The organism is Enterococcus saccharolyticus subsp. saccharolyticus (assembly GCF_029023825.1).
GTDB classification, from domain to species: Bacteria; Bacillota; Bacilli; order Lactobacillales; family Enterococcaceae; genus Enterococcus_F; species Enterococcus_F saccharolyticus.
On sequence record NZ_CP118957.1, the window covers coordinates 1,125,857 to 1,183,527 of the forward strand.

General features: G+C 36.1%; 59 protein-coding genes and 3 pseudogenes (2 of these 62 running past the window's edge). 46 read left to right on the forward strand and 16 right to left on the reverse strand.

Annotated features, from left to right (window positions below):
* The 4 genes and pseudogenes from tnpB to trpS all read right to left on the reverse strand — a co-directional run.
* Window positions 1–16 (reverse strand): annotated as a pseudogene (tnpB, locus tag PYW32_RS05820) (IS200/IS605 family element RNA-guided endonuclease TnpB) (it extends 1,113 nt beyond the left edge of the window).
* Window positions 17–53: 37 nt separating this feature from the next.
* Window positions 54–151 (reverse strand): annotated as a pseudogene (locus PYW32_RS13365) (IS200/IS605 family transposase); the annotation flags it as partial.
* Window positions 152–489: 338 nt separating this feature from the next.
* Complete coding sequence (locus tag PYW32_RS05830) at window positions 490–627, reverse strand: hypothetical protein (protein WP_245558537.1); 138 nt, start codon at window positions 625–627, stop codon at window positions 490–492.
* 66 nt (window positions 628–693) lie between these two features.
* Window positions 694–1,701, reverse strand: a complete 1,008-nt coding sequence (trpS, locus tag PYW32_RS05835; RefSeq protein WP_414841588.1) for a tryptophan--tRNA ligase — start codon at window positions 1,699–1,701, stop codon at window positions 694–696.
* 260 nt (window positions 1,702–1,961) lie between these two features.
* Between trpS and PYW32_RS05840 the strand changes: the two genes are divergently transcribed.
* The 8 genes from PYW32_RS05840 to cbpB all read left to right on the forward strand — a co-directional run bounded on the left by PYW32_RS05840 (window position 1,962) and on the right by cbpB (window position 8,260).
* Window positions 1,962–2,699, forward strand: a complete 738-nt coding sequence (locus tag PYW32_RS05840) for an amino acid ABC transporter ATP-binding protein (RefSeq protein ID WP_016175260.1) — start codon at window positions 1,962–1,964, stop codon at window positions 2,697–2,699.
* Window positions 2,700–2,710: 11 nt separating this feature from the next.
* A complete protein-coding gene (locus tag PYW32_RS05845) occupies window positions 2,711–3,523 on the forward strand; it encodes a transporter substrate-binding domain-containing protein (protein WP_016175259.1) in 813 nt (270 codons plus the stop codon).
* A gap of 11 nt (window positions 3,524–3,534) precedes the next feature.
* Window positions 3,535–4,182, forward strand: a complete 648-nt coding sequence (locus PYW32_RS05850; RefSeq protein ID WP_016175258.1) for an amino acid ABC transporter permease — start codon at window positions 3,535–3,537, stop codon at window positions 4,180–4,182.
* Window positions 4,183–4,195: 13 nt separating this feature from the next.
* Entirely contained in the window at window positions 4,196–4,852 is a 657-nt protein-coding gene (locus PYW32_RS05855; protein ID WP_016175257.1) for an amino acid ABC transporter permease, read from the forward strand.
* A gap of 139 nt (window positions 4,853–4,991) precedes the next feature.
* The gene (racE, locus tag PYW32_RS05860; RefSeq protein WP_016175256.1) at window positions 4,992–5,807 is read left to right on the forward strand and encodes a glutamate racemase; all 816 of its coding nucleotides are present in this window, start codon (window positions 4,992–4,994) and stop codon (window positions 5,805–5,807) included.
* Window positions 5,808–7,157 carry a ribonuclease PH gene (gene rph, locus PYW32_RS05865; RefSeq protein ID WP_016175255.1) on the forward strand — a complete coding sequence of 450 codons (1,350 nt, stop codon included), beginning with the start codon at window positions 5,808–5,810 and terminating at the stop codon, window positions 7,155–7,157.
* A 1-nt stretch (window position 7,158) separates the two neighbouring features.
* The gene (locus PYW32_RS05870) at window positions 7,159–7,671 is read left to right on the forward strand and encodes a metallophosphoesterase (protein WP_016175254.1); all 513 of its coding nucleotides are present in this window, start codon (window positions 7,159–7,161) and stop codon (window positions 7,669–7,671) included.
* Window positions 7,672–7,768: 97 nt separating this feature from the next.
* Window positions 7,769–8,260 carry a cyclic-di-AMP-binding protein CbpB gene (gene cbpB / locus PYW32_RS05875; protein ID WP_016175253.1) on the forward strand — a complete coding sequence of 164 codons (492 nt, stop codon included), beginning with the start codon at window positions 7,769–7,771 and terminating at the stop codon, window positions 8,258–8,260.
* A 41-nt stretch (window positions 8,261–8,301) separates the two neighbouring features.
* Here cbpB and PYW32_RS05880 read toward each other — a convergent pair whose 3' ends face one another.
* Both PYW32_RS05880 and fabI read right to left on the reverse strand, forming a co-directional pair.
* Window positions 8,302–9,231, reverse strand: coding sequence for a mechanosensitive ion channel family protein (locus PYW32_RS05880; RefSeq protein WP_016175252.1), 930 nt, complete (start codon window positions 9,229–9,231; stop codon window positions 8,302–8,304).
* A gap of 84 nt (window positions 9,232–9,315) precedes the next feature.
* Window positions 9,316–10,071, reverse strand: a complete 756-nt coding sequence (gene fabI / locus PYW32_RS05885; RefSeq protein WP_016175251.1) for an enoyl-ACP reductase FabI — start codon at window positions 10,069–10,071, stop codon at window positions 9,316–9,318.
* A gap of 206 nt (window positions 10,072–10,277) precedes the next feature.
* Between fabI and fabZ the strand changes: the two genes are divergently transcribed.
* Window positions 10,278–10,721, forward strand: a complete 444-nt coding sequence (gene fabZ / locus PYW32_RS05890; RefSeq protein ID WP_016175250.1) for a 3-hydroxyacyl-ACP dehydratase FabZ — start codon at window positions 10,278–10,280, stop codon at window positions 10,719–10,721.
* A 45-nt stretch (window positions 10,722–10,766) separates the two neighbouring features.
* Here fabZ and PYW32_RS05895 read toward each other — a convergent pair whose 3' ends face one another.
* On the reverse strand, window positions 10,767–11,513 hold the full coding sequence (locus PYW32_RS05895) for a peptidylprolyl isomerase (RefSeq protein ID WP_016175249.1): 747 nt from the start codon (window positions 11,511–11,513) through the stop codon (window positions 10,767–10,769).
* A 180-nt stretch (window positions 11,514–11,693) separates the two neighbouring features.
* Between PYW32_RS05895 and PYW32_RS05900 the strand changes: the two genes are divergently transcribed.
* From PYW32_RS05900 to PYW32_RS05930, 7 genes are all read left to right on the forward strand, one after another.
* Window positions 11,694–12,785: a DUF871 domain-containing protein gene (locus PYW32_RS05900; protein ID WP_016175248.1), complete on the forward strand. Its 1,092-nt coding sequence runs from the start codon at window positions 11,694–11,696 to the stop codon at window positions 12,783–12,785.
* A 129-nt stretch (window positions 12,786–12,914) separates the two neighbouring features.
* Window positions 12,915–13,844, forward strand: coding sequence for an alpha/beta hydrolase (locus PYW32_RS05905; RefSeq protein ID WP_016175247.1), 930 nt, complete (start codon window positions 12,915–12,917; stop codon window positions 13,842–13,844).
* A gap of 108 nt (window positions 13,845–13,952) precedes the next feature.
* Complete coding sequence (gene obgE, locus PYW32_RS05910; RefSeq protein ID WP_016175246.1) at window positions 13,953–15,266, forward strand: GTPase ObgE; 1,314 nt, start codon at window positions 13,953–13,955, stop codon at window positions 15,264–15,266.
* 117 nt (window positions 15,267–15,383) lie between these two features.
* A complete protein-coding gene (locus tag PYW32_RS05915; RefSeq protein WP_016175245.1) occupies window positions 15,384–15,938 on the forward strand; it encodes a hypothetical protein in 555 nt (184 codons plus the stop codon).
* Between the two features lie 45 nt (window positions 15,939–15,983).
* A complete protein-coding gene (rnz, locus tag PYW32_RS05920) occupies window positions 15,984–16,928 on the forward strand; it encodes a ribonuclease Z (protein ID WP_016175244.1) in 945 nt (314 codons plus the stop codon).
* Window positions 16,929–16,930: 2 nt separating this feature from the next.
* The gene (locus PYW32_RS05925) at window positions 16,931–17,719 is read left to right on the forward strand and encodes an SDR family NAD(P)-dependent oxidoreductase (protein WP_016175243.1); all 789 of its coding nucleotides are present in this window, start codon (window positions 16,931–16,933) and stop codon (window positions 17,717–17,719) included.
* 12 nt (window positions 17,720–17,731) lie between these two features.
* On the forward strand, window positions 17,732–18,130 hold the full coding sequence (locus tag PYW32_RS05930) for a LapA family protein (RefSeq protein ID WP_016175242.1): 399 nt from the start codon (window positions 17,732–17,734) through the stop codon (window positions 18,128–18,130).
* A gap of 51 nt (window positions 18,131–18,181) precedes the next feature.
* On the opposite strand, the gene PYW32_RS05935 is transcribed toward PYW32_RS05930, so the two are convergent.
* Window positions 18,182–18,721 (reverse strand): DUF2179 domain-containing protein, encoded by a 540-nt coding sequence (locus tag PYW32_RS05935; protein WP_016175241.1) that lies wholly within the window; start codon window positions 18,719–18,721, stop codon window positions 18,182–18,184.
* Window positions 18,722–18,894: 173 nt separating this feature from the next.
* Between PYW32_RS05935 and recJ the strand changes: the two genes are divergently transcribed.
* Both recJ and PYW32_RS05945 read left to right on the forward strand, forming a co-directional pair.
* Window positions 18,895–21,186 (forward strand): single-stranded-DNA-specific exonuclease RecJ, encoded by a 2,292-nt coding sequence (gene recJ / locus PYW32_RS05940; protein ID WP_016175240.1) that lies wholly within the window; start codon window positions 18,895–18,897, stop codon window positions 21,184–21,186.
* A 12-nt stretch (window positions 21,187–21,198) separates the two neighbouring features.
* The gene (locus tag PYW32_RS05945) at window positions 21,199–21,711 is read left to right on the forward strand and encodes an adenine phosphoribosyltransferase (protein WP_016175239.1); all 513 of its coding nucleotides are present in this window, start codon (window positions 21,199–21,201) and stop codon (window positions 21,709–21,711) included.
* A gap of 33 nt (window positions 21,712–21,744) precedes the next feature.
* Here PYW32_RS05945 and PYW32_RS05950 read toward each other — a convergent pair whose 3' ends face one another.
* Entirely contained in the window at window positions 21,745–21,960 is a 216-nt protein-coding gene (locus tag PYW32_RS05950; protein WP_016175238.1) for a hypothetical protein, read from the reverse strand.
* 182 nt (window positions 21,961–22,142) lie between these two features.
* Between PYW32_RS05950 and PYW32_RS05955 the strand changes: the two genes are divergently transcribed.
* Window positions 22,143–22,355 (forward strand): hypothetical protein, encoded by a 213-nt coding sequence (locus PYW32_RS05955; RefSeq protein WP_016175237.1) that lies wholly within the window; start codon window positions 22,143–22,145, stop codon window positions 22,353–22,355.
* A gap of 26 nt (window positions 22,356–22,381) precedes the next feature.
* On the opposite strand, the gene PYW32_RS05960 is transcribed toward PYW32_RS05955, so the two are convergent.
* Both PYW32_RS05960 and PYW32_RS05965 read right to left on the reverse strand, forming a co-directional pair.
* Entirely contained in the window at window positions 22,382–23,275 is an 894-nt protein-coding gene (locus PYW32_RS05960) for an aminoglycoside phosphotransferase family protein (protein ID WP_016175236.1), read from the reverse strand.
* A gap of 61 nt (window positions 23,276–23,336) precedes the next feature.
* Window positions 23,337–25,130 carry a DUF4153 domain-containing protein gene (locus tag PYW32_RS05965; protein WP_016175235.1) on the reverse strand — a complete coding sequence of 598 codons (1,794 nt, stop codon included), beginning with the start codon at window positions 25,128–25,130 and terminating at the stop codon, window positions 23,337–23,339.
* A 76-nt stretch (window positions 25,131–25,206) separates the two neighbouring features.
* Here PYW32_RS05965 and PYW32_RS05970 point away from each other — a divergent pair, with 76 nt between their 5' ends.
* Window positions 25,207–25,755 carry a GNAT family N-acetyltransferase gene (locus tag PYW32_RS05970; RefSeq protein WP_016175234.1) on the forward strand — a complete coding sequence of 183 codons (549 nt, stop codon included), beginning with the start codon at window positions 25,207–25,209 and terminating at the stop codon, window positions 25,753–25,755.
* A 43-nt stretch (window positions 25,756–25,798) separates the two neighbouring features.
* Here the strand turns inward: PYW32_RS05970 and PYW32_RS05975 are convergent, their stop codons facing one another.
* Window positions 25,799–26,149 (reverse strand): DUF2200 domain-containing protein, encoded by a 351-nt coding sequence (locus PYW32_RS05975; RefSeq protein ID WP_016175233.1) that lies wholly within the window; start codon window positions 26,147–26,149, stop codon window positions 25,799–25,801.
* 127 nt (window positions 26,150–26,276) lie between these two features.
* Here PYW32_RS05975 and PYW32_RS05980 point away from each other — a divergent pair, with 127 nt between their 5' ends.
* From PYW32_RS05980 to PYW32_RS05995, 5 genes are all read left to right on the forward strand, one after another.
* Window positions 26,277–26,780, forward strand: coding sequence for a GNAT family N-acetyltransferase (locus PYW32_RS05980; protein ID WP_016175232.1), 504 nt, complete (start codon window positions 26,277–26,279; stop codon window positions 26,778–26,780).
* Window positions 26,781–27,242: 462 nt separating this feature from the next.
* Entirely contained in the window at window positions 27,243–27,536 is a 294-nt protein-coding gene (locus PYW32_RS13310) for a hypothetical protein (RefSeq protein ID WP_016175231.1), read from the forward strand.
* Complete coding sequence (locus PYW32_RS13315) at window positions 27,533–27,841, forward strand: uroporphyrinogen decarboxylase/cobalamine-independent methonine synthase family protein (protein ID WP_016175230.1); 309 nt, start codon at window positions 27,533–27,535, stop codon at window positions 27,839–27,841. Before PYW32_RS13310 ends, PYW32_RS13315 begins: the two co-directional genes overlap by 4 nt.
* A gap of 25 nt (window positions 27,842–27,866) precedes the next feature.
* Window positions 27,867–28,205 (forward strand): DUF6054 family protein, encoded by a 339-nt coding sequence (locus PYW32_RS05990; RefSeq protein WP_016175229.1) that lies wholly within the window; start codon window positions 27,867–27,869, stop codon window positions 28,203–28,205.
* A 49-nt stretch (window positions 28,206–28,254) separates the two neighbouring features.
* The gene (locus tag PYW32_RS05995; RefSeq protein ID WP_016175228.1) at window positions 28,255–28,800 is read left to right on the forward strand and encodes a DNA-3-methyladenine glycosylase I; all 546 of its coding nucleotides are present in this window, start codon (window positions 28,255–28,257) and stop codon (window positions 28,798–28,800) included.
* Window positions 28,801–28,895: 95 nt separating this feature from the next.
* On the opposite strand, the gene PYW32_RS06000 is transcribed toward PYW32_RS05995, so the two are convergent.
* Window positions 28,896–29,993, reverse strand: a complete 1,098-nt coding sequence (locus tag PYW32_RS06000; protein WP_016175227.1) for an iron-containing alcohol dehydrogenase family protein — start codon at window positions 29,991–29,993, stop codon at window positions 28,896–28,898.
* A gap of 36 nt (window positions 29,994–30,029) precedes the next feature.
* Entirely contained in the window at window positions 30,030–31,787 is a 1,758-nt protein-coding gene (locus tag PYW32_RS06005; protein ID WP_016175226.1) for an EAL domain-containing protein, read from the reverse strand.
* A 232-nt stretch (window positions 31,788–32,019) separates the two neighbouring features.
* On the opposite strand from PYW32_RS06005, the gene PYW32_RS06010 reads away from it, so the two are divergent.
* From PYW32_RS06010 to PYW32_RS06085, 17 genes and pseudogenes are all read left to right on the forward strand, one after another.
* Window positions 32,020–33,483, forward strand: a complete 1,464-nt coding sequence (locus tag PYW32_RS06010) for an ABC transporter substrate-binding protein/permease (RefSeq protein ID WP_016175225.1) — start codon at window positions 32,020–32,022, stop codon at window positions 33,481–33,483.
* On the forward strand, window positions 33,476–34,198 hold the full coding sequence (locus PYW32_RS06015; RefSeq protein WP_016175224.1) for an amino acid ABC transporter ATP-binding protein: 723 nt from the start codon (window positions 33,476–33,478) through the stop codon (window positions 34,196–34,198). The genes PYW32_RS06010 and PYW32_RS06015 overlap by 8 nt, the downstream gene beginning before the upstream one ends.
* Window positions 34,199–34,216: 18 nt before the next feature.
* On the forward strand, window positions 34,217–35,368 hold the full coding sequence (locus PYW32_RS06020) for a pyridoxal phosphate-dependent aminotransferase (protein WP_016175223.1): 1,152 nt from the start codon (window positions 34,217–34,219) through the stop codon (window positions 35,366–35,368).
* Window positions 35,369–35,766: 398 nt separating this feature from the next.
* Window positions 35,767–36,390 (forward strand): 3D domain-containing protein, encoded by a 624-nt coding sequence (locus tag PYW32_RS06025; RefSeq protein ID WP_016175222.1) that lies wholly within the window; start codon window positions 35,767–35,769, stop codon window positions 36,388–36,390.
* A gap of 155 nt (window positions 36,391–36,545) precedes the next feature.
* A complete protein-coding gene (locus PYW32_RS06030) occupies window positions 36,546–36,812 on the forward strand; it encodes an ACT domain-containing protein (RefSeq protein WP_016175221.1) in 267 nt (88 codons plus the stop codon).
* A 14-nt stretch (window positions 36,813–36,826) separates the two neighbouring features.
* Window positions 36,827–38,176 carry a PFL family protein gene (locus PYW32_RS06035; protein WP_016175220.1) on the forward strand — a complete coding sequence of 450 codons (1,350 nt, stop codon included), beginning with the start codon at window positions 36,827–36,829 and terminating at the stop codon, window positions 38,174–38,176.
* 16 nt (window positions 38,177–38,192) lie between these two features.
* Window positions 38,193–38,804 (forward strand): HAD-IA family hydrolase, encoded by a 612-nt coding sequence (locus PYW32_RS06040; RefSeq protein WP_016175219.1) that lies wholly within the window; start codon window positions 38,193–38,195, stop codon window positions 38,802–38,804.
* A 68-nt stretch (window positions 38,805–38,872) separates the two neighbouring features.
* Window positions 38,873–39,484: a helix-hairpin-helix domain-containing protein gene (locus PYW32_RS06045; RefSeq protein WP_016175218.1), complete on the forward strand. Its 612-nt coding sequence runs from the start codon at window positions 38,873–38,875 to the stop codon at window positions 39,482–39,484.
* Window positions 39,485–39,582: 98 nt separating this feature from the next.
* A complete protein-coding gene (locus PYW32_RS06050; protein WP_016175217.1) occupies window positions 39,583–41,175 on the forward strand; it encodes a putative polysaccharide biosynthesis protein in 1,593 nt (530 codons plus the stop codon).
* Between the two features lie 57 nt (window positions 41,176–41,232).
* Window positions 41,233–41,610, forward strand: a pseudogene (locus PYW32_RS06055) (aldo/keto reductase); the annotation flags it as partial.
* Window positions 41,606–41,809: a GH32 C-terminal domain-containing protein gene (locus PYW32_RS13370; RefSeq protein ID WP_071859176.1), complete on the forward strand. Its 204-nt coding sequence runs from the start codon at window positions 41,606–41,608 to the stop codon at window positions 41,807–41,809. The pseudogene PYW32_RS06055 and the gene PYW32_RS13370, both read left to right, overlap by 5 nt.
* A 74-nt stretch (window positions 41,810–41,883) precedes the next feature.
* Window positions 41,884–42,630 (forward strand): alpha/beta hydrolase, encoded by a 747-nt coding sequence (locus tag PYW32_RS06060; protein WP_016175215.1) that lies wholly within the window; start codon window positions 41,884–41,886, stop codon window positions 42,628–42,630.
* A 137-nt stretch (window positions 42,631–42,767) separates the two neighbouring features.
* A complete protein-coding gene (locus PYW32_RS06065; protein ID WP_016175214.1) occupies window positions 42,768–44,390 on the forward strand; it encodes a glycoside hydrolase family 13 protein in 1,623 nt (540 codons plus the stop codon).
* 217 nt (window positions 44,391–44,607) lie between these two features.
* A complete protein-coding gene (locus PYW32_RS06070; RefSeq protein ID WP_016175213.1) occupies window positions 44,608–46,086 on the forward strand; it encodes a bifunctional metallophosphatase/5'-nucleotidase in 1,479 nt (492 codons plus the stop codon).
* 489 nt (window positions 46,087–46,575) lie between these two features.
* Window positions 46,576–48,417 carry a beta-glucoside-specific PTS transporter subunit IIABC gene (locus tag PYW32_RS06075; protein WP_016175211.1) on the forward strand — a complete coding sequence of 614 codons (1,842 nt, stop codon included), beginning with the start codon at window positions 46,576–46,578 and terminating at the stop codon, window positions 48,415–48,417.
* On the forward strand, window positions 48,407–49,816 hold the full coding sequence (locus PYW32_RS06080; RefSeq protein ID WP_016175210.1) for a glycoside hydrolase family 1 protein: 1,410 nt from the start codon (window positions 48,407–48,409) through the stop codon (window positions 49,814–49,816). Before PYW32_RS06075 ends, PYW32_RS06080 begins: the two co-directional genes overlap by 11 nt.
* A 17-nt stretch (window positions 49,817–49,833) precedes the next feature.
* On the forward strand, window positions 49,834–50,670 hold the full coding sequence (locus PYW32_RS06085) for a PRD domain-containing protein (RefSeq protein ID WP_016175209.1): 837 nt from the start codon (window positions 49,834–49,836) through the stop codon (window positions 50,668–50,670).
* 65 nt (window positions 50,671–50,735) lie between these two features.
* Here PYW32_RS06085 and PYW32_RS06090 read toward each other — a convergent pair whose 3' ends face one another.
* On the reverse strand, window positions 50,736–52,397 hold the full coding sequence (locus PYW32_RS06090; protein WP_016175208.1) for a PucR family transcriptional regulator: 1,662 nt from the start codon (window positions 52,395–52,397) through the stop codon (window positions 50,736–50,738).
* Between the two features lie 323 nt (window positions 52,398–52,720).
* Between PYW32_RS06090 and PYW32_RS06095 the strand changes: the two genes are divergently transcribed.
* On the forward strand, window positions 52,721–54,076 hold the full coding sequence (locus PYW32_RS06095) for a hypothetical protein (RefSeq protein ID WP_016175207.1): 1,356 nt from the start codon (window positions 52,721–52,723) through the stop codon (window positions 54,074–54,076).
* A gap of 46 nt (window positions 54,077–54,122) precedes the next feature.
* Entirely contained in the window at window positions 54,123–55,346 is a 1,224-nt protein-coding gene (locus tag PYW32_RS06100; protein WP_016175206.1) for an amidohydrolase family protein, read from the forward strand.
* Window positions 55,347–55,393: 47 nt separating this feature from the next.
* On the opposite strand, the gene PYW32_RS06105 is transcribed toward PYW32_RS06100, so the two are convergent.
* Window positions 55,394–56,191 (reverse strand): TerC family protein, encoded by a 798-nt coding sequence (locus PYW32_RS06105; protein WP_016175205.1) that lies wholly within the window; start codon window positions 56,189–56,191, stop codon window positions 55,394–55,396.
* A gap of 209 nt (window positions 56,192–56,400) precedes the next feature.
* Between PYW32_RS06105 and PYW32_RS06110 the strand changes: the two genes are divergently transcribed.
* Entirely contained in the window at window positions 56,401–57,153 is a 753-nt protein-coding gene (locus PYW32_RS06110; protein WP_016175204.1) for a tetratricopeptide repeat protein, read from the forward strand.
* A 92-nt stretch (window positions 57,154–57,245) separates the two neighbouring features.
* A protein-coding gene (locus tag PYW32_RS06115) for an anthrax toxin lethal factor-related metalloendopeptidase (RefSeq protein WP_016175203.1) crosses the window boundary here: on the forward strand, window positions 57,246–57,671 show its beginning. 726 nt of this gene lie beyond the right edge of the window; the window shows 426 of its 1,152 coding nt (coding positions 1–426); the start codon lies at window positions 57,246–57,248; the stop codon falls past the right edge of the window.

A 57,671-nucleotide genomic window follows, 5' to 3' on the forward strand; every position in this document is an offset into this window, starting at 1 on the left:
CTTTATGTTGTAGCATACAAATTCACTTCATTTCTTTTTCTGATTTGTTCTTCACTGGGAATAGAGTGTTGTGGGTACACGCAATAAGTAAATGGATAGGGTCTTTGTCTGATTCCATTTCCATCATTTTTACATTATTATCAGCAGCGATTTGTTTCAATAGATGAACTTCTGACATACAAAAGCACCTCGTCATTAGCTTAACATATGCATTTTTAAAAAATCAATCATAGCAAAGTGTTTCAAGGTTATTTAGTTTATATCCATCAGTTGTTTAACCTAGCTAAAGCGAGGTCACAACTGAAGCCGATTCATCCTATTGATTGAAATCACGGGTGTTCTAGGCTAATCCATAAAAAGGTTAAAAATCACAATCAAGATATTTACTTTTCTTTCTGTCATGCAAAATAGATAAAAATATCCCATTCCTAATAAAAAGGTGAGTACGATAAAAGCAATTGCTGTAAATTTACCCACAGTATTTGTTTCTTAGAAAAGATGATTGGTGACAAAAGTGCCATAGAAGCGATCGTTTAAACCAAGTGATGTTGTATAATAGTCAAAGAAAAAACCACCAACAAATAATAAGACATCAACTATCATCAATAATTGAATCATTCTTTTCATAAATCCACCTCTTTCAATAACGATAAATAAAAAAGGAAACGGCATGAGACGCGCGTTTCCTTTTTTTTAACCGAAATAATTAATACCCATAGCAGATTTTACCTCTGCTAAAGTTTGAGCAGCAACTTTTTCTGCTTCTTGACTACCTTGACGCAAAATGTCCATTACAGCAGCAGGATCTTTAGCAAACTCTTCGCGACGTGCACGAATTGGTGCTAATTCTTCTTCTAAAACGTCAATCAAGTAACGTTTAATTTTCACATCGCCTAAGCCACCACGACGATAATGATCTTTTAATTCTTGGATGTATTCTTTGTCTTTACCAAAAACATCAAGATAAGTGAAGACCATATTTCCTTCTACTTGCCCAGGATCTTGTACATGAATGTGATTGGGGTCAGTATACATACTCATCACTTTCTTTTGCACAACATCAGCAGGATCAGCTAAATAAATCCCATTGCCTAATGATTTACTCATTTTTCCATTTCCGTCAATTCCTGGCAAACGTCCCATCCCTTTTGGAGGAAAGACACCTTTTGGTTGAATTAACACATCACTATACGTTGAGTTGAAACTATGCACAATTTCTTGTGTTTGTTCTAACATTGGTTTTTGGTCTTCGCCGACAGGGACTAAATTTGCTTTAAAAGCAGTAATATCTGCTGCTTGTGATACCGGATAGATAAAGAAGCCTGTTGGTACACCTTCACCAAAGTTTTTTTGCTCAATCTCTGTTTTTACTGTCGGATTACGACGAACACGAGCAACGCTAACTAAGTTTAAGTAAAACATGGTTAGTTCAGCAATTTGTGGAATTTGTGATTGAATAAATAGTGTGGTTTTTGATGGATCTAAACCAACAGCTAAATAATCTAGTGCAACTTCTAAAATATTAGAAGAAACTTTTTCAGGTGTTTTTGCATTATCGGTTAATGCTTGCACGTCTGCAATCATTACATATAATTTATTAGTTGGGTCTGCTTGCATCTCGACACGTGTTTTTAATGAACCGACATAGTGTCCAAGGTGCAAACGACCAGTTGGGCGATCCCCTGTAAGAATAGTATTCAAATTCTTCACCTTTTCCTTTTATAGTCTCTAAGTCATCTTACCTTTTTTCGTGAAAATACACAATCATTTATGGTGAGATTCTTTGGGAATTTTGTTTTAATTTTCTAACATTTTCATGTTAGAAAATTACCCGTTTTTACAAAGATAAGTGCTTTTCTTATAAAAAAACTTTACAAAATTGAAATTTCAAGCTTATAATATTTACTAGCCCATAATTAAAACAGGCTCATCATACGAAATATAGGAGTGTGAAAGAAAGAATGTCAATGATTGAATTTAAAAACGTTGAGAAATACTACGGAAAATTCCATGCGTTGAAAAATATTAATTTGGAATTTGAAAAAGGGGAAGTTGTCGTAGTTATCGGACCATCAGGCTCTGGAAAAAGCACGATGTTGCGTACAATTAACGGCTTAGAAACAATTTCTTCAGGAAATCTTTTAATTAATGACAAAGATATCCGTAGCAAAGAAACAAAATTAACAGAAATCCGCCGCAATATTGGGATGGTTTTCCAGCATTTTAATCTTTACCCTAATAAAACGGTGTTAGAAAATATTACGTTGGCACCGATTAAAGTTTTGAAGCTTAGTGAAACAGAAGCAATAGAGCGTGCGGAAAAAATTTTAGATCGTGTCGGTATGTTGGACAAAAAAGATTCGTATCCTTCCATGCTTTCAGGTGGTCAACAACAACGTGTAGCAATTGCGAGAGGATTAGCGATGCAACCAGAAATGTTGTTGTTTGATGAACCAACTTCAGCACTTGATCCAGAAATGATTGGAGACGTGTTGGATGTTATGAAAAAAATTGCCCATGAAGGGATGTCAATGATTGTTGTAACACATGAAATGGGTTTTGCACGAGAAGTAGCGGACCGCGTAATTTTTATGGCTGAAGGACAAGTGTTAGAAGATAGTCGCAATGTAAAAGAATTCTTTGAAAATCCACAAGAGGAACGTGCGCAACAATTCATTAGTAAAGTAATCAACCATTAGGAGGAAAAGCAATGATTAAAAAAACTTTTTTTTCCTTACTCATTCTAGTGGCGGCAGTTTTTAGCTTATCTGGTTGTAAATCAGGGAGTGTTGCTGACTTGGATATTTTGGAAACAAGTAAAGAGTCAAATGAAATTATTTGGGGCGTAAAAAATGATACGCGTCTATTTGGTTTAATGGATATTCCTTCTCGTGAAGTAAAAGGCTTCGATATTGATATTGCTAAAGCAATCACGGAAAAGATTCTTGGACGTGATGGTCGTGCGACGTTTGTTGAAGTAACATCTAAAACACGTATTCCGTTATTAAAAAATGGAAATATTGATGCAATTATCGCGACAATGACGATTTCAGAAGAACGTAAAAAACAAGTTGATTTCTCAGATGTTTACTTTGACGCAGGACAGTCTTTGTTAGTGAAAAAAGGCAGTCCAATCACCAGTGTTGATAATTTAGATGAATCAACGACTGTTTTGGCTGTAAAAGGTTCCACATCTGCAGTCAATATTCGTAAAGCATCACCCAATGCGAAGATTTTAGAATTAGAAAACTATGCAGAAGCCTTTACTGCATTGCAAGCCGGTCAAGGAGATGCGATGACTACCGACAATGCCATTTTATTAGGAATGGCAAGTGAAAATCCCGATTATGAATTAGTTGGTGGCACATTTACCGAAGAACCTTATGGTATTGCGATTAATAAAGGACAAGAAAATTTCCTTCAAGCAGTCAACAATGCATTAAGAGAAATGCATGAAGATGGAACTTATGATGAGATTTATACAAAATGGTTCCCAAATGACGAAAGTGGAAAAGTAAAATAGGAGGGGATACGATGATTGAGTTGTTTCAAGCAAATGCAGATTTGTTTTTTGAAGGATTTAAGTATACGATCCTTTCTAGTGTATTAGCGTTAATTTTTAGTTTGGTTATCGGTACGTTAATGGCCATTTTTCAGCTATCTGAAAATGCAATTATTCGCAATTTAGCCAAAGCTTACGTTGAGTTTTTTAGAAATATTCCCTTATTAATTATTGTCATGTTTTTTTATGTTGTTTTACCGTTATATGGTATGCCATTTGATGGTTTCCAAGCAGGGACGATTGGATTAACAATTTATACATCAGCCTTTATTGCAGAAACTGTTCGTTCAGGAATTCAAACAGTACCAAAAGGGCAGATGGAAGCAGGATTATCTTCTGGTTTTACTTATAGTGAAACCATGCGGTATATTGTGTTACCCCAAGCGTTTAAAATTGTGATTCCTCCATTAGGGGGGCAATTTATCAATTTAATTAAAAACTCTTCTATTTTAGCGATGGTTGCTGGTTTAGATTTAATGTATCAAGGGGATTTAGTTGCGAACGCCACCTTTATCACATTTGAAACGTATATCATTGTCGGCGTTTTTTACTTAATTTTGACGTTGCCGTTATCGTATGTAATGGCCTATTTAGAAAAACGTTGGGCAGTTCGAGGATAGAAAGGAGACAACAATGGATTTTATCGGTGCATTTTCATTCGTAAATTTACGATTTTTATTAGATGGCTTACAGATTACTGTTGCGGTTTCCGTGCTATCGATTGTATTTAGTTTTTTAATTGGTGGTTTAGTGGGAACGTTACGTTTTGCAAATATTCCGTTCTTTTCAAAGATTTTAGGTGTATTTGTTGATATTATTCGTAATTTACCGCTACTATTGATTATCTTTTTCACGTATTTTGCTTTACCACAAATCGGAATTCGTTTTAACATTTTTTGGTCCGCAGTAGTTGCATTGACTATTTTTGAATCAGCGATGTTATCAGAAATTTTCCGTGCAGGATTAAATGCAGTACCAAAAGGGCAAATGGAAGCAGGTCTTTCAACGGGCTTGTCTTATGTGGAAACCATGCGTACAATTGTATTACCACAAGCTTTTCGTTCAATGATTCCTGCAATTGTGAGTCAGTTGATTTCATTAGTGAAAGATACGTCATTAGCAGTGATTATTTCACTTCCTGATTTGACCCACCACGCGCGTATTATTTATGGTCAAAATACGAATTATGTGATTCCAATGTTCGTTGCAATGACTTTAAGTTACTTTGCGATTTGTTATGTCTTATCATTGTTATCGAAATATTTAGAAACTAGAAGATATAACTATTAAAAAATAGGCTGTGAAGAAGTAAAAAAGGCTTCTTTCACAGTCTATTTTTGCTTTCCGAAGAGAAAACTTGAAAAAAAAGTCAAAAAAGTACAAAATAAAGAAACAGACTCTGTCTAGAAGAAACAAAGGATGGAAAGAAATGACAAACACACAACCTATTGGCTTTATTGATTCAGGTGTCGGCGGTTTAACTGTTGTGAAAGAGGCAATTAAACAGTTACCAAATGAAAATATTATTTATTTAGGCGATACGGCTCGCTGCCCGTATGGACCACGACCGGCTAAGCAAGTAATCGAATATACGTGGCAAATGACCAAATTTTTACTAGAAAAAAACATAAAAATGCTTGTAATTGCATGTAATACTGCAACGGCGGTAGCGTTAGAAGAAATTAAAGCGCAATTAGATATTCCAGTCGTCGGTGTGATCTTACCTGGTACTCGTGCTGCAGTTAAAGCTACGAAAAATCGTCAAATCGGTATTATAGGAACAGCGGGTACAATTAAAAGTAGTTCGTATGAGCAAGCAATTAAAATGAAAGTGCCTGAAGCATCGGTGACTAGTTTAGCTTGTCCTAAATTTGTACCGATTGTTGAAAGTAATCAATTTCAATCATCGGTAGCTAAAAAAATTGTTGCTGAGACGTTATTACCATTGCAACATAAAAAATTAGATACATTAATTTTGGGATGTACACATTACCCATTATTACGCCCTATCATTCAAAATATAATGGGCAGTCACGTCAAACTGATTGATTCAGGGGCAGAAACAATTGGTGAAGTAAGTATGTTATTGGATTATTTTGATATTGCGAATGTCAATGTGATGTCGCAACCAGATTATTCTTTTTATACGACTGGTTCGACAGTTATGTTTGATGGTATTGCAAAAGAATGGTTAGCATCAACAAAGGTACAGTCACAACATATCGAATTAGGAGGAAAAGAATAAATGCGACACGATGGCAGAGGCGCGCAACGCTTGCGTCCTATTACAATTAAAACACATGTTTACAAACACCCAGAAGGCTCTGTGGTGATTTCATTTGGCGATACCGAAGTAATCTGTTCTGCAACAATCGAAGAATCAGTGCCACCATTTTTAAGAAATACTGGCACTGGATGGGTAACAGCAGAGTATAGCATGTTACCACGAGCAACCAACACGAGAAACCGTCGTGAAAGTTCAAAAGGAAAATTAACTGGACGTACGATGGAAATTCAACGTCTGATTGGTCGTTCTTTGCGTGCGGTTGTTGATTTAGAAAAATTAGGAGAGCGCAGTATTGTCGTTGATTGTGATGTTGTACAAGCAGATGGTGGGACACGTACTGCAAGCATCACTGGTGCGTTTGTGGCGTTGCGTCTGGCGGTTAATAAATTATTACAAACAAATACTTTACAAGAAGATCCAATCAAAGAACATCTAGCAGCAATTAGTGTGGGGATTTTACCAGATAACACTTGTGCTGTGGATTTGGATTATGTAGAAGATAGCGCCGCACAAGTCGATATGAATTTAGTCATGACTGAAGCAGGGCGTTTTGTGGAAATCCAAGGAACAGGTGAAGAAGCAACCTTCGATGGGGAACAATTAAATGCGATGCTCGTTTATGGTAAGACAGCGATTGAAGAGCTAATTGCTGCTCAAAAGAGTGCGTTATACGCTGATGAAGAAGGACGCGCACAAATTGTTGATAAAACAATTATGATTGCTACTGGAAATTTAGGCAAAGCCAAAGAATTTGCGGAAATGTTTGCTAAAGAAGGCTATCAAATTAAAACCTTAAAAGATTTTCCTGATTTACCAGATGTTGCAGAAACAGGTAGTACCTTTGAGGAAAATGCGCGTTTGAAAGCTGAAACTATCGCTAACATTTTACAATGTCCAGTTTTAGCAGATGATTCTGGTTTAAAAGTTGATGCACTAAGTGGGATGCCAGGCATTTATTCTGCTCGTTTTGCTGGAGAACATAAAAGTGATGCGTCAAATAATGCGAAATTGTTGTACGAATTAACGGATATCCCCGAGAATGAACGAACAGCGCAATTTCATTGTACGTTAGTTCTTGCTGCACCTAAAAGAGAAAGTCTTGTTGTGGAAGCAGAATGGCCAGGAAAAATTGGTCGTATTCCACGTGGAGACAATGGTTTTGGATATGATCCATTATTTGTTGTGGATGGGATGAATAAGACTGCTGCTGAACTTTCAAGTGAAGAAAAAAATAGATGTAGTCATCGTGGACAAGCCATTGAAAAATTGAAATTGCAATGGAAAGAATGGTTAGAAGGAGGGGCTTAAAATGAAATATTTAGTCGTTAGTGATAATCATGGAGATCGTAAAATTTTAGTTGATCTCTTTGCCCGTTACCAAGGGAAAGTTGATTATATTTTCCATTGTGGTGATTCTGAATTGCCTGGCGATGATGAATTGTGGCAACAGGCGTATGTTGTTACTGGAAATTGCGATTATGATCCTAAATATAAAAAAAGCCAATTAGTGGATACTGGCATGGATCGTGTTTATTTTACACACGGACACTTATCTGATGTTCGTTTTGGTATTACGCGTCTAGGACTAGAAGCACAAGCAGTAGACGCCAATATTGTCTTATTTGGACATACGCATCAAATTGGTTGCGAAAAGGTAGGAAAACGCTTATTTTTGAACCCTGGCAGTATTTCACAACCTCGAGGTCCGATTCAAGTGAAAAGCTATGCGATTATCGATAGTACGCCAGATGCTTATTCAGTACAATATTACGACCGTGATTTTCAAGCCGTACCAGATTTATCTTTTGTATTTAAAAAATAAATCTTATGAATTTTTAAAGAAAGCGATTTTCTCGCTTTCTTTTTCTATTTTGAGGTAAAATAAGGAGTAATGTAAGAGCGGAAATGGAGGTATTCATTTGATTGGTAAATACACTGAAGCTTTGTTGATGGAGAACCAAGAAACTTTTTTGGTGCCTGCTGATAACGTAGCGACCGTATTATATAGCCATCCTTTAGAACATGCGTTACTAGTGTTATCTAAAGTTGGTTATGCAAAGATTCCAGTCTTGGATTCAGAAGATCATTTAGTTGGCTTAATTAGTTTAGCAAATATTGTCGACAAAATGATGGGCTTAACAGGATTTGATATGAATCAAATAGAAGGGCTAACTGTGGCAGATGTCATGGAAGTAAATGTGCCTACTATTCAAAATAAAGATGATTTAGAAGATATTTTACATTTGTTAGTGCAAGGTTCATTCTTACCCGTTGTCAATGAAGACAATGTATTTGAAGGAATTATTACTAGAAAAGAAATCTTAAAAGCAGTGAATCATTTAGTCCATGAATTAGAGAAACGATATACTGTGTCAACCAAAGGAATCATCAAAGAAAAATTAATTAGTTAAAAAAAGCGAGTGTAATTCATCACTGAATTACGCTCGCTTTTTTATTTTGCTGCCACAATAGGTGTGTTGGGAATTGTAAAACCTGCCTGAGATAGTTCATAAATCGAGGCGCTTAACAATTCTTCTTGAATCTTGTGTTGACGACCATTACTAACATACATTGTGGTACGAATGGCGTAATTACTATTTCCTAAATCAACGATTCCAAAAATAACTGGTGGTGTTTGAATAAATTCAGCGTATTTTTGAACGATTTGTTGGTTTGCACGTTCAATCGCTGCTTGAATACCATCTAGATCCTCTGATGTATCAATACGAACATCCACTAAGACACGCATATCCGCACGCGAAGTATTGCTGATTGTGGTAATGTTACGGTTTGGCACAAAATGTACCGTACCATCTGTTGACTGTAGTTGTAACGTGCGCAAGCCAACAGAAGTTACGGTTCCTTCGATGGTTAAATCATTTAATTTAATATAATCACCAACATCAATTTGTTGTTCAGTAATAATGAAAAAACCTGTGATAATATCGTTCATAAACCCTTGTGCGCCAAGACCGATTGCTAAACCAGCAATCCCTGCTCCAGCGAGCAATGAACCAACCGGAATGCCAATCGTTGATAATAGGGCATAGATAAAGAAAAAACCTAATGTGTAATGAACGACATTTCGAATTAAGGTATGTAATGTCGTCATTCGTACTTCATTTGTTTTCTTTTTACTATAAGAAGTAAAGGTGCGATCAACTAAAAAATCTGCCAGACGAGTTAATATAGTAAACAATATAATAATAAACAAAAGAGTAATTGTTTTTTGAATGATTAATCCCGTAATGGCTTCCCAATTCAGACTCAGCCACCATCGTTGTAGAGCATTTAATTGTTGAGCAGCAGGTTCAATGATACTCACATCGGATGAATCAACCGTTGAATCTGCTGTCCCAACTGTTCCTAAAAGAAAATACATGCGCATCCCTCCAATACTTGCTGTTCCTTATTGTAACAAGGATTAGTTAAAAAAGGAATGAAATACTTGAGGATAAATAAAAAATTAAGATAAATGCACGCCTTTATCGACAAAAATTGTTTCACCAATAATTCCACCAGATAATGGGCTAATTAAGAACGCACAAACGTTTCCGACTTCTTCAATCGTTACGCCGACATGGTCTGGTGTACGGTCTTCTGATAGTTGGATTAGTTTTTGGTAATCTTTTACGCCTGTTACAGCTAATGTTTTAATTGCGCCTGCTGAAATAGCATTGACACGAATTTTTTGTGGAGAAAGTTCAGCTGCTAAGTAACGAACAGATGCTTCTAAAGCTGCTTTTGCAATACCCATCATGTTGTAGTTTGGTACAGCACGTTCTGCACCCAAATAAGTCAATGTAACAATACCGCTGTTTTCAGCTAAGATTGGTTTTGCATAATGCGTCACAGCGATTAATGAATAGCTACTGATGTCTTGTGCTAAAGCATACCCTTGACGAGAAATATCGGTAACATCACCTTGTAAATCTTCTTTGTTTGCATACGCAACGGCATGAACAACCCCGTGGATTTCGCCAGCATATTCTTTAATTTCATCAAAGCCTTTGGCGATACTTTCATCACTGGCAACATCTAGTTCAACTAGAAATTCGTCGCCTTCTAATAATTTTTCCAGAGGTTTTTTCATACGCTCATTTTGGTAAGTGTAGATAACTTCTGCACCTTGCTCACGTAATGCTTGTGCACAACCCCAAGCGATACTACGTTTATTTGCGACGCCCATTACGACAATTTTTTTACCAGTTAAGAAACTCATAATTCCACTCCTTGTAATAAATAGATAATAAATACATTCCATTTCAATTCATGGCATGCTACCATGATTACTTATTATTAGATAAAATTGTTTGATTGTCAAACTAAATTTACTTAATTAATTCTAAAGTTGCCAAATTAATGAAAATATGATACTTTGATAATCAAAATAACTAAATTTTTGAAAAAAGGAAATGAGGACTCAAAATGGAAAAATTATTAACTGAAGTAGAAGTAATGGATTTAATTCCTAACCGCTATCCCATCATTTATATAGACTATGTGGATTCAATTGAACCTGGTAAAAAAATTATCGCTACAAAAAATGTAACAATTAACGAAGATTTCTTCCAAGGGCATTTTCCTGGTAATCCAGTAATGCCGGGTGCCTTAATTTTAGAAACGTTAGCACAAGCTGGTTCAATCTTAATTTTGAAGTCAGAAGAATTTTTAGGACGTACTGCTTACATCGGTGGTATTAATAAAGCAAAATTCCGTCAAAAAGTTGTTCCTGGAGATACAATTAAATTATCTTTTGAAATTACAAAAGTAAAAGGTTCTGTTGGAACAGCCGATGCGATTGCTACAGTTGAAGGTAAGAAGGTCGCTGAATGTGAATTTACCTTCATAGTCGGCGAGCAACGCCAATAAAAAGAAAAGTAGCACAATTCCACATTCGGAATTGTGCTACTTTTTTTATTTTGCTTCTTGTAAAATAGTGATTTTTTCAACTTTGACAGGTTTTTCTGGAACCGATGCTTCACCAGTTTCACTTGTTTTCACATCTGCTTTGGCGATTTTATCGACAACGTCCATCCCTTCGATAACTTGACCAAAGACAGTGTAGTTATTGTCTAATTTAGGTGCGCCACCATTTTTATAGGCATCAATTATTTTTTCTGGTGTAAATTGAATCGCTAGGCCATCTGACATATCTTGGTCGTTTTGGACAATGAAAAATTGACTGCCTTGACTATCTAAAGGCTTTGCGCGTGCCATAGACAATGCACCGCGAATATGGTAAAGGTTTGGAGAAATTTCTACTTCAAACCCTTTACCCCAAATGCTTTCACCGCCCAAACCGGTTCCTTCTGGGTCACCGCCTTGAATCATGAATTCTTCCATGACACGATGAAAGACAGTTCCGTCATAGTAGCCTTCTTTGGCATGCGTCATAAAATTTTCAACTGCTTTTGGTGCGTATTCTGGGAATAATTTAATTTTGACTTTCCCTTCTGTGGTAACTAATTCTACTAAGTCTTCGTTTTCTTTTACTTCTTTATCCAGTTGTGGAAGAGCTAATTTGTTTAAATCAACGGATGTTTCAGTCGTTTCAGAAGAAGCGGTGGTTGATTCTTTAGTAGCGGTTGTATTATTGCAAGCTGCCAGTAGCGCAACGCTAGCAAATGTTGTAAATAAAAGTACACGTTTTTTTATTTTCATAATTGAATTCCTTTCTTATAACGTCTTGTTTATCATAACAAATAACTATTTTTTTTCCTAGTTTTTCTATAGTAAATTAAAAAAACAATTGTTCGAAAGGGTTTGTATTTTCGGTCTAGAGCAATTATAATGTAAGAGGATACAAAAAATGGTTTTTTATTTTTAGGAGGATTTTCAACAATGGGAAAATTAGGTATTTCGATTTATCCAGAACGTTCAACATTTGGAAAAGATAAAGCATATTTAGATTTAGCACATAAATATGGCTTTAAACGTGTATTTACGAGTTTATTACAAATTACAGATGATAAAGAAAAAGTATTAGCAGAATTCAAGAAAGTTGTCGATTACGCGAACAGTTTAGGGATGGAAGTGATGGTTGATATCAATCCTAGCTTATTTGAACAACTAGAAATTTCTTACGATGATTTATCCTTCTTCCATGAAATGGGCGCATACGGTGTGCGTTTAGATATCGGTTTTACAGGAGCAGAAGAAGCACGCATGACGCGCAATCCTTATAATATTAAAATTGAGATTAATATGAGCGGTGGAACAAAATATGTTGACAATATTATGTCGTATTCACCAAATACAGCAAACTTATTAGGGTCACATAATTTTTACCCACATCGCTATTCAGGTCTTGGTTATGACCACTTTGTGACTTGTTCAGAGCAATTCCGTCAATATAACTTAAACACGATGGCCTTTGTTAACTCAAGTGCAGCAACATTTGGTCCTTGGCCAACACAAGATGGTTTATGTTCATTGGAAGACCATCGTGAATTAGAAATTGCCACACAAGTAAAACATTTAATGCTGACAGGACTAATTGACGATATTTTAATTGGTAATGCTTATGCTTCAGAAGAAGAACTAAAAGCAATGGCTGAGGCGTTTAATTCACCTTATCCAACATTAAAAGTGGTTGTTGAAGAAGAAATAACAGAAAACGAACGCATCTGTTTATTTGATAATCTACACAGTTATCGTGGTGATCGTTCAGAATATATGCTACGTTCAACCATGACACGTGTGTATTATAAAGACAAAGAATTTCCAGCGCATACAACACGTGATATTGTTCGTGGAGATGTTTTAATCGATAATGAAAACTATGGTCAATACAAAGGTGAAACACAAATTGCATTGAAAGAAATGAAAAATGATGGACGCGTCAATGTAGTCGGTCAAATTTCAGAAGATGAATTATTCTTATTAGATTTCTTAAAACCATGGTCAAGCTTTAAATTAACTGAAGTGAAATAATGATGAAGTCTCGCAAAATTGCGAGGCTTTTTTTATTAAAAAATAACATTATATAGATAACAGGTAAATGGTTGTTGAAATGCTCCTTTTTCTTTATACTGTACTTTTGTAGAGTAGAGGAGGACAGGTATGAAAATTTTTGTACGCATAGTAGGTATCATTGCTGTTTTAGCGGTGATTGGATTAGGATGGGCAGCAAATTATTTTTACAATTATGCAGTCGTACCTTCAGAAAAAGACTTTTTAGATAACGATACACCAGGAACAAGTAAAGTTGAGACCAAAGAAGTGGATCGTTGGTATTCTGATGAGAATCTTCGCACAAGATGGTCGCTTGAATCTCAAGATGGGTTGAATTTATCTGCTATTTATATTCCAGCAGAAAAAAATAATCACAAAACAGCTATTATTGCACATGGTTATATGGGGAATGCTGAAACAATGGGAGAATATGCCGAAATGTATCATGATTTTGGTTACAATGTACTCGTTCCTGATGCCCGTGGTCACGGTCAAAGCGAAGGTGATTATATTGGTTTTGGGTGGCATGAAAGAAAAGACTATTTGCAGTGGATTGATCGGGTGCTAGCTGAAAATGGCGCAGATGAAACTATTACACTGTATGGTTTAAGTATGGGAGCGGCAACTGTTATGATGGTGAGCGGAGAAGACTTACCTAAAAATGTTGTTTCTATTATTGAAGATTGTGGGTATTCATCCATTAACGCAGAATTGCAGTATCAATTGAAGGATTTGTTTAATTTACCAGCTTTCCCATTGATTCCTGTGACAAGCTTAATGACCAAAGTCCGTGCTGGTTATTTCTTTGGCGAAGGAGATGCGACGAAACAATTAGCAAAAAATACACGTCCGATGTTGTTTATTCATGGTGATGCCGATAAATTTGTGCCCTTTTCAATGCTAGATACGGTTTACGAAGCGACAGATGCTCCGAAAGAAAAATGGGTTGTTCCAGGTGCGGGTCATGCGAAAGCTTATTCGAAAAATAAAAAATTATATCAAGAAAAAGTACAAACATTTTTACAAAAATATGAATGAAACAAAAGAAACGTAGCGAAAAGATAGACAAACGGCTGTTTGCTAGGTACAATAATAAAGGCTTTGATGCACAGTAGTAATAGTAAATAGAATGGAGGACAAAATTACATGTCCATGTTTTTAGATCAAGTAACCATTGACGTGAAAGCTGGTAAAGGCGGAGACGGAATGGTTGCATTTAGAAGAGAGAAATACGTTCCAGATGGTGGACCTGCTGGGGGCGATGGTGGTCGTGGTGGTAACGTCGTATTAGTCGTTGATGAAGGCTTACGTACGTTAATGGATTTCCGATTCAATCGTCACTTTAAAGCACATCCAGGTGAAAATGGGATGAGTAAAGGGATGCACGGTCGTGGTTCGGAAGATTTATATGTCAAAGTTCCTGAAGGGACAACTGTTCGCGATGCAGAAACCGGCGCTTTGTTAGGCGATTTGTTGGAACACGGTCAAACATTAGTCGTTGCTCGTGGTGGACGCGGTGGACGTGGAAATACACGTTTTGCAACGCCACGTAATCCAGCACCAGAAATGGCTGAAAACGGTGAGCCCGGACAAGAACGTAAAATTGAATTAGAATTGAAAGTGTTAGCAGATGTCGGTTTAGTTGGTTTTCCATCAGTTGGTAAATCAACATTACTTTCCGTTATTTCAGCAGCCCGTCCAAAAATTGGTGCGTATCATTTTACTACATTAGTTCCTAATTTAGGGATGGTCAACATGCCGGATGGTCGCAGTTTTGTAGCTGCTGATTTACCAGGGTTAATTGAAGGTGCGTCACAAGGTGTCGGTTTAGGAACCCAATTCTTACGTCATATTGAGCGAACTCGTGTTATTTTACATGTGATTGATATGAGTGGAATGGAAGGACGCGATCCTTATGAAGATTATGTCGCAATCAATAACGAATTAGCTTCTCATAATTTACGTTTATTGGAACGTCCGCAAATTATTGTCGCAAATAAAATGGATATGCCGGATGCCGAAGAGAATTTGAAAAAATTTAAAGCAGAATTGGCTAAAGAGCAAAAAGATGAGTTTGCTGATCCAATTCCAGTTTTTGCTATTTCTGGAGTCACACGTCAAGGATTAGAACCATTGTTAAGTGCAACTGCTGACTTATTAGATGTAACACCAGAATTTCCACTATACGAAGAAGAAGTTGAAGAAGATGTGGTACAATATGGGTTTGTTTCAGATGAACCAGCCTTTTCAATTGATCGCGATCCAGATGCGACTTGGGTATTGTCTGGTGAAAAACTAGAGAAACTATTCCAAATGACCAATTTCGATCATGATGAAACAGTGATGCGTTTTGCCCGTCAGTTGCGTGGAATGGGTGTCGATGAGGCATTGCGTGCACGTGGTGCTAAAGACGGCGATATTGTGCGTATTGGCGAATTTGAATTTGAATTTGTAGAATAGACAAAGGGAAACTAGCCTTTTTAGCTAGTTTCTTTTTTTGTGAATGAAGATATAATTCGTTTTCAAATTTTCAAATTATTGATACAATTAATAAAAATAGAAAGCGAGGAAATCATCATGACAAAACGCGTGATTGTATTAAATTTTGACATCAGTTCACAAGCGTATCAAGCTTTTTCCGAAATTAAAAAATTACATCTTTCCCAAGAAATCAAAGGCGAACAAATGGCAGTTATTACCCACTCAAGTGAAGGCGACCATCAGTTTAAAGTAGAAGATTTCTTAGATTTTACTGGTGCAAACAAAACCTCTAAAGGTGGCTTGATTGGCATGCTTGTTGGCGTGTTAGGTGGGCCATTAGGTATGATGTTAGGTTGGTTTGGGGGAAGTTTATTTGGTGCTTCTAAGGATGCTCAGGAGCTTCGTGAGGCGCATACTATTTTTGAATTTGTAGGGAATAAAATTGGTGAAGGAGATACTGGACTCATTTTAATTGCCGATGAAGAAGATAATCGCCCATTGAATAATATTGCTATGTACGAATTAGGCGGCGAAATTTCACGCTTTGATTTAGACGAAGTAGAAGCGGAAATTAAAAAAGCGCATGAAGTAGAAGCCGAAACGAAAGAAAATGCGCAAAAAATTTGGGAAGAAAAACATCCCAATGACTAGTTCATTACAATTGAACGAGAAAACCAAAAGAAAGTAAGGATAACTATGGAACTAGAATTTTTAGGAACAGGTGCCGGTGTGCCAGCAAAACACCGAAATGTAACGAGTATTGCCTTAAAATTATTAGAAGAGCGCAATGCGGTGTGGTTATTTGATTGTGGGGAAGGTACGCAAATGCAAATTTTACACACAACCATTCGCCCTCGTAAAATTGAAAAAATTTTTATTACCCATTTGCATGGCGATCATATTTTTGGTTTACCAGGTTTGATTAGTAGCCGTTCATTTCAAGGTGGAGAAGAACCATTAGGACCATTAGAAATTTATGGTCCTGAAGGAATCGAACAATTTGTCCGAACAGCCTTGAAAATTTCGAAAACGCGTTTAGGTTATCCGTTAAAATTTATAGAGATAAAAGAAGGGACATTGTTTAAAGATAGTCAATTTGAAGTGTCCTGCAAAAAATTAGATCATGGAATTGAGAGTTATGGGTTTCGAGTGGTCGAAGCAGATCATCAAGGGGAATTGCAAGTTGAAAAATTAAATGCGTTAGGAATTAAACCTGGACCGATTTATGGTCAATTAAAACGTGGGGAAACAGTGACTTTACCAGATGGCACGACGCTTGATGGGAAAGCATTTGTCGGTGAACCAAAAAAAGGTCGAATTGTCACTATTTTAGGCGACACCCGATTTACGCAAAACTCAATTGATTTAGCACGTGATGCCGATGTGTTGATTCATGAAAGTACCTTTAAAAAAGACGAAATGAAAATGGCGAAAGCGTATTATCATTCAACTACGCAACAAGCAGCTACAGTGGCCAAAGAAGCGAAGGTTGGCAAATTAATGTTGACTCATATTAGTGCACGTTATTTAGCAAATGATATATTGGATTTAAAAGCGGAGGCAGAAGAAATTTTTCCCCATGTACGAGTAGCGAAAGATTTTTATATTTTGCCAATTCCTTTTAAAGAAAAGGAGGAGTAATCATGAATTTAGAAGATAAAGTTGTTTTAGTAACCGGAGCGTCGACTGGATTAGGCGAACAGATTTGTTATGAGGCTGCCAAGCAAGGAGCGATTGTGGTTGTTTGCGCGCGTCGTATCCATTTAATTGGCCAAGTCAAAGAGCGGTGTATGGAATTGAGTCAAAAAGAAGCCTATGCCTTTCAACTAGATATTGCGAATCCAGATAATATTGAAAGCTTAATGAATAAATTGAAAGAAGAGGTTGGCACCGTTGATGTGTTAGTTAATAACGCTGGTTTTGGTCAATTTGAAGAATTTACGTCGTTTGATATGGCTGTGGCTCGTAATATGTTTGAAGTCAATGTCTTAGGGATGATGTTATTAACACAAAAAATTGCAATTGAGATGTTAGATAAACAGGCAGGACATATTATCAATATTGCGTCAATGGCAGGAAAAATGGCGACGCCGAAATCAGCAGTTTATTCAGCAACAAAATTTGCCGTGTTAGGTTTTTCTAATGCATTACGTTTAGAATTAAAACCATTTCATATTTTTGTCACAACTGTCAATCCTGGACCGATTAAAACAGAATTTTTTGATAAAGCAGATCCTACAGGTGACTATTTGGAAAATGTAGGTGGGATGATTTTAGACGCCCAACAATTAGCAAAAACAATCGTCAAGCAAATGCTACGTCCAAAACGCGAAATCAATCGTCCAGTAGCTATGGAAGTCGCTGCCCGTTTTTACCAACTCTTTCCACATCTTGGTGATTATTTAGCAGGGGGATTGTTTAATAAAAAATAAGGAGGACAACGTATGAAAAATCAATGGCGAATTATCATTGGCTTAATTTTAACTTTATTCATTGTTATTTTTGCGGTATTAAATAATATGGCTGTACCCATCAATTTTGGTTTCTCAACATTATCAGCTCCTTTAATCATTGTGATTATCGGTTCTGCATTTTTTGGAGCAATCATTATCTCTCTAGTCACAACAGGTACCATGTGGCAACAACGTCGTGAAATCAAACAATTACGACATGAAATTGATGATTTGAATAAAAACATCGATGTTCGAACAGAGCAGAAAAAAGAAGAATTGGAACGGGAATACAACAACAAATTAGCTGAACTGGAAGCCACGCACACCGTCTATCCAACAGAAACGGACACTCTTCCAGAAAAAACAGATTATACCCAAGAAAATCAATAAAAAAGAACAATCCTTTGTCTGAAAAAATCAGAGGATTGTTCTTTTTTTGAGTTATTTTTTCATGCGACGATGGACTTTTTTCGTCCAAAAACCACCAGAGATTTGCTTTGGTTCGTAACTAATAATAAACGCACGACTTTCAACTTCTTTAATTTTTTGATAGAGTTGTTTTTCTTTATTGCGTGGAGAGAGAATTTCTAACACCATACGGGGGCCTTCTAATCCCTCGCCATAGCTGACGGTTACCCCGTATCCTTCGCCTCGTAAAATGCTTGGTAATGTGTCTTCTTCTTTAGAGGTACTTGGTAAAATAGCTGTGACCATTGTATAACCTAAAGCCATTTTATCTTCAATTTTAATCCCGACCCCAATTCCTATAGCAAAACCGAGAGCATAGACAATTAAATTAATAGGATTATCTAAACTATCTAAAACGAGTGATAAACCTAATACATAAATAATAATCTCAAACATACTCACGACGGGTGCAATGAAACGATAGCCCTTCATAGTTAATAATAAACGAATTGTGCTTAATGTGACATAGGCGAAGTTAATACCAAAAATCATTGCCAACATTTTAAAATCCATTAAAAATCCCCCTTCTTGGTAAAAAATATTTCTCTCAGTGTAACATACAGTGATTATGAAGTCATATCATTCGATGACTGTGTCTTAAGAAGCTTGTTATGGCAAGCATTTTAAACACTTCCGTTTGTTTTTAGATAGTGATGTGGTAAAATAACTTGGTTAGGAGTGATTAGGTGAAACAAGCAAGTTTTCAATGGCAATTGCCTTTAGAAGAAGGATTGCCTGAAACATTTATCCAAGTATTAGATGAAAAGAAAATTCCACGTTCATTGGGACAACTTTTTTGGAATCGTGGTTTGCAGACGGCTGAATCCTTAGAGGTATTTTTAAATCCTTCATTAGAACAATTGCACGATCCGTTTCTTTTTTTCGAAATGGAAAAAGCTGTGGAACGTATTCAACAAGCAATTATTAATGAAGAACGAATTTTAGTATACGGTGATTACGATGCGGATGGCATTACTAGTACTACAATTATGAAAGAAACGTTGGAAAACTTAGGTGCGGATGTAGCCTTTTATTTGCCGAATCGTTTTAAAGATGGCTATGGCCCCAATCAAGCGGTTTATGAAGAGAAAATTGCAGAAGGTATTCAATTAATTGTTACTGTCGATAATGGTGTTTCTGGTCATGAGGCGATTGCTTATGCGAATACTCAGGGTGTAGATGTTATCGTAACCGATCATCATGAATTACCAGATGTATTACCTGATGCATATGCAATTATTCATCCTCGTCACCCAGAAGGAGCTTATCCCTTTGGCGAGTTAGCAGGTGTGGGTGTGGCATTTAAAGTAGCTTGTGCGTTGCTAGAAGAAATCCCAACTGAATTTTTAGATTTGGTAACGATTGGAACCATTGCCGATATGGTGTCTTTGACTGATGAAAATCGTACATTGGTTTCATTTGGTTTACAATCAATCAAACAAACGGAGCGAATTGGTTTAGAGAAATTGTTAGAAGTTAGTGGAGTTTCTGCGGATAAATTAGATGAAACGAGTATTGGTTTTTCTATTGGTCCACGATTAAATGCGATTGGTCGTTTAGAAGACCCTAATCCTGCTGTTACGCTAATGACGACATTTGATGATGAAGAAGCCGAAGAATTAGCTGGACGCTTAGATCGCATTAATACACGGCGTAAAGATTTAGTGGAAGTCATTACTGAAGAAGCGATGGCGATGATTCATCCAGAAGATCGCATACATTTGATTGCTGGTGACAATTGGCATGAAGGGGTCTTAGGGATTGTAGCTGGTAAGATTCTACGTGCAACTGGTAAGCCAACGATTGTCTTAACCAAAAAGGAAAATGGGTTAGCTAAAGGCTCTGGGCGAAGTGTCGAGTCTGTTAATTTATATGAAATGCTCAATGGGATGCGTCAGTTGATGACTAGTTTTGGTGGTCATCATGCAGCAGTGGGTTTAAGTTTAGAGATTGAAAATCTTTCCATTTTACAAGAACAAATGAACCATTACATGGATGATCATCAATTGACTGGTGGTATGCATTTGACGATTGATTCAAAACTAGCAGTTGAAGATGTTTCTGTGGCATTTATCGAGTCTTTAAAACTGTTAGCGCCTTTTGGTATGGATAATCCGTTACCGAATTTCTTATTTGAAAAAGTTGCTGTTAGTAATAGTCGGACAATAGGTGCGAATAACCAGCACTTAAAATTTACTTTGACCGATACAGTTAGCCAATTAGATGGTGTTGGCTTTGGTTTTGGTGCGCAAGCGCAAGAATTTCATAGTGATGAATTAAATGTGGTGGGCCAACTATCCATTAACGAATGGAATGGCAAACGAATTCCCCAATTAATGCTAGAAGATTATCAAATCAACACCTTGCAAGTCTTTGATTATCGAGCAAAAAAATACCAACAAGCCCTCCATTTTACTGAACCAACACTATTTGTTAGTTTTTCTGATAAAGCAGCGCAGCAGTGGGAAGCTAAATTAAATCAAAAAGTAACGATTGTTTCTGACAATGCTCCTTTTGATGGAGATGCCCATACAGCGATTGAACAAGTTGTTTTTTTAGATTGTCCGCTGGAATTAGCCATCATGAAAGAAATTGTACAGAGCTTACAAGCATCGCGGGTCTATATTCTTTGCCAAGCAGAAGATGACGCTTATTTAGATGGAATTGGTTCACGCGAGCAATATGCTAAACTATTCAAATTTATTGCTTCACAAGACAAAGTAGATGTACGCTACAAATTGTCAATTGTGGCAGATTACTTAAAAATTCCTCAAAAATTACTTATTTTTATGATTCAAGTGTTTTCTGAGTTGGGTTTTGTTACAATAACGGATGGTGTGATGCGTAAAGTTGATAATCCTGTAAATCATCCATTGACAGAAAGTCGTGTTTATCAAGAACGTGCCAAAAAAATTAAAATAGAAGAATTTTTATTATTGAGCGATCTAGCAACATTAAAAGATTGGCTATCAGTATAGGAGGAAAAAAATATGAATTTAAAAGATTACATTGCCAGCATTCCCGATTATCCCTCAAAAGGAATTATTTTCCGTGATATTTCGCCGTTAATGGCTGACGGAGAAGCGTATCGCGCTGCAACCAAAGCAATCGTTGATTACGCAAAAGAACAACAAATTGATATGGTTGTCGGACCAGAAGCTCGTGGGTTCATTGTAGGCTGCCCCGTTGCATTTGAATTAGGGGTTGGTTTTGCACCTGTCCGTAAACCAGGAAAGCTACCTCGTGAAACAATTGAAGTATCCTATGACTTAGAGTATGGTAGCGATACGCTAACACTTCATGCGGATGCAATCAAACCGGGACAGCGTGTGTTAATCTGTGATGATCTTTTAGCCACTGGTGGTACAATCAAAGCCACAATTGAATTAATTGAAAAATTAGGTGGTATTGTTGTCGGTTGTGCGTTCTTAATCGAGTTGATGGATTTACATGGACGCAATAAAATTGAAGGATATGACATCTTAACATTAATGGAATACTAAAAAAACAGCGTAAGAGCAATTCTTACGCTGTTTTTATTTATAGTGATAATACTCAGAAGAATAATAATCTTCCTGTTCTTGATAATGTTTCTGTTCTGCTTGGCGGAATTTTTTATCATCCCACAGAATCAACCAAAAAGTAAAGAGAGGACATACAATTAAAATCGCCGTTAACATACCAAAATTACCAATAATAATACCAATCAAAAGAACAGCTAACATCAAACCAAAGCGACGGATTGCTTTCATTTTTTTCACCTCTTTAATAAATACGAACAAATGTTTGTATTTATATTATACGAATGTTTGTTCGGTTTGTAAAGTGAGAAAAAGCAAAAAATGCGAATTCAATTGAATAGCGATTTTTTTAATTTCTTATTTCTTCTTTTTAGAAAACTTGTTAGAATAAAAGAAGTGAAGGGAGGAGTGAAATGGGAGCGCTTTTTATTATTATTTGTATTGTGTTGGTTAGTTTAATTTTAAGCTTTTTCGTTTTTGAAATACAAAAACTAGAAGGTATTGAGTTGACGTTAACCGAGGAGTTAAAAGAAATCGCGTTAATTATTGTCGGTGTCTCTTTTATCTTTTCTTTAATTGGCCAAATTGTCTGGGCGTATTTTGTAACGAAGAAATGGATCAAATAAATGAAAAACCCACCTACTAGCAATTGCTAAGAGGTGGGTTTTTGTTGAAACCATTGCGGTGGTTGATTTGAAAAATAGTGGGTTTGAATAATTTTTTTTGTTCGTAATTGTACAGAAGCTAGATTTCCTGATTGATACCCACCAATTTGGCTAGCGTAACAATTTAAAGCAACAAATAAATGATATTTTTTCCAAAAATTTTGGGGAATGTTTCCCTCAAAATATCCCATTAATTGGCCATTAGCAAATGCTTGACTAACGGAAACAGTATATTTGGGCAATTTAAAAAACTCTTCCCATGGATCGCCCCAATCAAAGGAATCGAAATCAAGCACAATTATTTTTTGATTATCATAGAGTAAATTTTGAGGATGAAAATCATCGTGTTGGAAACATACTGCGCTTTCTTTTAATAAATGAAAATGCTTGTCAATAAACGTCTCAATTGCTGTTTTCTGATGAAAATTCAATCCTAGTTTGGCGCATTGTTCTTTTTTCTGCTGATACTTTCTAAGCCGTGCTTGGTACCAATTAAAATGAAGATTTGGGCAAGCGAGTAAATGAATTTTTTGCAACTCTTGTCCCGCTTGCATTCCTAATTCATATTGTTTTTCTTGACTAAGACATGGAAGCAAACGGTCTAATGATTTACCTGCTAGATATTCAGAAATAGTGTAACACCACTGTTCAAGTGTGTCATAAAAGATAGGCAGTTGACAGTGTACATGATTTTTTTGGTGCTGGCTGAGAAAGCTTCGTTGTTGTTGGATACGTTCAAATGTAGCGAGTGGATAAATTTTTAGTATATATTGTTTTTCATGAGTTGTTAAAAGATACTTTTGTGTCATTGAAAAACCAGAAGTAATTTCTTCGTAAGTAATGACGGACAAGTGATGTCGCTTAAAAATAGTCGATAACATTGACTTTACCTCCAGTGTTAGCAGAAAAACTTCGCAAGAAACATTTCTTGCGAAGTAAGAATTAGTTATTAAATGAAAGTAGTAGATAGAAATCGCCATCAATATTTCGTTTTTCTTCTACAAAAAGACGTGTAACATATAAGGTTAGTGTGACGTTATCAAACTCTTCACTAAATGTTAAGTCTTCTGGTGGTAACGTGACACTTTCATTGGAAATATTTAACTTTTCAATTTCACGTAAAAAGCGCAAATCATAAGAAGCAAGTGTTGTTTCTTGATCTTTTAGTACGACTCTCAATTGTTTCTCAGCGTCTTCTTCCCAAACTAATTGATATTCTTGATTTTGATAAGTAACGGTTAATTCGTTGGTATCGTTTGCTTGGAGAATTTTACCATCGTACACGGAGAATGGAATGAACAGATTGGCATTGGAAACATCTAGTTGCAAACTATCTTCTTGATCCATATCAATGTAGACGTTTTTCGGCTGTTGACGTCCTTCATTTGGCGTAACTTCATCTAAGGAATAACGTTCAAAACCAAAGACTTGCGCAAAATCACGACTGCTGAGATAGTTTGTATCAAAATAAGGTAATTTTTCTAACTCGTCTACTTTTTGTAGGTAATTGTAACTTTCGACAATTCGTCTTTTATCCGCTTTTGAGAGCTTGGTATTCGGTTGGATTTTATTGTTTTCTAGCATATTGTTTCGAGTCAAGGTTGCTTCTAATTGCTGGGTTTGGCTATAAGTTCCAATTGAAACAGCATCGATATAAGGCAAGATAGAAATAATTGACAAGATAATCAATAATCCAGGTATCCAGGCCATCTTTCTATGCCAGAATAAATAAAGCAAACTTGATAATGTTGAAAAGATAACAAACAATAGAATAAAATATCGACCATCAGTAATCCCTAACTGTTGGTATTTGATAAATGAAGAAGCTCCTTGCAGACCTGTTACGATAAATAACAAAGGAGGGAACAACTTCTTAAAGACGCGTACTGTTTTATTTTCTAACGTATCAATTAAGAATAAAGTAAACCAACCGGCAACCACATAACTGACTAATAAAGGTTCTAAGAGACTATTATTCCAAAAATCACCCGTAATGTTTTGAACAATATACAATAATAAAATCAAAGTATAGGCGATGATAATTGGAATGACAATGTAAGAAAGTAAAATCTCTAAAAATTTTGGTACTGATGCGGAACGAAGATAATTCTCATCTGCCAATGAATAGTCTTTTGGAAAATGTGGAATGAGTGAAAGAAAATATAATGTAAAGAAACCAAACCACGTAAAGGCACCGATATGGGCATAAATATTGTAATCAATGGCTTGAATTAAGAAACTGTAGGCGCCCACAATTGCAAATAGCCCTAACATTAAAACGAGAGAAAAGAGAAAGGCGACGAATATCGCTTTGAAAAAGACCATGAAACTACGAGAAAACGCAAATTCATCCCGTTTAATTGACGGAATCCAAATAATACTTAAACAGATAACAAATACCAGAATAGCACTTCGAACACCTGTTAAATACAGATAGAAATCTGTGTAATATAAATAGAGATAATAACCAACAGAGAATAACAGAACATTTGCGTAAAGTAACAGTGGTACTTGAAACGGACGATTAAATAGACGTTCACTAATTAAGCGGACGGCAATCCCTAACAAACCAGCAATCAATAAAGTCAAAATTTCTTTTCCTAAATCAGTCTCTGTCTCAATCGCAAACATGACAGTTCCAGTTGTTGCTAAGAAAAACAGAATTGAAAACCAAAAACGTGTAATGGCTAGCGACATATTTTTCAATCGCGCTTGACTCTTTTGTGCAAAAGACATATTCATCACCTCTTTTTTTGTTTATTATACCATTGAGGTGGTAAGAAAGGTATAATAATACCAAAGTAGGGAGCCGATGAAAGTAAAAACAGCGCGATTAACGATGCGTCCATTTGAACAAGACGATTTCGCAGATACGTTTGCAATTTATCAACGAGCCGATGTTTGTCGTTATTTATTGCATGAGCCCTGGACGACAGAAAATGCACAAGCAGCCTTTACTAAAAAAATACAAGCACAACAGCTTACACAAGAAACTAGCTTGCAGATAGCTGTTTGTTTGCAAGAGACAGTGATAGGGGGCATTTCCGTTTTTTATACAGAAATGAGAGAAACGTTGGAAATTGGTTATGTTTTTCACCCGGCATACAATGGCAAAGGCTTAGCCACAGAAGCTCTACGCACTGTTATCACGGAACTATTTCAAGAATATACAGTTCATCGCATTCAAGCGATATTAGACAAGCGCAATCAAGCCTCCGAAAAAATTTGTTTACGTCTGGGGATGCGTAAAGAAGGCGATTTTAAAGAAGATTTTTGGAATAAGGGTGAATGGTCAGATACGCTGGTTTATGGTATTTTGGCAAAAGAATGGCAAAATGAAACAATCCGAACGAATAAGTGAGTCTTAGGTCACTCTCAATCGTTCGGATTGTTTGGTTGTTGAATTAGCGCATAATTTTTTCTAGTTTTTTACCTTTCGCTAACTCGTCCACAATTTTATCCAAATAACGAATTTTTTTCATTAAAGGATCTTCAATGTCTTCGATACGAACACCACAAATGACACCTTTAATTAAAGGGGCATGTTCATTTAGCGTGGCACGTTTGAAAAATTCTTCAAAGGTCACTTGTTCAGCTATCAATTTTTGAAGGGTTGTAGTATCAAACCCTGTTAACCATTCGATAATTGTATCTAATTCTTTTTGTGTGCGTCCTTTTTTCTCTACTTTTGTGATATAGAGTGGATACACACTAGCAAAAGTCATTTTATAGACACGCTCAAGATTTGTTTCCATCATTCACACATCCTTTTAGTTAAAGTATAGCATATTTTCATCCGTTGGCAAACGTATGTTCTTATTGAAGTGATTAGTTGCAATCGTTTGCTATCTATAAGAGAATAATGATGAAAGGAGTTTTTTGATGAAGATGAAAATAAGAAAAATGAAAGCAACCGATTGGTCAAGGGTCTATGACATTTATCGACAAGGAATGGAAACCAATTTAGCCACATTTGATGTTGAAACATTGACTTATGAAGAGTTTAATCGCGAACGTTTATTAACTGGTCGATTAGTTGCTTTAGATAAGGAACGGGTGATTGGCTGGACATCTTTAAAACAAGCGTATGAAAAAATTCCAGAATATCATGGGGTAGCAGAAGTCAGTATTTATATTGACGAAGACTATCAAGGGAAAGGTGTCGCAACACATTTATTGCAACAATTAGTGATTGTCTCAGAAGAAGCTGGCTTCTGGATGTTGGAAGCAGATATTTTTGCCAATAATACAGGAAGTATTCAATTACATGAAAAATGTAGTTTTCGTCAAGTGGGCTACCGAGAAAAAATTGGCAAAGATCGTTTTGGTGTGTGGCGTGATTCTGTATTAATGGAACGCCGTAGTCAAACAGTAGGGATTGATTAGATGGGTGATTGACATCAATAATGCGCTCTTTTATACTAAAAATAAAGTGTCATATGAAAAAATGATTAAAAAATGAGAGAAGAGTGAGCTGATGAATTCAATTGAATGTCCCTATCGTTATGATGTTGTAGGAAGCTTTTTACGTACAGAAACACTCAAATAAGCCCGAAAAGAATTTGCAGAAGGGACGATTGATGCAAGTGAGTTACGATTCATTGAAGATCAAGAGATTCGCCAATTAGTAGAAAACAAGTAGCTATCGGACAAAAAATTATTACGGATGGTGAATTTCGTCGTTCGTGGTGGCATTTAGATTTTATTGAAGGCCTACTGGGTGTCGAATCATTTGTCGCAAGCGATGGTATTCAATTTCACGGGAAGAAAACGCGACCAGATAATGCTTGGATCGCCCATAAAGTTGCTTGGAATCCTGAGCATCCATTTCTAGCCGATTTTCGTTATTTGCAATCAATTACGCCAACGGGAGTCGTTGCTAAACAAACGATCCCAGCTTTAGGCATTGCTTTTTTATTAGGTGCTTTATTAAATGAAAAATACAATCAACATCCAACCTACGAAACGATTGATGCGTTACTTGAGGATTTAGTGGTTGCCTATCAAGAAGGGATTCAAACTTTTTACGATGAAGGTTGTCGTTATCTTCAATTAGATGATACTAGTTGGAATTTATTCTGTGACCCAAAATGTATTGGTCGTTATGCAAGTGACTTGAATGAGCTAACTGACCAATTATGAATTCTTTATTTCAAGTTCCAGTAGATGCCTTTTTTTTAGAGTTTGATAGTGATCGTAATGGCGGTTTTGAACCATTAGCAGCGATTCAACACCAGCAAGTTGTCTTAGGATTAATCACGACGAAAACAGGCGAGTTAGAAAATAAAGAAACAATTATCAAACGAATTCAGGAAGCAACAACCTACATTCCTTTGGAGCGGTTGTGTCTAAGCACGCAATGTGGTTTTGCTTCTACAGAAGACGAGCAATGGCAGAAGATTCAATTGGTCAATGAAATTGCCAGAGAAGTTTGGGGCGTTGCATAAGTCATCAAAAATGAGGTGAATGAACATGGCAATATATGAAGCAGATGTAACTGGTACGTTTGAAGAAGTATTAGCTTATCTTAGCGAAACCATTGAACAGGGAAGTAGTACGTGCTCTTTAGAAGAAAGTTCCGAGTGCCAAATTGGAGACACAAAAATTGCTATTCGTGCCTATGAACGTTATAGCTGGCTAGGAGATAATCGAGTGAGTTTGCATTTAACTGTGGCTAGCAATGTTGAACAGACACATGTGACGGTTATTACTACAGGAGGAAGTCAGGGCGTAATCTTTAAATTCAATACGATTGGAGAAGATAACTTCTTACAAACGGTTGTACCAGCAATCCAAAAAATTGAAAAATGAAAAGAGCGCTAATGCTCTTTTTATTTTTGTTCTGAAAGAAGGAATAGCGATGAAACGATGTGATTGGGTAAAAAATGAATTAGATAAGAAATACCATGATACAGAATGGGGAAAACCATTAAATGACGAAGAAAAACTCTTTGAAATGTTGAGTTTGGAAAGTATGCAGGCAGGATTAAGTTGGTCAACGATTTTGAAAAAGAGAGCCAGTATGCAAGCAGCATTCGATCAATTTGATTACGATCAAATTGCACTTTATCAAGAAGAAAAAATTGTTGCTTTACTAAATAATCCTGGTGTGATTCGTCATCGTAAAAAAATTGAAGCACTCGTTAATAATGCACAAGCTTATCTCGCGGTTCAAGCGAAGTATGGTAGCTTTGATACGTTTATTTGGCAGTTTGTAGACAATCAACCCATCGTCAATCATTGGCAAAATAGCCAAGAAGTTCCTTCAGCAACGGAATTATCGACCATTATCAGCAAACAATTAAAACAAGAAGGATTTAAATTTTTAGGAACGACTAGTGTTTATGCTTTTATGCAATCCATTGGTATGGTGAACGACCATTTAGATACTTGTTCCTTTAAATGATACCTACTAACAGAAAAATGATCCGAACAAAAAAAGAGGCACTGACGTTCAAGAAGTTGTGTCTTTTTTTGTTCGGAGCGTTTCTTAATGAAGGGCTACAATAGTGTAGCTTCTTTAATAGTTAATTCTTCCAGTTTTTTCATTGCGGTAACAATTACATCCGGTGTAATTGTTTCTTTTAATAAATGAATTGTTTCCCCAGGTAAGGATGCACGCTCAGCTACACGTTGGTATTCTTCATCAGTTAAGTGTAAATCCATCGCTTTTAATGAAATGGGTAAATTTAATCGTTGATAAAAAGGGAATAACTGCTCAATTTCGGTTAATTTATTTTCAATGACTAACTGAACTAAAATACAATAAGCGACTTTGTTTCCGTGTAGGTGGACATGACTTCCTGGTAAAATAGTCAACGCATCGTGCAGCGAATGAGCACCAGATGTGCGTCCAAAGTCATCACCAAAACCTCCAACCATGCCGGCTAATAAAATATTTGTTTCTAATACATTTAAAAAGGCCGGTATTAAAGTTTTATTTTCCATTGCCAGTAATGCATCCGAACTATCAGCTAATAAGACGTCACGGCACTTTTTCGCAGCAAATTCAGCAACTTGGACTTCAATTGGTTTGATAGCAAGCTGTGCAATAATTGGTTCTGCTTCATACCATTTGGCTAAAGTATCCCCAATTCCAGCAACCATTAATTCAACTGGTGAATGTAAAATCACTTCTGGTTCAATCAAAACCAACGCATTTGCTTGATTGAAGACATCATAACGATCCATTGACCCATCTTCAAAGTAGATGACGCTTAGTGGTGTGTATGCAGCACATGTTGCTGCTAAAGTTGGTAAGATACAAATCGGTACATGCGCTTGATTTGCCGTTGCTTTTCCTAAGTCAGCAACTTTTCCGCCACCGACTGCCACAATGCCATCAATTTGTTCTCGTTGAATGAGTTGCGCAAAAAAAGCTGTTTTGTCATCGGTGCAATCGCCACCATAATATTCAAAGCGACAAGTAATCGTTGTCAGGGAAGGAAAATAAGGTTTTGCGGCTTCCCAAGATTTTTTTCCGTGAAGAATCAAGACATTGCTTAATTTTCTTTTTAGTAGATGGTCTTCAAGACCTTGCCATGCGCCAACGCGGCATTCGTATTCTTGTGGTGCTCCTCTAACAATCAATTGTTGCATCTTTTTCTCCACTTCTTTCTCTCATCAGTTGTATGTTTATTCATCACTAATCGTAAAATTTTCAATAAATTGTCGGAAGTCATGAATAGCTAAGGGGCGGCTAAATAAATAGCCTTGCATATAGTCGGAATGAATCTCTCGAGCAAGTGTAGCATCATTTTCTGATTCAATACCTTCACAACATGTTTTTAAATTTAGATGCTTCGCTAAAGCCACAATGTGTTCGGCGATGATTCCGTTGGTCGTTTGTGTACTCTGCTCTGTAATGAAAGTCGCATCTACTTTGACAATATGTGCTGGCAATTTTCCTAATAGTGCTAATGCAGAATGACCGACACCAAAGTCATCGAGAGCGATTTTAAACCCCATACCCTCTAAATCTTCCATCACTTTTACGGCAATGGGAGACTCTTGGAACGCTTGATGTTCAGTAATTTCCAAGATAATTCGTTGAGGAACAACCTGATATTTCTTAACTAGGTGTTGAATAGTTTTGAAAAAATTAGGTTGTTCGACTTGCGTCACATCAATGTTGATCGATACATTTGGAATCGTTTCATATATTTTGTCTTTGAATACTCGTTCAAAAATCCAATAGGCTAATTCAGAAGTATGACCATGTTTTTCTGCGTATTTAATCAATTCATTTGGCGGGACAAAGCCTAATTCTGGATCATTCCAGCGAAGTAAAGCTTCCGCGCCAACAATTTGTTTTTCATGATTGAATAATGGTTGATAATACATTTCTAACGCATCATTTTTAATAGCTGATGTTAATTTGGCCACTGTTTTTAAACTTTTTACGAATTTTTGTGTCATTTCTTTTGAATAATAGATAATTTTCTTTTGCTGATGCTCGTTTAAACAGATTTCAGCATCTTCAAGTAGTGAGCAAAAATCTGTCGTTTCTTCTGGAAAATGAGCAACGCCAATTTCAAAGTCCATTAAAATGGTTTGGTCAGCAACCGGAACGGGTTGTAATAATTGTTCTCGAATATTTTCTAATAAGTGCTTAAATTCCTCTATATCTGTTAAAGGAGCGGCAAAAATACAAAAGATTTCCCGAGATAAACGATAAAATTTATATTTTTCTGGTAAAAGTTCTTGGATTCTGTGTACCATTTCAAAGGTAACTATTTTGCGAACATTTTTAGAATAAAGAACGGCAATTTCAGCAATGTTACTGCAACGAAATAAAGCAACAGCACAAGGCTGAATGGTTTCGTGTTTTTCAATTTGATCGCTATCATATGCAAATTGATTAAAATTTGCTAAACCAGTTACAGGATCAGTATAGGTTAGATGAGCGGTCACTTCATCGGTTTTTCGAACAACGATTTTGTCTAAAAAGAAAAGACCATAATAAGGACGTTTACCTTGAGGTGCAGGAAAGTGAATAAACTGTATCCATTGTGTTCGTTTTTCACCAGAATAATGTTGATAATCAATGGTGCCATTCCAACCATTTATCGCAGTTCCTTCTTTCCAAATTCGCTGGATATCGGTTTTATGGAGGTTGGTTGGATGAATATTATCCAACGTTTGTCCAATCACTTCTTCTCTATTTTTATGTGTGAGATGCATACCAGCTTCATTGATATACAGGATTTTTTGAGTATCATCCATAAAGAGTATTGGGATAGGAGCAAGATGAATCATTGAAATAAATGCTGCATATTCTGGAACAAAAGGTTGTTGCGTGATCATTCTTAATAATTGGTCATAGGACTCGAATTTTTCCTCAAAAAAATGAAAAGGAATCGGTTCTAAGAGCGGTTTCTTTTCATCCGTCAATGTTAATGTCCTCCTATCAATATAATTTGTTATACCACTCACTATTTTACATTCTTTTCTCATGATATTAAAGGCAAAAACTAATAATTTGTGTTCTTTATTTAGATATTAGAAAATGCGACGAAGGACTGATAAAGGACTTTTCCTTTAAAATGTTCTGTGGTATTATAAAAAGGTTGCAAAAGATGTATAAAAATACATCCTTTAATCAAGTCAAAGGAGAGAAGTCATTGTGAACAAAATGAAAAAATTTTGGTTGTTTGTATTGCCAGTTTTCTTGCTATTGATTCAATTTATTCCATTAACAACAGTACTAGCAGAAACAACTGATCCATATTATGAAAAAATTCAACAGAAAGGAGAATTGGTGGTCGGGTTATCGGCAGACTATGCCCCTTACGAATTTCATGCAGAAATTGATGGAAAAGATACCATTGTTGGTTTTGATATTTCTATTGCTCAGAAAATTGCGGATGATATGGGTGTCAAGCTTCATATTGAAGAATTAGGTTTTGATGCGTTATTAGGTGCGTTAAAAACAGGAAAAATTGATTTGATTATTTCTGGTATGGCAGTCACTGAAGAGCGTTTAGAAGAAGTTGATTTTTCGGATACCTATATGACGATGAAACAACGTGTGATTGTCCGTAAAGATGATGCAGATAAATATCAAAACACGCTAGATTTTGATGGCGTTCCAGTAGGTGTACAAAAACAAACAACACAAGAAGCATTAGCACAAAATGAATTAGTCGGTTCGATTCCAACTTCTTTACAAAAAATACCAGATGTCATCATGAATTTGAAAAATAAAAAAGTAGATGCTGCTATTTTAGAAGGCCCCGTAGCCGAAGCGTATGTCGATCGTAATTCGGATTTAGTATTTGCTGATGTGGAATTTAAAGATGGCAATAAAGATACGGCAGTAGCTGTCCCGAAAAATGCCCCAGTCTTGTTAGAAAGTATTAATACTTCTATTAAAGAGATTAAAGATCAAGGTTTGTTAGAAGCGTATAAAAAAGAAGCCAATGAATTAATGTTTCATGATGAACAAGGTTTTTTTGCGAAATATTATAAATTTTATGTCAATGGCGCAGGGTATACGATTTTCTTAGCTTTTATTGGCGTATTGTTTGGAACCATCTTAGGTGCTTTTTTAGCATTAATGAAGTTAGCAAAATCAAAATTTGTTCGAATTTTAGCAACGATTTATATTGAATATGTCCGTGGTACGCCGTTATTGGTGCAAATCTTTATTGTTTATTTTGGTACGGGTATTTTAGGAATTGATATGTCACGTTTGGCTGCAGGGTGTATTGCTTTAGCCTTGAACAGTGGCGCTTACGTTGCGGAAATTATTCGTGCCGGCATTACTGCTGTGAATAAAGGGCAATTAGAAGCAGCCCGTTCTTTAGGCATGAACCAAGCGCAAGCGATGCGTTTTATTATTTTCCCACAAGCGATTAAAAATATTTTACCAGCGTTAGGTAATGAGTTTGTTACGGTTATTAAAGAATCTTCTGTTGTGTCGGTTATCGGTGTGTCTGAATTAATTTTCCAAGCGGGTAACGTGCAAGGAGCAAGTTTCAAACCATTCTTACCTTACGTGATTGTTTCCTTGATTTATTTTGTTTTAACCTTTACACTTTCTCGTTTATTAGGTGTTGCTGAAAGGAGAATGAGCACAAGTGATTAATATTCAAAATTTACACAAAGCATATGGCAAAAACGATGTATTAAAAGGTATTGATTTAACGATTCATGCCGGTGAAGTTGTCGTGATTATTGGCCCTTCAGGAAGCGGAAAAAGTACCTTTCTACGTTGTTTGAATTTACTTGAACAACCAACAGAGGGGCGTATCGAATTTGAAGGAACCAATATTTTAGATAAAGGAACAAATATCGATCAGTTACGACAAAAAATGGGAATGGTGTTCCAAAGTTTTAATTTATTCCCACATAAGACTGTTTTAGAAAACTTAACGATTAGCCCAATTAAAGTAAGAAAAGAAGAGCCGAAAAAAGCCGAAGAAAAAGCATTCAAATTATTAGATCAAGTTGGTTTAAAAGAAAAAAGTAGTAGTTATCCAGCAAATCTTTCTGGAGGCCAACAGCAACGTGTGGCAATTGCACGTGCTTTAGCGATGAATCCAGATGTGATGTTGTTTGATGAACCAACGTCGGCACTTGATCCAGAAATGGTTGGAGAAGTTTTAGCAGTTATGCAAAACCTAGCAGAAAATGGCATGACAATGGTCGTAGTTACTCATGAAATGGGCTTTGCCAGAGAAGTGGCAGACCGCGTCATTTTTATGGATGAAGGAATTATTCAAGAACAAGGAACACCAGAAGAAATTTTTGGAAATCCGCAAAATCCACGGACTCAAAGTTTCTTAAATAAAGTGTTATAACCAAAGGAGATGCAAAAAATGGATGCATCAAAAGTTGCAAAAAAATACCAACACCCAACAGAAAATTTATTAATGGATATTGCAATGTTAGCTAAAAGCAAAACAGATCTCATTGATTTATCGATTGGTGATCCCGATTTAATTACCGATCAAGCGATTATTGATGCGGCGTTTGTCGATGCAACAGCTGGTCATACGAAATATACCGCTTCTGATGGTAGTCGTGAATTTTTACAAGCTGTTGTTGATCATTATCAAAAACGTTATGGGTTATCTTTTGAATTAAATCAGGTGCGTGGAACAGTCGGTGCGATGCATGGAACATATCTCGCTTTATTGGCGATTTTAGACCCGGGCGACGAAGTGATTATTCATGAACCGTATTTTTCACCGTATAAAGAACAAGTTGAAGCAGCAGGGGGTGTCCCTGTTTTTATTCCAACGTATGAAAAAGACGGTTTTCAAATTGATTTAACGATTTTAGAACAAGCCATTACAGATAAAACCAAAGCTATCTTGATTAATTCGCCGAATAATCCAACTGGTGCGGTCTTTTCGAAAGCGATATTTAAAGGTATTGCAGAGTTAGCAATCGCTAATGAGTTGTTTATTCTTTCTGATGAAATCTATGAGGAATTGAGTTTTTATGAAGACTTTACACCCATGGCTACTTTTGCACCAGAGCATACCATTACATTTAGCGGGCTTTCTAAGGCCTTTGCCATGACTGGTTGGCGGATTGGCTATATGATTGCGCCCGCATATGTGAACGATGTTGTTCGTCAGATTAATGAAAATGTGACCTTTTCTGCACCGTCTATTTCACAACAAGCAGGAATCTATGCTCTACAGCATGCTGACGAACTAGTTCCGAAAGTAGCAGCTGTTTTTCAAGAACGTTTAGAATATGTCAAAAAGCGAGTGGACGCGATTTGGTTTCTTTCATTAGGTGAAATTAAAGGCACGATGTATGCGTTTATTAATATTGAGAAGACAGGCTTAACGTCGGTTGCGTTTGTGGAAAAAGTATTAAAAGAAACCAATGTGTTGATGATTCCAGGCAAAGCTTTTGGTCACACAACTGGCGACACACATGTTCGTTTAGCAGTGACACAAGATATCACACAGTTAAAAGAAGCTTTTGATCGAATTGAAAAATTACTCTTTTAATAGAAGAAAGTGTGTTTCCTAATCAGGAGGCACACTTTTTTAACATATTATATAGTAGAAAACTGAAAATTTTAGCTGATTTTCCTGCCGTTAACTTGTCATAAAAGTTGATATTTTGTAACAATTCATATAAAAAAGCGATTTTTTTTTTTGAATATACCGATTTTTGATATTTTTTAATTTTTTTTATTACAAAAAGTAATAAAGCAATAAAAACGATTCCTTGTTAAATCAACCTTTTTTTGGAAAGAATGGTAATAAATGACAAAAAAATGAAAATTACATCAAATTGAAACATTTCGTCATTTCTTTGTTACCTAAAGAGGTCGAACTCTTGGTAATATTTATCCAGTTGCTTCGGCAATACAAAATTTTGATTTTAAGGGAGTCTATATATAATGAAACAATTCAAACAAATTTTACTAGGTAGTATCGCATTTTTCAGTATCACAGGTTTTTCTTTGGTAGCAAACGCTGACCAAGTAGAACATACAGTAAGTTCACATGATACATTATCAAGCATCTCAATCCAATACTTTGGTGATGCTAGCTATGTTCATAAAATTGCGCAAGACAACAATATTGCTAATCCAAATATTATTTTTGATGGTCAACAATTAAAGATTAACACAGATGGTTCTGCTGCAAGTGTTTCTGCTCCTGTTGAAACACCAGAAGTACAAACAGAAGTCCAAGCACAACCTGAACAAACAACACAAAGTCATTCTGGTCGTACATTAACAATGGAATCAACTGCTTATAGTTCAGATCCTGCTGATACATTAGGCGGCGGAACAATTACAGCGACTGGTCAAAACCTATTAACAAACCCAATGGCTGTTGCCGTTGATCCAAGCGTGATTCCATTAGGTACAAGACTATATGTTGAAGGTTATGGAGAAGCCATTGCTAGTGATACAGGTGGTGCGATTAAAGGAAATATCGTTGACGTTCATTTCTCAACTTACGAACAATGTATTGCTTGGGGTCGTCGTACTGTTCAAGTAACTATTTTAGACTAATTAGTATATAACGAATCAAAGCCAAGAAATTCTTCTCGAATTTCTTGGCTTTTTTTGTAAATATTCAGAAAATATTTACATTTATTTTGAAGGTAGCTATCGTGAGGGGACGAAAGGTATGCTATAATAGAAAAAAATTCAAGGAGGAATCGTTGATGAGAGCTATTTTAACGGTTATTGGTAAAGATAAAGTCGGAATTATTGCAGGAGTTAGTCAAAAACTATCTGAATTAGAAATAAATATTGTAGATGTGACACAAACGATTATGCAAGAATACTTTACAATGATGATGATGTTAGAAATGGATAAGCAAACTGATTTTGAGCATACACGTCAAGAATTATCAAAAGTTGGCGAAGCGCTAGGCGTAACGATCAGTATTCAAAATGAAGAAATTTTTGAAGCGATGCACAAATTATAATCAGGAGGCAAATCATGGAAACAAATCAAATATTAGAAACAATTCGCATGGTCGAAGAAGAAAATTTAGATATTCGTACAATTACGATGGGGATTTCTTTATTGGATTGTATGGATGCTGATGTAGACGCAGCCTGCGAAAAAATTTATCAAAAAATCACTACTCGCGCCAAAGATTTAGTAAAAGTGGGCGAAGCGATTGAAATGGAATATGGTATTCCAATTATTAACAAACGTATTTCTGTCACACCCATTGGTATTGTAGCTTCTGCGTCACGTGCAACAGCACAAGATTGCGTAAAATTTGCCAAAACATTAGACCGCGCAGCACAAACAGTAGGAGTAAACTTTATTGGTGGTTATAGTGCGTTAGTAGAAAAAGGGTATCAAGGTTCGGATCGCGCATTGATTGAATCGATTCCACAAGCATTAGCTGAAACTTCTTTTGTATGTTCTTCTGTTAATATCGGTTCAACCAAAACTGGTATTAATATGGATGCAGTGAAGTTAATGGGTGAAATAATTAAATACACGGCAGAAGCATCTGATATGGGCTGTGCAAAATTAGTTGTTTTTGCAAATGCAGTAGAAGACAATCCATTTATGGCAGGAGCTTTCCATGGTGTTGGTGAAGCTGATTGTGTCATTAATGTCGGCGTTAGTGGACCTGGTGTAGTGAAACGTGCTTTAGAAAAAGTTAAAGGTGAATCTTTTGATATTGTTGCTGAAACAGTAAAGAAAACAGCCTTCAAAATTACACGTATGGGTCAATTGGTTGGACGTGTAGCGTCTGAACGTTTAAATGTACCTTTTGGGATTGTTGATCTTTCATTAGCACCAACCCCAGCTGTTGGTGATAGTGTGGCATTGATTTTAGAAGAAATGGGCTTAGAGTCGGTAGGTACTCATGGTACAACTGCTGCTTTAGCGTTACTAAATGATGCTGTGAAAAAAGGTGGCGTCATGGCATGTAATCATGTCGGCGGTTTATCGGGTGCTTTTATCCCGGTATCTGAGGATGCTGGTATGATTAAAGCTGTAGAAAATGGCTTGTTGAATCTTGAAAAATTAGAAGCGATGACGGCTATTTGTTCTGTTGGTTTAGACATGATTGCGATTCCTGGTGAGACACCGGCTGAAACAATTGCTGCGATGATTGCTGATGAAGCAGCGATTGGTGTTATTAACCACAAAACCACAGCAGTCCGTATCATTCCTGCGAGCGGGGCACAAGTAGGTGATATGATCGAATTTGGTGGGTTGCTAGGAACGGCTCCAGTAATGAAGACAAATCCAGCGAAGTCAACGGACTTTATTCAACGTGGAGGACGCATTCCAGCACCAATCCATTCATTTAAGAATTAGAGGAGTTTTTTATTTTATGTTTGAAGAGTATATTTGGGATTTTGATGGCACATTGTATGATTCGTATCCTGTGATATTAGATGGTTTTATGGCAACATTAAACGATTATGGTATTCAAGCGGATCGTCGGGAAATTTATCAAATTTTAAAAGAAAAATCATCTGCTTCAGTTGCAGAAAAGTATCAATTAGACTTTGATGAGTTTACGAAGGTTTATAAAAAACACGAAGCCAATGATCCACGGATTCCAGTCTCTTATCCCGGGACGAAAGAAATCTTAGAAGCAATCGTTGCAAAAGGAAAGAAAAATTATATCTTAACCCATCGCTTAGTAGCATCCACGCAAGAATTATTAGAACGAGAAGGAATGCTTCATTTAGTTGAAGAAATTGTGGGACCTGAAAATAATTTTCCTAGAAAACCCAATCCCGCTGCTTTGAATTATTTGGTTGATAAATATCAAATGAATCCTAATAAAACTGTCATGATTGGCGATCGTACAATGGATGTTGACGCAGGTAAAAATGCGGGTGTTCAATCTATTTTTTATGATTTAGAAGAATTATTAGAAGATGTTGCTGCTGATTATACGGTTCGTTCAGTCGAAGAAATGACTCAATTTATTTAAAAAAAGTGCTACTTTCAAAAAAGAAAGTAGCACTTTTTTCGTATTTGAGTAGTGAAAGGAGTGGTTTGATGTATAAAATTGAAAAATATAAAAAGTATCTTCCAGTTTGTGTAGTTATTATTGTTGCAATCAGTATTATTTATATCTTTGTCCCCAAAAAAGCCACCGTTTCTGATTGGGAGGAATTACCAATGGAACAGTCAGAAACTTTTACGATGGAAACAACGTCTAGTTCGAGTTCAGCAAAAATAGTTGTCGATATTAAAGGTGAAGTAAAAAAGCCGGGCGTTTATGAACTAGAACCGGGCGCTCGGGTAGAAGAAATTGTGCTGTTAGCTGGTGGATTTACGGATAAAGCAGAAGAACGTCAATTAAATTTAGCAGAAAAATTAACGGATCAGCAAATGATTTATGTGCCGAATAAAGAAGAAGCTAAGGATTTGCCGATACCTACTGTAACAACAGCTAGCGAGGGTTCCTCTCCAATGAATATAGTCAATATTAATACGGCAACGCTCACAGAATTACAAACACTCACCGGAATTGGGCCGTCAAAAGCGCAAGCTATTATTGATTATCGAGAAGAAAACGGCAATTTCAAATCGATAGCAGAACTACAAGAAGTGAATGGCTTTGGTGAGAAAACGGTTGAAAAATTAAAAGAGTCAATTACAGTCTAAGAAAATGTTAAATTTTTCTAGTTATTTTACAAATAAATTTGCGCGATGCATCAAAGTTAGATAAAGTTAATGCAATTGAGAGAAAGAAGAGAATAACTTTGAAAAATAAATTAGTATCAGGAACATTTTGGCTATCGGCCGCAAATATGATTTGTAAAATATTAGGAATTGTCTATTTGATTCCATGGTTAATGTTTATGGGAAATTATCAAGACCAACACCAAGCGCAAGCCTTATATAATGTAGCGTATCTTCCTTATGCGTTATTTTTATCTTTAGGAACAGCAGGTTTTCCTAGTGGGATTGCAAAAAAAATCGCGGAATTAAGTCATCAAAAAGATCAATCAAGACCCAGAGAACTTTTTCGGAGCGCATTAGCTGTTATGGAAGTAATAGGCATCATTTCGACCATTTTAATGTTTATTTTTGCGCCAGCTTTAAGTAAAATTAGTCCTGTTGCCAATCAAGAAGCCGCCATTTATGCGATTCGTAGTTTATGTCCCTCGTTGTTAATTATTCCAATATTAAGTGCAATTCGTGGTTATTTCCAAGGTTCAAACTTAATCATGCCTTTTGGAATTTCTCAAGTAATCGAACAATTGGTACGAGTACTAGTTATTATTGGAGGAACTTATTATATACGTGTTGTGGCAGGAGGTGATATTCTATCTGCGGTAGTTATTAGTACCTTTGCTTCTTGTGTAGGTGGTATTGTAGCAATTATTTATTTAGTCGTTTTAGGAAAACGTGTAGGATTGTTTCGTTTACGAGATTTCTTTATTTTACCACTGCACTATCTGCGGAAATCAAAAGAAGTCACCTTAGGTATTATAAAAGAATCGTTGCCTTTTGTGTATGTGGGTTCTGTGGTTTCTTTGATGCAATTAATTGACCAAGTATCATTGAAACCGATTATTCACTTTTTAAAACCAATTATGAGTCAGGCGCAATTAGAAACTCTGTATACCTTTGCTTCTGCTAATCCTAATAAATTAACGCCGTTATTGCTTTCAATCATTGGTTCAATTACGGTGACATCATTGCCGTTGTTGAGTACCTTAAGAAGAAAAGAGGATTTGCTTACGGGTATTTCAGATACACTACGTTTGTCATTGACAGTATTATTACCATCCTCTATCGGTATGATTTTATTGTCAATCCCATTGAATACCATCTTTTTTGGTTACAATCTAGAGGGTAGTATGTACTTAGCTTTGGCGATTGCCGCAACCTTTTTGACAGGTATCTTTACCGTTTTATTATCGATTTTGCAAGCCCTGAATGCCCATCGAAAAGCAATTTATTTTACGACGCAAGTGCTGTTTTTCAAATTGATATGCCAAGTTCCGCTTGTTTATTTTTTTGAAGGAATGGGCATGTCTTTAGCTTCTATTGCTAGTCTAATTATTTCAGTCATAGGCGTCTATCGCTTTATTACAAAAACATTCGATATTCATCCATTGAGCTATGTTCGGAGATATTACTTAAAAGTATTGCAAGCGACATTCGCGATGGAAGTCGTCTGTATTCTATGCTTCATCGGATTATCGCACATATTAGCGATGAGTAGCAAAATCCATTCGGTAATTTTTGTCGTGTGTATTGCATTAGTGGGTGCAATGGTATTTATGGGGATGGTATTTGGCAAAAATATCAAGCAATTAGTTTTAAATTTCTTTCATTCTTCGTAAAAAGACAAGTTATTTAATACTAATCCAAACAAATAGTGAATTTGCGGTTCAGCAAATAAATTAGCTGCTGAAATTAAAACTTATGAAGCAGCTGTACAAGCAATTGATGAATCATGGGCAAAGATGGAACTTGATTATATTGATTTAATGATTATTCACAGCCCACAGTCTTGGAATGACTTTCGAAATGGTGAACATTTCTTCGAAGGGGATTTAGCAGCATGGCAAGCTTTAGAAGAAGCCTACCGAGTTGGTAAATTACGTGCCATTGGTGTCTCAAATTTTGCCCAAGTAGATATTGAAAACTTACTTAAAAATGGCACCGTGAAACCAATGGTAAATCAAATTTTAACGCATATTGGTCATACACCCAGTGATTTAATTAGCTATTGTCAAGAAAATGAGATTTTAGTTGAAGCGTATTCGCCCGTTGCCCGCTGTTCGTCAAGTAACAGTAGCTCATACCTTACGCATTTTTATCGATCATTCTAGCATTGAAATATTTGCAGATGAGGGATTAACTGTTTTTACTGGACGATTTTTCCTTGAAGGTGAATGGACTTTAGCTATTCAAGGAACGGCAACGTATTGTGACTTGAAGAATCTTGAAATGGTTATAAAAAAAGAGTATTAATGTGGAAAATCCTGTCGCATAAGTGACAGGATTTTTGCATCGTGTTAGAATTTGAAAAAAAGGAGGAACATACGATGATAGAAAAATTTGAGCACTATTTTCCATTGAAACAAACATTCAAACAAATTCATGTGTATCTGCCAGATGATTATGCAGATAGTGAGGAACGCTATCCTGTCATGTATATGTATGATGGTCATAATTTATTTAATGATCACGATGCGACGTATGGTACCTCATGGGGATTAAAAGATTTTCTCGAACAATATGACAAACGACTAATTATTGTCGGTATTGAATGCAGTCATAATGGCAATGAACGGTTAGATGAATATTGTCCATATCCTATTGAAACCAGTTTTTTTGGTACAATGAACGGTTATGGCGATAAATTGATGGATTGGGTTGTACATGATTTAAAGGCGCACATTGATGAATCGTACCGGACGTATCCTTTTCGTGAAGCAACAGCCATTGGAGGAAGCTCAATGGGTGGTTTGATGGCTTTTTACAGTGTGATTGCTTACAATTCCTATTTTTCAAAAGCAGCTTGTTTGTCACCGTCGATTTCTTTGTGTCTGGATCAGTTAAAAGCAGAATGGTTTCATCATAATATTTCTCCCGATACCCGTGTGTATTTTAGTTTTGGTGAGCGTGAAATTGCAGGACGCGAGCAAGTATTAGCTGACGTGGGCTACTTCAACGATCAATTGGTCCAACAAGGTGGTACCAGTTATATCCATGTTCAAAAAAATGGCGGACATAACGAAACAACTTGGAAAAAACAAAATCAATTATTTATGGATATATTGTGGAAATAAAAAAGAGGGCATACAAGAATAAAGTACCCTTGTATGCCCTCTTTCTGTTTACTAGGTTTCTAAATAATTTATAGATTACTGAACTAAAAAAGCGTTATAATAAAGCTATTAATAAAATAATTTTTTGGAGGGTCATAATGAGTACATGGTGGAAAGAAGCAGTCGGTTACCAAATTTATCCGAGAAGTTTTAAAGACTCAACGAATGATGGTATCGGTGATATTAATGGAATTCGTGAAAAATTAGGTTATTTAAAAGATTTGGGGATAGACTTTATTTGGATTACGCCTATTTATGCCTCACCCAATTTTGATAACGGGTATGATATTTCTGATTATTGTGCGATTTCTAGCGATTTTGGTACAATGGAAAATTTTCAAGCTTTGGTCAAAGAGGCAAAACAAGCGAATATTAAAATTATTATGGATTTGGTCATTAATCATACATCGAACCAACATGAATGGTTTGAAAAATCAAGAAACAAAACAGTTGGTTACGAAGATTTCTACATTTGGCATGAACCTGTTGACGGTAAAGAACCGAATGATTGGCAATCGATTTTTGGTGGATCTGTCTGGACGTATGATGACGTCAGACAAGCCTATTATTTCCATACCTTTGCAAAAGAGCAACCGGACTTAAATTGGGATTCTTCGGCGATGAAGAAAAAAGTCTTTGATATGATTGAGTGGTGGGCAGATCAAGGAATTGATGGTTTTCGTATTGACGCCATTTCACATATTAAAAAAGCTTCATGGGATACGCCGAATCATGATGCACAACGCCCGTTTAAAGCTTTCCAAAATGTTGCAGGTATCGGTGATTATTTAACAGAATTAAAAACTATCTTTCAAAAGCATGATTTATTGACTGTCGGTGAAGCCTCTGGTGTAACTGCTGAAGAAGCTGAAATTTGGGTAGGACAAGATGGCTATTTCAATATGATTTTTGAATTTGAACACACCGGGTTATGGCGTAAAACCAGTGACGAATTACCTTTTAAACAATTTAAAGAGGCGTTAGTTCGTTGGCAAGAAGCATGTGCGAATGGTAAAGGCTGGAATGCATTATATATGGAAAATCATGACATTCCCAGAAGCGTATCTGTTTATGGTGACGACAGTCCAGAATACCGAACTATTTCAGGTAAAGCATTAGCAATGGCATTTATGTTATTACAAGGAACGCCATTTATTTATCAAGGACAAGAAATTGGCATGACGAATACTGCATTTCACGAAATTAATGAAATTAATGCTACAGATACGTTGTATATGTATAATGAACTGCTAACAAGTGGTTATTCTGAAACGCAGGCGATGGAAATGATTTCAGCTGTAACACGTGATAATGCACGGACACCAATGCAATGGGATGGGTCTGAGTACGCTGGTTTTTCTGAAGTGACGCCTTGGTTAAAAGTCAACCAAAATAAAGGGGCGATTAACGTGAAGTTAGAACAAGAAAACCCGCATTCTCTTTTTCATTTTTATAAATATTTGATTGATTTACGAAAAACACATCCTGTTTTTATTAACGGAGAATTTCGTTATATTGAAACAGAAGCGGAGCCAATTTTTTATTACGAACGGGCAAATGAACAAGAAACCTATGCGGTGGTTGTCAATTTAAGTAAAGAAGCACAAACTTTTGTTTCATTAGACGAACTCTCAGACAATCAATTGATTGTCTCCAATTATTTGGATTATGATTTTGCAAAGTTACGTCCATTTGAAGCACGTTTATACAAACTAGCATAATTATGTCACGATGAAATATCTGAACGATGAAGCATCATCTCGTTCAGATATTTTCTTTTATAACCAAATATTAACACTACTATTATTGCAAATAGGATAAAAGTAAAAAACATCATAAAAATTGGAATATTTCTTTATCATAGTTGCTTGATTAAATGATTTTGAAAGAGTAAGATTTTAAGCACACTAAAGAAATATGAGTGGGAGAAGATAGCTGATGAACAAAACAAACTTATGTATTTTACATACGAATGATACGCATTCTTACCTTGAGGAATTTGGAAAAAGAGCAGCATTAGTTCAAGAAATCAAACAAAAAAATACTAGCAAGAACATCCATACATTATTAGTCGATAGTGGCGATGTTTTCTCAGGAACCATGTATTTCACCATGTATCAAGGAAAAAAAGAAGCAGAATTAATGAATATGTTGGGCTATGATGCGATGACATTTGGCAATCATGGGTTTGATTTAGGCTCAAAAGCATTGGCTGATTTTTTAAAGATTATTCATTTTCCAATGATTAGTAGCAACGTTATTTGTACACAAGATGCGGATTTAAAAGACTATGTAGGAACCAAAATAGTGCCTTACCAAATGTTGGACTTAGAAAATGGCGAGCGTATTGGGTTATTCGGTATGACCACCCCAAGTACTGTCGAAAGTGCATCGCCAAGTGAAGACATTATTTTTGCAGACCCGAAACAAACAGCTGAAACAATGGTCAACATGTTTCATGCACACGGGATTAACAAAATTATTCTATTGAGTCATCTAGGTGATAATGAAGATGCAGTACTCGCAGAACAAGTATCCGGTATTTCTTTAATTGTTGGTGCGCATACTCACCGTGTACTACAAGAACCTTTAAAAATTCGTCACCAAGAAACTCAATTTGAAACAGTGATTGTTCAAGCAGGCAGTTATGGGGAATACTTAGGGCAAGTAGACTTGACATTTGATACAGTGTCAGGTGAATTACAGCAGGTTACGGCTTGTCTGCATGATATAGCTGCTTATCCACAAGTAGATTCTGCCGTGCAGGAAGTAATCGAAACAATCAAATATGAACGACACCAATTGGCCACTCAAAAGATTGTCGATAATGCGAAAAAAATCGATGGTAATCGCTTGGCTTTACGAAAATCAGAAACAGTTCTAGGAAATATTATTGCAGATGCTTATTTTTATCATGCGCAAAAACAAGGATTCTCGCCAGACTTTGCAGTAGTCAACAGTGGTGGTATTCGTAATTCATTACCCGCTGGTGAAGTCACGTTTGGCGATATTGTTAAAATTTTGCCTTTTTCAAAAACGTTAAAAGTCTTATCAATTACTGGAAAAATGTTGATGGATGCTTTACAAAAGGGCTTGTACCCCCAAGTATCACAGTTGCAAGTTACTTATGACTATGAAAAACCAAAAGGACAACAGTTAGTTGAGTCAAAACTGATCAAAGGTGACCGATTGTTAGCTATCGATGAAAATAAAAACTATATTCTAGCAACCAATTCTTTTGTAGGTATTGGCAAAGATGGCTATAAGGCATTCAAACAGGCGGAGGTATTATTTGCGGGTGAAGAATTAGATGTGCATATTCTGACAGACTATTTGCAACACATGCCACAACCTGTAAGATTTCCAGAAGAACAACGAATTATGATAAAAAATGTGGCGCAAGTGAGCGAGAAGTAAAAGATGTTAAACCTGTGCCAATCACTCTTGAATATGTCACACAACAGTATTGTAATCCAACGAGTTGGTTGGAAGTGGCGGATTTTAATGAACGTGCGATGAAAGTCTAATTGTAGTCATGACAAATAAAGAATAAAAACCAGAGATTGCTCTTAAACAGGCAATCTCTGGTTTTTATTTAGTCTTTCTTTTTCACATCATGTTTGACAGCACAATTCGTTGAACATTCTTCGCAATGACCTTTGCCTTGAAAGTATACATTTTTTCTTTCATGATTGTTCCGAAAAACATATAATAATCATGAAGTAAAAAACGATAAGAAGCTTGCTGATTTGTCATTGAAATCCTTTTCATTGTGTGGTACTATGAATTGACAAATAATGTTATTGGCGTGTTACTGATGATGCAGGCAAGACCAAGACAAGCGATGGATTCATTTCGATGAGTCTCGTTTGTTTTGGTCCTTTTTATTTGAAAGGAGTAGAGAAAATGGATTACAAAGCAGTGGGAAGAAAGGTTTTAGAATTAGTTGGTGGGAAGGAAAATGTGGTTAGTCTAACACATTGTGCCACTCGTTTGCGGTTTGAATTAAAAGATAAAAGTAAAGCAAATACGCAGCAATTAGAAAAAACACCTGGGGTTATTAGTGTCGTTGATAGTGGAGGGCAATATCAAGTTATCATTGGAAATGAAGTGCAAACAGCTTTCAAAGAAATTCAGAAAAGTGTCGGGACTACAAAAGTTCAGCGAAATGTGGGCGAAAAAGAAAGTTGGATTTCACAACTTATTAGTGTAATTTCGACTACTTTTACACCGATGATTCCAGCAATTACAGGTGCAGGGATGGTTAAAGCTATTTTAGCTGTATTAACTTTAACCGGCGTGTTATCTGATACTAGTCAAACTTATATTATTTTAAATACAGTAGCAGATGCGGCATTTTATTTTATGCCGGTACTGTTAGCATATGGAGCATCTATCAAATTTGAAGTAAGTCCTGTTTTAGCGGTGACGGTCGCAGGGATTTTGTTACATCCAAATATTGCACAATTATTTTCAACAGGAGATCCGGTCCGATTTTTAGGAATTCCCGTATTGGCTGCTGATTATGCCGGTTCTGTCTTACCAATCATTTTTACAGTTTGGATTATGTCGTATGTCGAACGTTTTGCTGAATGGATTTCTCCGTCATTTATTAAATTTTTTACGAAACCAATGTTAGTCTTTTTAATTATGGGACCATTAGCACTTGTGGTGATTGGGCCTTTTGGAACATTATTAAATGATTTAGTAGCAACCGGTGCTTCTTGGATTAATGATAAAGCTGCTTGGTTGATTCCTTTCTTAATGGGTGGTTTGCAACCATTCTTAGTTGTCACTGGAACGGCTTGGGCGATGACACCGATTGCGACGATGCAATTGAGTAAAAATGGTTCCGAAATGGTCAATGGACCCGGAATGTTAGCATCGAATATTGCCCAATCAGGAGCAACATTTGCTGTTGCGTTCAAAACGAAAAACAAAGAATTGAAACAATTAGCAACATCAGCAGGAATTACGGCATTGATGGGTATTACTGAACCTTCTTTGTATGGTGTAACCTTAAAACTGAAAAAACCATTGATTGCTTCGATGATTGGTGGAGCAATTGGGGGATTGTATGCTGGATTATCTGGACTTGTACGTTATGCCTTTGTCTCACCTGGTTTAGCAGCCTTACCTGCTTTTATTGGTGAAAATCCAATGAATATTGTTCATGCGATTGTGACATGTCTGATTTCTTTTGGAGCAACATTTGTGATTGCTTATTTCATGGGATTTGAAGATCCAAGTGAAGAAGTGTCAGAGCAACAAATAGAAGGAGAAACCACACTGAAAAATCCTATTAAAGGGCATGTGATTCCCTTATCAGAAGTTAATGACAATGTCTTTTCTAAAGGACTTTTAGGGCAAGGTGTGGGGATTCAACCTGAAGAAAACAGAATCGTCTCTCCAATAGAAGGCACTGTTTTGACAGTATTAGAATCCAAACATGCGATTGGTTTAGTTTCTTCAGACGGTATAGAAGTATTAATTCATGTAGGAATTGATACTGTGAATCTCAAAGGAAAACCGTTTGATGTAGTTGTTCAAGAAGGCGATTATGTGTCTGTTGGTCAGGAATTAATGTCAGTAGACTTTGAAGAAATTAAACAAAATGGTTATGATGATACTGTTATTCTAATCGTTACGAATAGTGATAAATTTACAATTCGAGAAAAAATTGGTTCCATGGTATCACAAGAACCGTTGCTGGTAATTCAACAAGGAGGAGACAACCATGCAATATAAACAGTTAGATAATTTTCCAGCTAATTTTTTATGGGGAGCGTCAATTAGTGCCTATCAAGCAGAAGGGGCATTTGATACTGATGGGAAACTATTGTCTATTATTGACAAATATCTTCATCCAGAAGATGTTGCTAATTTTGATGTGGCATCCGATTTTTATCATCATTATAAAGAAGACATTCAATTATTTGCTGAATTAGGACTGAAAGCTTTTCGTTTTTCAATTGCTTGGACGCGAATTATAAATGTAGAAACCCAAGAAATAAACGAAAAAGGGCTGGCTTTTTATCAACAGGTGATTGATGAATGTTTCAAGCAAGGTATTGAACCGATTGTTACGATGTATCATTTTGATTTACCTTACTTTTTAGAAAAAAAAGGGGGGTGGAAAAATCCAGAAACATGTGATGCCTTTTTAACTTATGCTAACGTTTTATTTGAAGCTTACGGCGATCAAGTTAACTATTGGTTAACAATCAATGAGCAAAATACCATGATTTTACATCCAGGGGCGATTGGCATTCCCGAAAATGGTGAATTGCCAAGCAAAAAAGAATTGTTTCAGATGAATCATGCTGTACTGGTTGCGCAAGCGAAAACCTTTAAATTGTATCATGAATTAAATTTAAAAGGGAAAATTGGACCAGCGATTAATTTAACAGCAATGTATCAAGCAACAGCTTCACCAGATGACGCCATTGCTGCTCATAATTGGGAGACCTTACGCGGATGGTCATTTTTAGATGCAGCCGTTCGTGGAAAACATAACTATTTATTTGAAAAATATCTACATGATCGTCAGTGGTATCCTACAATCACTTCAGAAGATACTTTGGCATTGCAAGAGGGAGCACCGGATTTTATTGCGATAAATTACTATTCAACAGCAACCATTGCTGCAAGTAAGAATGATGGTTCCGATGTTTCAGCGCGTGCAGGAGACCAACAAATTATGCTTGGTGAAGAAGGTGTTTATCGCGCAGCTGAAAACCCATATGTTGGTAAAACACCTTATGGTTGGGTAGTTGATCCAACAGGTTTACGATTAACTTTACGTAAATTATATGATCGCTATAATTTACCTATCTTAATCACTGAAAATGGCTATGGTGCGCCAGATAAACTGGAAGAGGACGGTACGATTCATGATCCAGAACGTATCACATATTTGACGCAACATATCCAAGCGATTCAAGAAGCAATTACAGATGGTGTGGATGTCTTTGGCTATTTACCATGGTCTGCTATAGATGTTGTGAGCACGCATCAAGGATTTAACAAACGTTATGGTTTTATCTATGTTGATCGAACAGACCACGAACTAAAAGAATTAAAGCGTATCAAAAAAGACAGCTTTTATTGGTATCAACAAGTGATTGCTCGTAATGGCTTGGAATAGATAGGAAGGCGTGTAAAATGGAAGTTATTAAAGCATTGAATAATAGTTTGATTCTTAGTCAGAATGATGAAGGAATCGAAGTTATTTTAATGGGAAAAGGATTAGGTTTTTCATTAAAAAGAGGGGATGTTGTTCCAGAAGAGAAAATAGAAAAAGTGTTTAAGTTAGACTCAATTTCTGAAACTTTAAAATCAGATTATATTCAATTATTTGAGAATATTCCAGAAAAACTACTACTGGTCGTCAAAGAAATTATTGACCATAGCAATGCACAGTTTGAAACAAGTTTAAGCAAAAATTTGTTTTTTACATTACTCGATCATATTAATTATGCAATCGAACGAACACAGCAAGGCATTGTTTTTCAAAATAAATTACTTGTTGAAATTCAACGATACTACCCCAAAGAATTTGCATTAGGAAAATATGCCGTCGAACATTTAAATACAGAGCTACAGATAGAATTACCAGAAGAAGAAGCAGGAAATATTGCCTTTCATATTGTCAATGCACAAGATGGACGTGCAAATATGGAAGAAACTATTCAAGCGATTCGGATGTTAAAAGATATACTGATGTTGTTAAGTTATTTGTTTCCTGAAAAAGAAGTCGATACGGAGTCATTGTTATATTTACGCTTTGTCACACACTTACAATTTTTCATTAGCCGTATGTTGAAAAAAGAAGAACTACCTACAAAAGATGATTTTTTACTAAATTCTGTCAAAGAACGTTTATCACGAGAGTTTAGCGCAGCCAAAAAAGTAAAAAAATATGTCGAAGTGGAGCTAGACGTTGCTGTGAATAACGATGAATTGTTGTATCTCACCTTGCATATTGCACGTGTGTATTAATGAAAAATAGTAGTAAAAAACGTATGAAATCTGTTTTAAGAACAGAAAATTCATACGTTTTTTTGTTACAACAATGGAAAAATATAAATTACAAATTCTAATTGCAGGTTATCTCCCGGTGTATCAAAACTGATATTTAGGATTTCTTCGATTTTATTTAAGCGATGCAAGAGGGTATTGCGATGAATAAATAAATTTTCAGCGGCTTTGGTAATATTTCGATTGGCTTGATAGTATGCTTGTAAGGTTTTTAAGTATTCACTTTTATTGACAGCGTCAAATTGTTTTAAAGGCGTAATAAAGCGTTCAGTAATCTTATGCAAACCATCAATTGATAAATGATCTCTAATGATATGCTTCAAAAAAACATCATCATACGAAATAATTGGTGTGGAATGTTCGAAAGATGCGTCGCTATTATAGATATCTAATGTTTGTAAGGCTTGTTGGAAGGAGATATAAATTTGCTTAATATTGGGAACGGTGGGTCCAATCACCATCGTAATATCTAAATCATTTGATTCTTTCGCTAATTGATTTAGTAAAGACTTGCCAATCGTATTCATGGTTTTTAGATATTCTCTTTCATCCGCAGGTGGGTCTTGGATTAATAAAATAAATGAATTGCTGTATTCGATACAAATCATTTTTTGACGGTAGCCACTTAGCATTTGATTGAGTCGGGTACTTAAATTCATTATCTGACGATTTGATTGGGACTGATTGTTAGACGTTTCCAAAATCACGATAGAATAGATCGCATCTGTTTTTAATTGATAATATTTAATGAATTGAATCAAAACATCTTCGTTTTGGTATTTGTTGCGAATGATTTCAAAAAACATTTCATTGCGTTTTTGGTAACTTTCAATGTTTAATGAATCTTCTAATTGCAATTGTAATAACAGATATTGTGCCGCAACTTTCAGCTCAATAATATCTAACGGACCTAGTTCATGCATCGTATTCCAAATAATTAAATAAGAAATAATGATATTATTTTTTTTAATTGGAAAAATCCGAATGGGAATCGTTTTTTGACCAAAACTAAAGTCTAAATTCATAGGATCTTGATAAAAACGTAAGGATGAATTAATTTTTTCGTTTAAAAATTGTTGAATATGTTGAACATTTTTTTGTTTATTCAAGATACTTGAGACTCGGATAGGATTCTCTGGCAAATCTGCATAATAAGTAGGACTAAAATTCTGATCGAATAAAACAATGGGATTTTGGATGGATTCAGCCAATTTTTGAATGACGTGTTTGCTTCCATTACCTGCTTCCAAAATGCGATACATCTTGTTGTGCATCGAAACTTCTAATGAACTAACCATGCTTTGATTAAATTTATGATGTTGATTAATAATCGAAATAATTTCCGTAAAATTGTAATCATAAGGAATCGATAGGATAGGGAGATTGACTTTGTTGGCAAGTTTGACCATTGATTCAGGAATTTCATCAAAGTAACGTTGCAATTTAAAGCCCAAAGCCGAACAATTCATTTTGGCTAAATCACGAATTAGTCGTTTTTGCATGGCCTCATCATCTTTGAAAATAAAACCAGTTGTCAGCAACATCTCACCAGGGGTTAGCCAATCAAACGCGTCAGGATTTTCCATGATATTCACTTGTAAAATTTGATTCTTGATATTTTTTTCACCAGCTAGAATCGTAATACCTTTTAATTCATCTAAATGTAATAAATCTTCTACTGTTAACATTGTTAAAATCCTCCAACTATCTATTTTATCCAATCAAATACGACATTTATTGGAAATACTCCTAATTTGAATCCGCATTCAATTCGTTTAAAATATTAGTATAAGTTTGATTAGTCGTTGACCAAACGAAAACGATCAAAAATAATTTTCTATTCCTTATCATAATCTATAAAAGAGAAATTATCCATTAGTTAAATGGAGTAGAAAGTTATTTTTATAAAAGGGGGATAGTAAAAAGGAACATTTGGTGTTGTTGCGCGTGTCAATTCGGTTACGCTCATGATCATCAACTTATAAATGAAGGATTTTAAGGAGGAGAACAAATGAATATCAAAAAAATAGTCCAATTTAGTTTATTAGTAATTGGCATCAATTTTTTATTACCAACAGCTGTCTTTGCCCAAGACTTAGAAGTTCAAGCGCCGACAGGTTTCATTGCAATTCTGACGTTAGTTCCATTAATTGTCGTATTGGTTCTATTATTTTTAAAAGTAGATATGATCATTGCTGGTTTAGTTGGTGGGATTTTAGCAATTTTAATTGGCGGCATTGGTTTAGCTGATGTAAATAAGGAATTACTTGAAGCGATTCCGACGATGTTAGGCATTACCGTCCCAATTATTAATTCGGCTATTGCGATGGCGGTATTTAAATCAGGTGGGTACTCCGCTGCTTTAACTTTAGCCAAAAGAGGAACAAAAGGAAAAGTAGAGTTTGTTGCTGTATTTATCGTTATTTTATTAGCAGCTGCAACGTATATGTCAGGAATTGGCGGCGGTAGTGCGATGGTTATTGCACCATTAGCATTTGCGGCAGTGGGCGTAGTACCAGAATTAATTGCTGCGATGTCATTAGCTGCAGCGGTCTCTTTTACCACATCACCGGCTTCATTAGAAACAAGTATTACGTCGCAATTAGCAGGGATTGATGCTGCTGAATATGTGACAGCTATGCGTCCTTATTGGTTATTCTTTGTAGCCTTGGCGTTAGTATTGGCTTACTGGGGAACAAAACGTCGTGGTCTTGGTTTTAAAGAAGAAGCAAATGATGAGTATAGCTCAATGTCAAATGGGCAATTATTTAAAATTACGATTCCAGCAATCTTCTTATTATTTGCGGTAATCTTTGGCCCGATTGTTAATGATTTAGCTGGAACAGCAATCTTTACACCATTAACTTACATGGTTGTAACACTGGTATTGATTTATCTATGTACAAAATTCAACATGAACGAATCTGTTACGGCAATGGTTGATGGTTCAACATATATCTTAACGCGTTTATTCCAAGTGGGTATTTTCTTAGCGTTCATCAATGTCATCGCTAAAACGGGTACATTCGCAGTAATTGCCGGTGTTGCTAATAATGCTCCGACCGCAATTGTTATTCCTGTGGCAGTATTAACTGGTATTTTGATTGGTATTCCAGCAGGAGCGTATGTAGGATCAGTGTTAACATTAGTCTTGCCGGTTGCCGTTTCATTAGGTTTCCCAATTGTAGCTTTGGGATTTGTAACGATGGGTGTTGGTTTAGGTAGTCAAATGAGCTTTGTAAATATTACCATGCAAGCTCTGTCTTCAGGATTCCAAACACCAATCTTGGATATTGTTAAAGGAAACGTCAAATGGATTAGTATTGCGTCAGTCATTCTATTGATTATTTCATTTATTTTTGCTTAATCAAACGAAGAATGAATTATCAACTAAAAGAAAGCGGGGATTTATTATGGATTTAATTATTAGACAAGCACGTCTAAAAGATGGAGAAGATCTAAAAGATATTGCTGTGCAAGCAGGTAAAATTGTCGAAATTGCCGATTCAATTGCTGGTGATGCCGAAAGAGAAATTCAAGCAGAAGGACGTGTCTTGATTCCAGGTCTAATTGAAAGTCACATTCACTTGGATAAGGCATTGATTGCAAGCCGTAAACCGAATAAATCTGGTACATTGCAAGAAGCAATTAAAGTAACCGCAGAATTAAAACCGACATTTACAAAAGACGATGTTTACAGTCGTGCAAAACAAGCCTTAGAAATGATTATCAAAAGTGGGGTAACCACTATTCGTACTCACTCAGAGTTTGATCCAGCGCAAGGTTTCACTGGTTTTGAAACGATTTTACAATTAAAAGAAGAGTACAAAGAATTAGTGGATATTCAAGTCGTGGCCTTTCCACAAGAAGGAATTTTTAAAGCACCTGGTACAGAAGAAATGATGTATCAAGCAATGGATATGGGCGCAGACGTAGTGGGAGGAATTCCTTACAATGATGCACCAGCTAATGAACACATCGATTTGATTTTTGATATTGCGAAAAAATATGGGAAAGACGTTGATTTACACCAAGATTTTGCTGATGAAGCAGATGATATTTCGATTGAATATTTGTGTAAAAAAACAATTGCTGAAGGGTATCAAGGGCGTGTATCTGTGGGGCATTTAACTGCATTACATGCCTTACCAGAAGAAAAACTACGTCCAATTATCGAATTGATGGCAGAAGCAGACATTAGTGTGATGGCGTTACCAGCAACTGATTTACATTTAGGCGCACGTTCAGATGAATACAATGTTCGCCGAGCAGTAACACCTATTCGTAAATTACGTGATGGTGGTGTCAACATGTGTATTGCTACCAATAATATTCGTAATGCATTTACGCCTTATGGAACAGGCGATATCATGCAAACAGCTATGTTAGCCATTCCAGTTGCGCATTTAGGTGGTGCGGATGATTTACCAACTGTTTTACCAATGATTACAACGAATCCTGCTCGTGCAATTGGATTGAAAAATTACGGAATTGAGGTTGGAAATCAAGCAGATATGGTCTTGTTAGACACAAAAGTTGTCAATGATGCAATTATCGATTTACCAACACGTTTGTTTGTCATCAAAAATGGCCGAGTAACAATTGAAACGACTAAAACCGTAACTGTTCATCGCTAAATAAAGAATGCGTTCCCTGTTGAGGGAGCGCATTCTTATATTTATATTTAACGCTTAATTTTTTCAGTAAGTTCAGTTACAGGTAGATTTTTTTCTGCGGTTTGTGTTCGCACCCCTACAATGTATCCGATAGCTGCAATTGAGATAAGAACAGTCCAGAAAATGACTTCCCATAATGTTGAATGAGGGAATGAATGAGGAATAATTCCTAATTTTTCATGTCCTAATGTTAACACAGCTAATTTTACCCCAACCCAACCAACAATCAGAAACGCTGCTGTTTCTAATGATGGAATTTTTTCTAAAAGTGAAACGAACCAGCGTGCTGCAAAACGCATCATAATGACACCGATAAGTCCGCCTAAAAACATCACGACAAATGGACCTGCATTAATACCACCGATAGAGTGACTTCCAATTGCAGGAAGTGTTACGGCAATGGCTATTGCAGCTAGAATAGAATCGACAGCAAACGCGATGTCTGCAAGTTCTACTTTGACTACTGTCATCCAAAAACCAGAGGCTTTCTTGGGCTTAGTTGTTTCATCAGAATTTTCTGAATGTCTCAAAGAATCGTAAATGTGTTTACCAGACATGAACAGCAAGTAAAGTGCACCAATGGCTTGAATTTGCCAGAAGTTAACTAACATTGTAATTAGGAAAATTGCGGCAAAACGGAAAACAAATGCGCCAACTAAACCATATAACAATGCTTTTTGTTGCTGATCTTTGGGTAGGTGTTTCACCATCACGGCCATTACGACAGCATTATCTGCTGCTAATAACCCCTCTAACACAATCAAAACGATAAGTACCCAAGCATATTGTAATAATATTGTCTCCAAAGTAATATAATTCCTCCTTTAATAGTTAAAAAAATAAGAATGATTTATCTACCTAAAGAGATAAATTGCATTCAAATCCACTATGAATAATACCACACCAATATGCAGATGTAAACGTTATTTGTGAAGAATAAAAAGCGAATTTTTGCAAAAATCTGATTTTTTGATTACTATAAAATAAAAAGCACGCAGATAGGAGATGTGTACACTTGAGTAAAGATGAGGATAAAAATAAAAATTTCTCGGTATTCAGTCGAATTTCTAAGTCATTGGGTGTTGAGAAAAAACTAGAAAAAACGAACGAAGTAATTGAACAAATTGACATACAGGAAACGGATGAAACTACCGAAACAACGGAAGTGCTGGAAGAGCAAGCGACTCCAGTAACGGATAATGTCGTGGATTTGGCTGAGAAGCAACGCAAAGAAAAAAATCAAGAAGGTGTCAAGTGGTTAAAAGCGGCTGCTGATTTAGGAGACACAGGTGCCATGAATGAACTAGCCTACTGTTATCTAGCTGGTGTTGGGTTAACGCCTGATCCTATTGAAGGAGAACTTTGGTTGCGCCGTTCTGCTGAATTAGGAGATTTATGGGCAATCGTAGATTTAGCTGTTCGCTTACTAGATGGTGAAGGGATTGAACGAAACGCTGTTGAAGGCGAAAAATGGTTGCATTTAGCAGTAGAGCGTCGTGATGGTATTGCCACGCGCGTACTTGGTTATCGTCTGTTGCATGGCGATGGTTTACAGAAAAATGCAGAAGAAGGCGCACGCTATTTGTATCTAGCAGCCGAATCGTTGCATGAGCTAGTCGCGATGCGTTTATTAGGACTGTATCATATCAAAGGAGATTTTCTGACTAAAGACGTAAAAAAAGGCGAATACTGGTTAAAGCGAGCTGCTGATGGTGGTGAGAAAATTGCGATGCGTGAATGGGGCAGATACTTGATTCGTGGGTTTTAATTTAAGAAGTTTGTAGGAACATCATTGGAAATTCTATGCGTATGCAGACGAACTTCTAATGATGTTTTTATTCAACTGAAAGGAGAAAAAACATGCGAAAAAGAAATTGGTTATTGATTATTTTAGGATTATCTCTCATTGGTGCGTTCTTTTTTCGCTTTGTGAAGCAGGAACCTACGACGTCAGAAAATGAAGCGCGCATTCGTGAAATGATTGTTTTAGAAGAAAAAGAAACGATCAAAGAAGCTGTGGTCGAAGAGGTGGTGCAAGCCCTAAGTTCAGTAGATGCAGAATTAATCCATCTCGTTTATCACAACGAATTGACTATTTTATTGACCGATTACGAGTTTGAAGAATTACCAAATTTTCATGTCTATAAAAACGATTTAGAAAAATATGCGGGATTTTTTGTACCTGCGGATAATACTATCTATATCAAAATAAATGCTGCTCATTCCGATAATGGGTATATTGCATTACATGAATTCGGACATGCAATTGATTATCGTTTAGGGGAT

Coding starts and splice junctions, on each gene's coding strand:
- PYW32_RS05830 (WP_245558537.1), bottom strand. CDS start 627: ATGAAAAGAATGATTCAATTATTGATGATAGTTGATGTCTTATTATTT.
- PYW32_RS05840 (WP_016175260.1), top strand. CDS start 1,962: ATGTCAATGATTGAATTTAAAAACGTTGAGAAATACTACGGAAAATTC.
- PYW32_RS05845 (WP_016175259.1), top strand. CDS start 2,711: ATGATTAAAAAAACTTTTTTTTCCTTACTCATTCTAGTGGCGGCAGTT.
- PYW32_RS05850 (WP_016175258.1), top strand. CDS start 3,535: ATGATTGAGTTGTTTCAAGCAAATGCAGATTTGTTTTTTGAAGGATTT.
- PYW32_RS05855 (WP_016175257.1), top strand. CDS start 4,196: ATGGATTTTATCGGTGCATTTTCATTCGTAAATTTACGATTTTTATTA.
- racE (WP_016175256.1), top strand. CDS start 4,992: ATGACAAACACACAACCTATTGGCTTTATTGATTCAGGTGTCGGCGGT.
- rph (WP_016175255.1), top strand. CDS start 5,808: ATGCGACACGATGGCAGAGGCGCGCAACGCTTGCGTCCTATTACAATT.
- PYW32_RS05870 (WP_016175254.1), top strand. CDS start 7,159: ATGAAATATTTAGTCGTTAGTGATAATCATGGAGATCGTAAAATTTTA.
- PYW32_RS05880 (WP_016175252.1), bottom strand. CDS start 9,231: ATGTATTTTCTTTTAGGAACAGTTGGGACAGCAGATTCAACGGTTGAT.
- fabI (WP_016175251.1), bottom strand. CDS start 10,071: ATGAGTTTCTTAACTGGTAAAAAAATTGTCGTAATGGGCGTCGCAAAT.
- fabZ (WP_016175250.1), top strand. CDS start 10,278: ATGGAAAAATTATTAACTGAAGTAGAAGTAATGGATTTAATTCCTAAC.
- PYW32_RS05895 (WP_016175249.1), bottom strand. CDS start 11,513: ATGAAAATAAAAAAACGTGTACTTTTATTTACAACATTTGCTAGCGTT.
- PYW32_RS05900 (WP_016175248.1), top strand. CDS start 11,694: ATGGGAAAATTAGGTATTTCGATTTATCCAGAACGTTCAACATTTGGA.
- PYW32_RS05905 (WP_016175247.1), top strand. CDS start 12,915: ATGAAAATTTTTGTACGCATAGTAGGTATCATTGCTGTTTTAGCGGTG.
- obgE (WP_016175246.1), top strand. CDS start 13,953: ATGTCCATGTTTTTAGATCAAGTAACCATTGACGTGAAAGCTGGTAAA.
- PYW32_RS05915 (WP_016175245.1), top strand. CDS start 15,384: ATGACAAAACGCGTGATTGTATTAAATTTTGACATCAGTTCACAAGCG.
- rnz (WP_016175244.1), top strand. CDS start 15,984: ATGGAACTAGAATTTTTAGGAACAGGTGCCGGTGTGCCAGCAAAACAC.
- PYW32_RS05925 (WP_016175243.1), top strand. CDS start 16,931: ATGAATTTAGAAGATAAAGTTGTTTTAGTAACCGGAGCGTCGACTGGA.
- PYW32_RS05930 (WP_016175242.1), top strand. CDS start 17,732: ATGAAAAATCAATGGCGAATTATCATTGGCTTAATTTTAACTTTATTC.
- PYW32_RS05935 (WP_016175241.1), bottom strand. CDS start 18,721: ATGGATTTTAAAATGTTGGCAATGATTTTTGGTATTAACTTCGCCTAT.
- PYW32_RS05945 (WP_016175239.1), top strand. CDS start 21,199: ATGAATTTAAAAGATTACATTGCCAGCATTCCCGATTATCCCTCAAAA.
- PYW32_RS05950 (WP_016175238.1), bottom strand. CDS start 21,960: ATGAAAGCAATCCGTCGCTTTGGTTTGATGTTAGCTGTTCTTTTGATT.
- PYW32_RS05955 (WP_016175237.1), top strand. CDS start 22,143: ATGGGAGCGCTTTTTATTATTATTTGTATTGTGTTGGTTAGTTTAATT.
- PYW32_RS05960 (WP_016175236.1), bottom strand. CDS start 23,275: ATGTTATCGACTATTTTTAAGCGACATCACTTGTCCGTCATTACTTAC.
- PYW32_RS05965 (WP_016175235.1), bottom strand. CDS start 25,130: ATGTCTTTTGCACAAAAGAGTCAAGCGCGATTGAAAAATATGTCGCTA.
- PYW32_RS05970 (WP_016175234.1), top strand. CDS start 25,207: ATGAAAGTAAAAACAGCGCGATTAACGATGCGTCCATTTGAACAAGAC.
- PYW32_RS05975 (WP_016175233.1), bottom strand. CDS start 26,149: ATGGAAACAAATCTTGAGCGTGTCTATAAAATGACTTTTGCTAGTGTG.
- PYW32_RS05980 (WP_016175232.1), top strand. CDS start 26,277: ATGAAGATGAAAATAAGAAAAATGAAAGCAACCGATTGGTCAAGGGTC.
- PYW32_RS13315 (WP_016175230.1), top strand. CDS start 27,533: ATGAATTCTTTATTTCAAGTTCCAGTAGATGCCTTTTTTTTAGAGTTT.
- PYW32_RS05990 (WP_016175229.1), top strand. CDS start 27,867: ATGGCAATATATGAAGCAGATGTAACTGGTACGTTTGAAGAAGTATTA.
- PYW32_RS05995 (WP_016175228.1), top strand. CDS start 28,255: ATGAAACGATGTGATTGGGTAAAAAATGAATTAGATAAGAAATACCAT.
- PYW32_RS06000 (WP_016175227.1), bottom strand. CDS start 29,993: ATGCAACAATTGATTGTTAGAGGAGCACCACAAGAATACGAATGCCGC.
- PYW32_RS06020 (WP_016175223.1), top strand. CDS start 34,217: ATGGATGCATCAAAAGTTGCAAAAAAATACCAACACCCAACAGAAAAT.
- PYW32_RS06025 (WP_016175222.1), top strand. CDS start 35,767: ATGAAACAATTCAAACAAATTTTACTAGGTAGTATCGCATTTTTCAGT.
- PYW32_RS06030 (WP_016175221.1), top strand. CDS start 36,546: ATGAGAGCTATTTTAACGGTTATTGGTAAAGATAAAGTCGGAATTATT.
- PYW32_RS06035 (WP_016175220.1), top strand. CDS start 36,827: ATGGAAACAAATCAAATATTAGAAACAATTCGCATGGTCGAAGAAGAA.
- PYW32_RS06040 (WP_016175219.1), top strand. CDS start 38,193: ATGTTTGAAGAGTATATTTGGGATTTTGATGGCACATTGTATGATTCG.
- PYW32_RS06045 (WP_016175218.1), top strand. CDS start 38,873: ATGTATAAAATTGAAAAATATAAAAAGTATCTTCCAGTTTGTGTAGTT.
- PYW32_RS06060 (WP_016175215.1), top strand. CDS start 41,884: ATGATAGAAAAATTTGAGCACTATTTTCCATTGAAACAAACATTCAAA.
- PYW32_RS06065 (WP_016175214.1), top strand. CDS start 42,768: ATGAGTACATGGTGGAAAGAAGCAGTCGGTTACCAAATTTATCCGAGA.
- PYW32_RS06070 (WP_016175213.1), top strand. CDS start 44,608: ATGAACAAAACAAACTTATGTATTTTACATACGAATGATACGCATTCT.
- PYW32_RS06075 (WP_016175211.1), top strand. CDS start 46,576: ATGGATTACAAAGCAGTGGGAAGAAAGGTTTTAGAATTAGTTGGTGGG.
- PYW32_RS06080 (WP_016175210.1), top strand. CDS start 48,407: ATGCAATATAAACAGTTAGATAATTTTCCAGCTAATTTTTTATGGGGA.
- PYW32_RS06085 (WP_016175209.1), top strand. CDS start 49,834: ATGGAAGTTATTAAAGCATTGAATAATAGTTTGATTCTTAGTCAGAAT.
- PYW32_RS06090 (WP_016175208.1), bottom strand. CDS start 52,397: ATGTTAACAGTAGAAGATTTATTACATTTAGATGAATTAAAAGGTATT.
- PYW32_RS06095 (WP_016175207.1), top strand. CDS start 52,721: ATGAATATCAAAAAAATAGTCCAATTTAGTTTATTAGTAATTGGCATC.
- PYW32_RS06100 (WP_016175206.1), top strand. CDS start 54,123: ATGGATTTAATTATTAGACAAGCACGTCTAAAAGATGGAGAAGATCTA.